The 50882-nt window shown below is 51.5% G+C and carries 39 protein-coding genes, 1 riboswitch and 1 other annotated feature; of the genes, 5 read left to right on the top strand and 34 right to left on the bottom strand.

Annotated features, from left to right (window positions below; all coding sequences use genetic code 11):
• Nucleotides 1-29: 29 nt before the first annotated feature.
• The 9 genes from fusA to WKT05_RS06200 form a co-directional block, all read right to left on the bottom strand.
• Nucleotides 30-2105 carry an elongation factor G gene (fusA, locus tag WKT05_RS06240; RefSeq protein WP_215508851.1) on the bottom strand — a complete coding sequence of 692 codons (2076 nt, stop codon included), beginning with the start codon at nt 2103-2105 and terminating at the stop codon, nt 30-32.
• Between the two features lie 15 nt (nt 2106-2120).
• A complete protein-coding gene (gene rpsG / locus WKT05_RS06235; protein ID WP_340413378.1) occupies nt 2121-2591 on the bottom strand; it encodes a 30S ribosomal protein S7 in 471 nt (156 codons plus the stop codon).
• Nucleotides 2592-2687: 96 nt separating this feature from the next.
• Nucleotides 2688-3104, bottom strand: a complete 417-nt coding sequence (gene rpsL, locus WKT05_RS06230; RefSeq protein ID WP_108831901.1) for a 30S ribosomal protein S12 — start codon at nt 3102-3104, stop codon at nt 2688-2690.
• A 166-nt stretch (nt 3105-3270) separates the two neighbouring features.
• Nucleotides 3271-3813, bottom strand: coding sequence for a biotin transporter BioY (locus WKT05_RS06225; RefSeq protein WP_340413376.1), 543 nt, complete (start codon nt 3811-3813; stop codon nt 3271-3273).
• Nucleotides 3814-3911: 98 nt separating this feature from the next.
• Nucleotides 3912-7451: a DNA-directed RNA polymerase subunit beta' gene (rpoC, locus tag WKT05_RS06220; protein WP_340413375.1), complete on the bottom strand. Its 3540-nt coding sequence runs from the start codon at nt 7449-7451 to the stop codon at nt 3912-3914.
• A 46-nt stretch (nt 7452-7497) separates the two neighbouring features.
• Complete coding sequence (gene rpoB / locus WKT05_RS06215) at nt 7498-11193, bottom strand: DNA-directed RNA polymerase subunit beta (protein ID WP_340413374.1); 3696 nt, start codon at nt 11191-11193, stop codon at nt 7498-7500.
• A 185-nt stretch (nt 11194-11378) separates the two neighbouring features.
• Nucleotides 11379-12731, bottom strand: coding sequence for a VanW family protein (locus tag WKT05_RS06210; RefSeq protein WP_340413372.1), 1353 nt, complete (start codon nt 12729-12731; stop codon nt 11379-11381).
• A complete protein-coding gene (nth, locus tag WKT05_RS06205) occupies nt 12731-13372 on the bottom strand; it encodes an endonuclease III (protein WP_215508845.1) in 642 nt (213 codons plus the stop codon). Before nth ends, WKT05_RS06210 begins: the two co-directional genes overlap by 1 nt.
• A 1-nt stretch (nt 13373) precedes the next feature.
• On the bottom strand, nt 13374-14282 hold the full coding sequence (locus WKT05_RS06200) for an epoxyqueuosine reductase (RefSeq protein ID WP_340413371.1): 909 nt from the start codon (nt 14280-14282) through the stop codon (nt 13374-13376).
• Between the two features lie 58 nt (nt 14283-14340).
• Between WKT05_RS06200 and rodA the strand changes: the two genes are divergently transcribed.
• On the top strand, nt 14341-15579 hold the full coding sequence (gene rodA / locus WKT05_RS06195; RefSeq protein ID WP_340413370.1) for a rod shape-determining protein RodA: 1239 nt from the start codon (nt 14341-14343) through the stop codon (nt 15577-15579).
• A 195-nt stretch (nt 15580-15774) separates the two neighbouring features.
• Nucleotides 15775-16428 carry a 50S ribosomal protein L25 gene (locus WKT05_RS06190; RefSeq protein ID WP_340413369.1) on the top strand — a complete coding sequence of 218 codons (654 nt, stop codon included), beginning with the start codon at nt 15775-15777 and terminating at the stop codon, nt 16426-16428.
• 123 nt (nt 16429-16551) lie between these two features.
• Here WKT05_RS06190 and WKT05_RS06185 read toward each other — a convergent pair whose 3' ends face one another.
• From WKT05_RS06185 to WKT05_RS06170, 4 genes are all read right to left on the bottom strand, one after another.
• Nucleotides 16552-17919: a Na+/H+ antiporter NhaC family protein gene (locus tag WKT05_RS06185; protein WP_340413379.1), complete on the bottom strand. Its 1368-nt coding sequence runs from the start codon at nt 17917-17919 to the stop codon at nt 16552-16554.
• A gap of 174 nt (nt 17920-18093) precedes the next feature.
• A complete protein-coding gene (locus tag WKT05_RS06180) occupies nt 18094-18702 on the bottom strand; it encodes an ECF transporter S component (RefSeq protein ID WP_340413368.1) in 609 nt (202 codons plus the stop codon).
• A gap of 59 nt (nt 18703-18761) precedes the next feature.
• Nucleotides 18762-18876, bottom strand: a riboswitch (FMN riboswitch).
• A gap of 112 nt (nt 18877-18988) precedes the next feature.
• Nucleotides 18989-19672 (bottom strand): phosphoribosylaminoimidazolesuccinocarboxamide synthase, encoded by a 684-nt coding sequence (locus tag WKT05_RS06175; RefSeq protein ID WP_340413367.1) that lies wholly within the window; start codon nt 19670-19672, stop codon nt 18989-18991.
• Between the two features lie 136 nt (nt 19673-19808).
• Entirely contained in the window at nt 19809-21191 is a 1383-nt protein-coding gene (locus WKT05_RS06170) for a L,D-transpeptidase family protein (protein ID WP_340413366.1), read from the bottom strand.
• Nucleotides 21192-21330: 139 nt separating this feature from the next.
• Here WKT05_RS06170 and WKT05_RS06165 point away from each other — a divergent pair, with 139 nt between their 5' ends.
• Nucleotides 21331-22095: an IclR family transcriptional regulator gene (locus tag WKT05_RS06165; protein WP_340413365.1), complete on the top strand. Its 765-nt coding sequence runs from the start codon at nt 21331-21333 to the stop codon at nt 22093-22095.
• A gap of 39 nt (nt 22096-22134) precedes the next feature.
• Here WKT05_RS06165 and WKT05_RS06160 read toward each other — a convergent pair whose 3' ends face one another.
• The 7 genes from WKT05_RS06160 to WKT05_RS06130 all read right to left on the bottom strand — a co-directional run bounded on the left by WKT05_RS06160 (nt 22135) and on the right by WKT05_RS06130 (nt 28025).
• A complete protein-coding gene (locus tag WKT05_RS06160) occupies nt 22135-22869 on the bottom strand; it encodes a cyclase family protein (protein WP_340413364.1) in 735 nt (244 codons plus the stop codon).
• Between the two features lie 106 nt (nt 22870-22975).
• Nucleotides 22976-24400: an NCS2 family permease gene (locus WKT05_RS06155; RefSeq protein WP_340413363.1), complete on the bottom strand. Its 1425-nt coding sequence runs from the start codon at nt 24398-24400 to the stop codon at nt 22976-22978.
• Between the two features lie 46 nt (nt 24401-24446).
• Nucleotides 24447-24776 carry a branched-chain amino acid transporter permease gene (locus WKT05_RS06150; RefSeq protein WP_340413362.1) on the bottom strand — a complete coding sequence of 110 codons (330 nt, stop codon included), beginning with the start codon at nt 24774-24776 and terminating at the stop codon, nt 24447-24449.
• Nucleotides 24766-25443, bottom strand: coding sequence for an AzlC family ABC transporter permease (locus tag WKT05_RS06145; protein WP_340413361.1), 678 nt, complete (start codon nt 25441-25443; stop codon nt 24766-24768). Before WKT05_RS06145 ends, WKT05_RS06150 begins: the two co-directional genes overlap by 11 nt.
• A 245-nt stretch (nt 25444-25688) precedes the next feature.
• Entirely contained in the window at nt 25689-26078 is a 390-nt protein-coding gene (gene rplL, locus WKT05_RS06140) for a 50S ribosomal protein L7/L12 (RefSeq protein WP_215508968.1), read from the bottom strand.
• 32 nt (nt 26079-26110) lie between these two features.
• On the bottom strand, nt 26111-26647 hold the full coding sequence (rplJ, locus tag WKT05_RS06135) for a 50S ribosomal protein L10 (RefSeq protein ID WP_215508967.1): 537 nt from the start codon (nt 26645-26647) through the stop codon (nt 26111-26113).
• 16 nt (nt 26648-26663) lie between these two features.
• Nucleotides 26664-26780, bottom strand: a sequence feature (ribosomal protein L10 leader region).
• Between the two features lie 33 nt (nt 26781-26813).
• A complete protein-coding gene (locus WKT05_RS06130; RefSeq protein WP_340413360.1) occupies nt 26814-28025 on the bottom strand; it encodes an aminoacetone oxidase family FAD-binding enzyme in 1212 nt (403 codons plus the stop codon).
• A gap of 80 nt (nt 28026-28105) precedes the next feature.
• Here WKT05_RS06130 and pepT point away from each other — a divergent pair, with 80 nt between their 5' ends.
• Nucleotides 28106-29323: a peptidase T gene (pepT, locus tag WKT05_RS06125; RefSeq protein WP_340413359.1), complete on the top strand. Its 1218-nt coding sequence runs from the start codon at nt 28106-28108 to the stop codon at nt 29321-29323.
• Nucleotides 29323-29679 carry a fluoride efflux transporter CrcB gene (gene crcB, locus WKT05_RS06120; protein WP_340413358.1) on the top strand — a complete coding sequence of 119 codons (357 nt, stop codon included), beginning with the start codon at nt 29323-29325 and terminating at the stop codon, nt 29677-29679. Before pepT ends, crcB begins: the two co-directional genes overlap by 1 nt.
• 51 nt (nt 29680-29730) lie before the next feature.
• Here the strand turns inward: crcB and WKT05_RS06115 are convergent, their stop codons facing one another.
• From WKT05_RS06115 to WKT05_RS06050, 14 genes are all read right to left on the bottom strand, one after another.
• Nucleotides 29731-31377, bottom strand: a complete 1647-nt coding sequence (locus tag WKT05_RS06115) for an amino acid ABC transporter ATP-binding/permease protein (RefSeq protein WP_340413357.1) — start codon at nt 31375-31377, stop codon at nt 29731-29733.
• Nucleotides 31370-33106 carry an ABC transporter ATP-binding protein/permease gene (locus tag WKT05_RS06110; RefSeq protein ID WP_340413356.1) on the bottom strand — a complete coding sequence of 579 codons (1737 nt, stop codon included), beginning with the start codon at nt 33104-33106 and terminating at the stop codon, nt 31370-31372. The genes WKT05_RS06115 and WKT05_RS06110 overlap by 8 nt, the downstream gene beginning before the upstream one ends.
• Nucleotides 33107-33162: 56 nt before the next feature.
• Nucleotides 33163-34020 carry a stalk domain-containing protein gene (locus WKT05_RS06105; protein ID WP_340413355.1) on the bottom strand — a complete coding sequence of 286 codons (858 nt, stop codon included), beginning with the start codon at nt 34018-34020 and terminating at the stop codon, nt 33163-33165.
• A gap of 11 nt (nt 34021-34031) precedes the next feature.
• Nucleotides 34032-36368: an S-layer homology domain-containing protein gene (locus tag WKT05_RS06100; RefSeq protein WP_340413354.1), complete on the bottom strand. Its 2337-nt coding sequence runs from the start codon at nt 36366-36368 to the stop codon at nt 34032-34034.
• Entirely contained in the window at nt 36365-36880 is a 516-nt protein-coding gene (locus WKT05_RS06095; RefSeq protein WP_340413353.1) for a flavodoxin family protein, read from the bottom strand. Before WKT05_RS06095 ends, WKT05_RS06100 begins: the two co-directional genes overlap by 4 nt.
• Entirely contained in the window at nt 36881-37648 is a 768-nt protein-coding gene (locus WKT05_RS06090) for an ABC transporter ATP-binding protein (protein WP_215508016.1), read from the bottom strand.
• On the bottom strand, nt 37638-38654 hold the full coding sequence (locus WKT05_RS06085) for a FecCD family ABC transporter permease (RefSeq protein WP_215508019.1): 1017 nt from the start codon (nt 38652-38654) through the stop codon (nt 37638-37640). Before WKT05_RS06085 ends, WKT05_RS06090 begins: the two co-directional genes overlap by 11 nt.
• A complete protein-coding gene (gene isdE / locus WKT05_RS06080) occupies nt 38638-39522 on the bottom strand; it encodes a heme ABC transporter substrate-binding protein IsdE (RefSeq protein WP_215508020.1) in 885 nt (294 codons plus the stop codon). The genes WKT05_RS06085 and isdE overlap by 17 nt, the downstream gene beginning before the upstream one ends.
• On the bottom strand, nt 39494-40471 hold the full coding sequence (locus WKT05_RS06075; RefSeq protein ID WP_340413352.1) for a heme-binding Shp domain-containing protein: 978 nt from the start codon (nt 40469-40471) through the stop codon (nt 39494-39496). Before WKT05_RS06075 ends, isdE begins: the two co-directional genes overlap by 29 nt.
• Nucleotides 40468-42306, bottom strand: a complete 1839-nt coding sequence (locus WKT05_RS06070; RefSeq protein WP_340413351.1) for a hypothetical protein — start codon at nt 42304-42306, stop codon at nt 40468-40470. Before WKT05_RS06070 ends, WKT05_RS06075 begins: the two co-directional genes overlap by 4 nt.
• A 20-nt stretch (nt 42307-42326) precedes the next feature.
• Nucleotides 42327-42704, bottom strand: a complete 378-nt coding sequence (locus tag WKT05_RS06065) for a YbaN family protein (RefSeq protein ID WP_340413350.1) — start codon at nt 42702-42704, stop codon at nt 42327-42329.
• Nucleotides 42705-42720: 16 nt separating this feature from the next.
• On the bottom strand, nt 42721-43554 hold the full coding sequence (locus tag WKT05_RS06060) for a hypothetical protein (protein ID WP_340413349.1): 834 nt from the start codon (nt 43552-43554) through the stop codon (nt 42721-42723).
• Nucleotides 43555-43690: 136 nt separating this feature from the next.
• Nucleotides 43691-50041 carry a S8 family serine peptidase gene (locus WKT05_RS06055; RefSeq protein ID WP_340413348.1) on the bottom strand — a complete coding sequence of 2117 codons (6351 nt, stop codon included), beginning with the start codon at nt 50039-50041 and terminating at the stop codon, nt 43691-43693.
• A 36-nt stretch (nt 50042-50077) separates the two neighbouring features.
• Nucleotides 50078-50882, bottom strand: an 805-nt coding sequence (locus tag WKT05_RS06050) for an S-layer homology domain-containing protein (RefSeq protein ID WP_340413347.1), incomplete at its 5' end; no start/stop codon positions are given.

Raw genomic sequence — 50882 nt, 5'->3', positions numbered from 1 at the left:
TGTATATCCTCCTTTAATTTGGATTTGACTTATTTATTTTTGCCGTTGAGTACTTCTTCGGACACGTTCTTGGGAACTTGTTCGTAGTGGTCGAATTGCATGGAGTAGTTGGCGCGACCTTGGGTGTTGGAACGCAAGCTGGTTGCGTAGCCGAACATTTCAGCCAAGGGGACGTAGCAGGTGACGATTTGGGCACCGGCTACCAGTTCCATCCCTTCCATGCGGCCACGACGGGAGTTAATGTCGCCGATAACATCGCCCATGTATTCTTCGGGGGTTACGATTTCTACTTTCATGACCGGTTCGAGGAGCACGGGATTTGCCTTGGATAAGGCGTCGCGCAGTGCCATGGAGCCGGCAATCTTAAATGCCATTTCCGAAGAGTCGACATCGTGGAAGGAGCCGTCGTAGAGGCTGACTTTGACGTCGAGGACTTCGTAACCGCCGAGAACACCGTTTTGCATGGCTTCTTCGATCCCTTGTTGGGTCGGCCCGATAAATTCCTTGGGAATGGCGCCACCGACGATGTTGTTTTCGAATTCAAAGCCTTTGCCCGGTTCGAGGGGTTCGACTTTGATCTTGGCGTGACCGTATTGACCGCGACCACCAGATTGACGTACGAATTTGCCTTCGCCTTCGGCGGATCCGAGGATGCCTTCGCGATAGGATACTTTCGGGTTACCGATGTTTGCTTCGACTTTAAATTCGCGGAGCAAGCGGTCGACGATAATATCCAAGTGCAATTCGCCCATGCCGGCGATAATGGTTTGACCGGTTTCTTCGTCGGTGTAGGTTCTGAAGGTGGGGTCTTCTTCGGCGAGCTTTTGCAGACCGATGGACATTTTGTCTTGAGACGCTTTGGTCTTCGGTTCGATGGCGACGGAGATAACGGGTTCCGGGAATTCCATGTTTTCCAAAATGATGAGGTCATCTTCGGCACAGAGGGTGTCCCCGGTGGATGTGTCTTTTAAACCGACAGCGGCGGCGATTTCGCCGGCGTAGATTTCTTCGACTTCTTCACGCTTGTTGGCGTGCATTAAAAGGATACGACCGACGCGTTCTCTCTTGCCCTTGCTGGAGTTGTAGACGTAGCTACCGGCCTTTAAGGTACCGGAGTAGACGCGGAAGTAGGAAAGTTTCCCTACGTAGGGGTCGGTAACGATCTTAAATGCCAATGCGGAGAAGGGTTCTTCGTCGCTTGCGTGACGATCTTCTTCTTCGTCCGTATCGGGATCCACGCCGACGATGGCGGGGATGTCTACCGGCGAGGGCAGGTAGTCGATGATGGCATCGAGCAGGAGTTGTACCCCTTTGTTTTTGTAAGAGGAACCGCAGGTAACGGGGGTCATGGCCACGTCTAAGGTTCCCTTACGGATGGCGCGTTTAATGTCTTCTTGGGTGACTTCTTCGCCTTCCAAGTAGGCCATCATTAAGTCTTCGTCGAATTCGGAGACTTTTTCGATCATGTTTTCGCGCCATTCTTCGGCTTGTGCCTTGTATTCTTCCGGCACTTCCGTGATTTCGATTTCGGTACCCATGTCATCTTTGTAGATTTCAGCTTCCATGGTGACCAAGTCGATCATGCCGATGAAGCTTTCTTCGGCGCCCATGGGGATTTGAATCGGAACGGGATTACCGTGTAATTTGTCTTCGATGGTTTTTACCGAACGGAAGAAGTCGGCACCGGTAACGTCCATTTTGTTGATGTGCGCGATTCGGGGGACGTGGTAACGGTCAGCTTGACGCCATACGGTTTCCGATTGCGGTTCTACCCCGCTCTTCGCATCGAAGAGGGAAACGGCACCGTCAAGGACGCGCAGGGAACGTTCAACTTCTACGGTGAAGTCAACGTGGCCCGGTGTGTCGATGATGTTCAGGCGATAGCCTTTCCAGTGCGCGGTGGTAGCAGCCGAGGTGATCGTGATCCCACGTTCTTGCTCTTGCTCCATCCAGTCCATTTGGGCGCCACCGTCGTGGGTTTCCCCGATCTTGTGGATCCGACCGGTGTAATACAAAATCCGTTCGGTCGTCGTCGTTTTACCGGCGTCGATGTGCGCCATAATTCCGATATTGCGTACTTTATTAAGCGGCACTTCTCTAGCCACGTAATTTCCCCTTTCTTACCATCTGAAATGAGCAAAAGCTTTGTTGGCTTCTGCCGCACGATGCATTTCGTCCTTACGCTTCACTGCGCCTCCCAGGTCGTTGGATGCATCCAAGATTTCTTTGGATAAGCGTTCGACCATGGTTTTTTCGCCGCGCTCTCTGGCGTAGCGAACGATCCAGCGAAGACCCAAGGTTTGACGTCTTTCGGGACGTACTTCCAAGGGGACTTGATAGTTGGCACCACCGATACGGCGTGCTTTGACTTCCAAAACCGGCATGGCGTTGTTTAACGCTTTGTAGAATACTTCTAAGGGTTCTTCACCGGTTGCTTCTTTTACAGCGTCCAATGCGCCGTAGACGATTCGTTGGGCTGTGCCGCGCTTGCCGTCTAACATGACGTTGTTGATTAATTTTGTAATGACAACGTCGCCGTATACGGGATCGGGCATGACCTCTCTTTTAGGAATATGTCCTTTTCTTGGCATTCTCTTCCCTCCTTAACTATGTGGTTGAGAAAAATCAACGGTACTCGACTGATGTCGTGTGCCAAGAGCATCTATTGAAAAGATTGTGCTCTTTGATTAGTTACTTTTCGGTTTCTTTGCACCATATTTGGAACGCGCTTGTCTTCTTCCGTCGACGCCTGCCGTATCCAAGGTTCCCCGAACGACGTGGTAACGCACACCGGGAAGGTCCTTAACACGACCGCCACGAACTAAGACGACACTGTGTTCTTGCAAGTTATGGCCAATTCCGGGAATGTATGCCATGACTTCGTAGCCGTTGGAAAGACGAACACGGGCAACTTTACGGAGCGCGGAGTTCGGTTTCTTCGGCGTTACAGTACGAACCGCGACGCAAACGCCTCTTTTTTGAGGGGAGTTAACGACGGTTTGTTCTTTTTGTAAGGAATCGTAGTTGAATCCTAAAGCCGGCGATTTCGACTTCGTTTCGGATCTTTTTCTACCCTTCTTTACAAGTTGGTTAATTGTAGGCACTTAGTGCACCTCCTTTAATAATTGGGATTTTCTTACAGCACAAATCGATTTTCAATCATGAAAAACTACCCGTTGAGCGGGTAGTTTCTGATGCGGTCGATTTACACTCTGGTAGTGTACCATCTTTTCGTTCAGTTTTCAAGCATTTTGCGGGATTTATCCCTTCTTACGCCCGGATTTCTTTTAAAAAACCCGGCTCCGTCGCATAAAGGCGTTGAGCCACCCAGGCGATGGGCACGGCTTTAACCAAATCGAAGGGTACAAAGGCGATCATGGTTTTAAAAGCGGCGGAAAAACTTTCGCTGTTGGCGTACAAGCTAATCAAGCCGGAGAAGTTAATCAGCAAGGCACCGAAGAGGACAAAGACCAAAAGGAACGTAAGGTAACCGCGGCTTTTTACTTTTTCCAAAGCCAGGCCTATAAGGAAAGGCGAAAGCAAATAGCCAATAAAGTAGGATCCGGTGATGCCGAAAAAGACGGCGACGCCGCTGCGACCGCCGGGCAAAACCGGAAGACCGATGGCGATGCAGAGCAAGAAGACGAAAACGGTTAAGGTGCCGTTTTTCTTTCCCAGGATTGCCCCGGCCAGGGCGCAAACCATATTTTGCAGCACGACGGGCACGCCGACGGGGGTGGGAATCACCAACAGGCCGCTTAAAATAATCACGGCGAGATACAGGGCCATGGTTGTCAGTTGTTTTGTTTTCACGTTTAAACCTCCATTTACAATACTATTGTAAATTATGCGGCTTTACGTTTCTCTTGTCAATAGAAAAAACTCCGCCGAAGCGGAGTTTCTTTTCTCTATCAGGCCTTCATGCCTTCCAGCAGATCTAATTCTTCTTTTCGCTTGTCTTCTTCTTCCCAGTAGACCGTGCCGTTTTGGCGGACGCCGGTCCCTGCGGGAATCAATTGACCGATGATGATGTTTTCTTTTAAGCCTTTCAGGTAATCTTGTTTTCCTTCGATGGCTGCATCGGTTAAGACGCGGGTGGTTTCCTGGAAGGATGCGGCGGAAAGGAAGGAATCCGTGGCCAAGGATGCCTTGGTGATCCCCAATAAGGTGGGAATGGCCGTGGCTTCTTTAAGGCCTTCCGCCTTCGCTTTTTCATTGGCGTGTTCGAATTCCTTCTTGCTCACCATGCTGCCGGGGAGCAGGCTCGTGTCGCCGGCTTCGTCGACGCGCACTTTGGACATCATTTGCTTGACGATGACTTCAATGTGCTTGTCGTCGATGTCTACCCCTTGGAGACGGTAGACCCGTTGAACTTCTTTGACGATGTATTCCTGTACGCCCATGACGCCCTTGACGCGAAGAAGGTCTTGAGGATAGACGGACCCTTGGGTGAGTTCGTCGCCTATTTCGACACGGTCGCCGGGTTTTACCTTGACGCGAGCGCCGTATACCACCGTATAGGCTTCGGAATTGCCGTCGTCGTCTGTAATGACGATTTCACGTTTTTTCGCCGTTTCACGAATGTCCACCGTCCCGCTGATTTCAGCAATAATGGCGAGACCTTTGGGCTTACGCACTTCGAAAAGTTCTTCGACACGGGGCAAACCTTGGGTAATATCCGCTGCCGCTGCAACACCGCCGGTGTGGAAGGTACGCATGGTCAGCTGGGTACCGGGCTCGCCGATGGATTGGGCGGCGATGACGCCGACGGCTTCGCCGATACCGACCGGGCGACCCGTTGCCATGTTTTCGCCGTAACACTTGGCGCAGACGCCATCTTCGGAGTGGCAGCCCAAGACGGAACGAATCTTCACTTCTTCGATGCCTGCGGCGACAATGGCATCGGCTTCATTGGATCCGATCATTTCGCCGCCCTTGGCCAGAAGTTCGCCGGTTTCAGGATGAAAAATATCTTCGTATGCCGTACGACCTTCGATACGATCGTGCATTTCTTCGATCATTTCGCGGCCGTCTTTAAAGGACTTGGCCACGATGTAGCTGTCCGTGCCGCAGTCTTCTTCCGTAACCGTCACTTGTTGCGAAACATCGACCAGGCGGCGGGTCAGGTAGCCGGAGTCGGCGGTACGCAGTGCCGTATCGGCCAAGCCTTTCCGCGAACCGTGGGTGGACATAAAGAATTCCAATACGTCCAGGCCTTCACGGAAGTTTGAGGTAATGGGGACTTCGATGGTGCGCCCCGAAGGCGAAGCCATGAGCCCGCGCATGCCGGCCAATTGACGAATTTGGTTCTTGGAACCACGGGCCCCGGAATCGGCAAAGATGAAGATGTTGTTCATTTCGCCGAAGCCTTCCATAACTTTGTCCGTTAAGTGATCCGTGGCTTCGTTCCAAATATCGATGACGTGTTCGTAGCGCTCTTCGTCGCTGATCAGCCCTTTTCTGTAGGCCTTTTCGTATTTTTCCACGTCTAAATCCGCTTGATGGAGAATTTCCGGTTTTTCCTTGGGAATTTCAACGTCGCCCATGGAAATGGACATGGCACCTACAGTGGAGTAGTGGTAGCCCAAGCTCTTCACTTCGTCGAGGAAAGCCGCCGTTTCCAGATTGTCGTGGAGTTTGTAGCAGCGATCGATGATTTTTCCTAAGAGCTTTTTGTCGATGACGCGGTCGATTTCAAGGCCGTAGGGATCTTTTTCACGGTCCACAAAACCCAAGTCTTGGGGAATGGCCCGATTGATCAAGAAGCGACCCACGGTGCTTTCCACAATTTTGCCGCGCTTGTCGTCTGCGTCTTTAAAGCGGCGGACCTTCACGTGGGAGTGGAGGTGCACCCAACCGCAAGCGTAGGCGTGCATCATTTCTTTTTCGTCGACAAAGGTCATGCCGTCGCCTTTGACGTGGCCTTTTCTATCTAAGGTCAGGTAGTACATTCCGAGAACCATGTCTTGGGACGGGGTGGTAATGGGCTTACCGTCTTTCAGCGCCAAAATGTTGTTGGTGGAGAGCATTAAGAGGCGAGCTTCCGCCTGTGCTTCCGCCGAAAGGGGCAAGTGAACCGCCATTTGGTCCCCGTCGAAGTCGGCGTTGTAGGCCGTACAGGCGAGGGGATGCAGCTTAATGGCTTTGCCTTCCACCAAGACCGGTTCGAAGGCTTGAATCCCCAAACGGTGCAAGGTAGGCGCACGGTTTAAGAGCACCGGATGGTCTTTAATAACCTCTTCCAGTACATCCCATACTTCAGGGCGTACCCTTTCCACCATGCGCTTCGCGCTTTTGATGTTGTGAGCTAGTTCCCTGTCGACCAATTCCCGCATAACGAAGGGCTTAAAGAGCTCCAGCGCCATGTTCTTCGGCAGACCGCATTGATAGAATTTCAAAGACGGGCCGACGACGATAACGGAACGACCGGAGTAGTCGACACGTTTACCCAGAAGGTTTTGACGGAAACGCCCTTGCTTACCCTTGAGCATTTCGGAAAGGCTCTTTAAGGGGCGGTTGCCGGCGCCGGTGACGGGGCGGCCGCGGCGGCCGTTGTCGATTAAGGCGTCGACGGATTCTTGAAGCATCCGCTTTTCGTTACGCACGATGATTTCAGGCGCGCCGATGTCCATCAGTTTTCTCAGACGGTTGTTCCGGTTAATGACCCGGCGATACAAATCGTTTAAGTCCGAAGTAGCGAAGCGGCCGCCGTCTAATTGCACCATGGGGCGCAGCTCCGGCGGAATGACGGGGATGCAATCGAGGATCATCCACTCGCATTTGTTGCCCGAGTTTCTGAAGGCTTCGATGACTTCCAAACGGCGGGTAATGCGCACCCGCTTTTGGCCCGTGGCATCGTCCAGCTGATCCCTTAAATCCTTGGAGATCGCGTCTAAATCCGTCTTGCGTAAAAGGTCGCGAATGGCTTCCGCACCCATTTTCGCTTCGAATTTGTCGCCGTATTCCCGCTTAAACTCGCGGTATTCCGTTTCGGAGAGGAGTTGTTTTTCGTATAAATCCGGCACCCCTTCGTCGACGCGGGTGACGATGTAGGATGCGAAGTAAAGGACTTTTTCCAACGCCCGGGGGCTAATGTCCATGACAAGGCCCATGCGGGAGGGAATGCCCTTAAAGTACCAAATGTGGGAGACCGGCGCAGCCAATTCGATGTGGCCCATGCGTTCTCTTCGCACCTTGGATTTGGTGACTTCCACGCCGCATTTTTCGCAGACTACGCCTTTGTAGCGCAGGCGCTTGTATTTTCCGCAGGAACACTCCCAGTCTTTCGTGGGCCCGAAGATCTTTTCGCAGAAGAGACCTTCTTTTTCAGGCTTCAGTGTTCTGTAGTTAATGGTTTCCGGCTTTTTGACTTCCCCGTAAGACCATGATCTGATTTTTTCCGAGGATGCTAAGCCGATTTTGATGGAATGAAATAATTCGTTTCTGCTCAAGGAGCAAGACTCCTTTCTTTAGAGTACCTTCAACTGCCGAAGAGACTTATTCCTCTTCTTCGTCTTGTGTAAAACCTGTCGGAATCGCATCGCCGGAAATTCTGCGAATGCCTGCCAAGGCATCCACGGTGGATTTTCCTTCGATGAGCTCCCCTGCATCTTCTCCGTCTATTTTTCCGTCCATGGAATCCAAGTGATTGAGATCGTCGTCATCGGTACTCAGATCCACTTCGTTTTCGTTTTCGTCCAGTACTTGTATTTCAAGAGCCAGTGCTTCCAACTCTTTAATAAGAACCTTAAAGGATTCGGGAATCCCCGGTTGAGGAATATTTTCGCCCTTGACGATGGCTTCGTAGGTCTTGACCCGGCCGACGATGTCGTCGGATTTTACCGTGAGCATTTCCTGCAAGGTGTGGCTTGCCCCATAGGCTTCCAGTGCCCACACTTCCATTTCCCCGAAACGTTGACCGCCGAATTGCGCCCGACCGCCCAAAGGTTGTTGCGTAACCAGGGAGTAGGGGCCGGTGGAGCGGGAGTGGATCTTTTCATCGACCAAGTGGTGAAGTTTGAGCATGTACATATAGCCTACGGTGACCGGGTGATCGAAGTCTTCCCCGGTGCGGCCGTCTCTGAGTTGCACCTTGCCGTCGGCGGAGTAGCCGGCTTTTTCCAAGGTGTCAAAAATATCCTGTTCGTTGGCGCCGTCGAATACGGGGGTGGCTACGTGCCAGCCCAGTTTCTTGGCGGCGAGGCCCAAGTGGACTTCCAATACTTGCCCCAAGTTCATCCGAGAGGGAACGCCCAGGGGATTCAATACGATTTGAATGGGGCGTCCGTCGGGCATGTAAGGCATGTCTTCCTTGGGAAGGACGCGGGAGATAACCCCCTTGTTTCCGTGGCGACCGCACATTTTATCGCCCACTTGAATCTTCCGCTTCGTGGCGATAAAGACGCGGACCATTTCGTTGACGCCCGGTTGCAGCTCGTCGCCGTCAGCGCGATTGAAGACCTTCACGTCGACGACGATGCCCGCTTCCCCGTGGGGCAGGCGCAGGGAGGTATCCCGCACTTCACGGGCCTTTTCGCCGAAAATGGCGCGCAAAAGGCGCTCTTCTGCGGAAAGTTCCGTTTCGCCCTTCGGCGTTACCTTGCCGACGAGGATGTCGCCGGGGTTCACTTCCGCGCCGACGCGAATAATTCCACGCTCATCTAAGTCCTTGAGCATGTCGTCGCTGACATTGGAAATGTCGCGGGTGATTTCTTCCGGCCCTAATTTCGTGTCGCGGGCTTCGGCTTCGTATTCTTCAATGTGCAGAGAGGTTAAGACATCGTCGATAACCAGCTCTTCGTTAATGAGCATGGCGTCTTCGTAGTTGTAACCTTCCCAGTTCATAAAGGCGATTAAGATGTTTTTGCCCAAGGCCATTTCCCCTAAATCCGTGGAGGGGCCGTCGGCGATGACTTCGCCGCGTTTTACCTTTTGGCCTTCGTTTACGATGGGCCGTTGGTTAATGGTTGTGCCTTGGTTGGCCTTTTCGAATTTGTGGAGGCGGAAGGTAATGTCTTCCTTGCCCCCTTCCGGCGTGAGGACGATTTGGTTGCTGGATACCTTCTTAATGGTGCCGTCTTCCGTGGCGATGACGCAGACGCCGGAATCACGGGCGGCTTTGTACTCGATCCCCGTGGCAACGATGGGCGCTTCCGTCTTTAACAACGGTACGGCTTGACGCTGCATGTTCGATCCCATGAGGGCGCGGTTGGCGTCGTCGTTTTCCAAGAAGGGAATCATGCTGGTCCCGACGGCGACGATTTGCTGCGGAGACACGTCCATGTAGCTGATGTCTTCTCGCTTGTAGACGTCGACGAGGCCGTCGATGCCTCGGGCGATAACCCGGTCGTTAATGAAGTGGCCGTTTTCGTCGACTTTTTCGTCGGCTTGGGCGATGATGTTTTCATCTTCCACGTCGGCGGTAATGTATTCGATTTCGTTCGTAACCAGGCCTTCGCCTTTGACTACCTTTCTGTAAGGCGCTTCAATGAAGCCGTATTCGTTAATACGGGCAAAGGTGGTAAGGGATGTAATCAAACCGATGTTGGGACCTTCCGGCGTCTCAATGGGGCACATACGTCCGTAGTGGGAGTTGTGCACGTCGCGGACTTCCATGCCGGCTCGATCTCTCGACAGACCGCCGGGCCCCAAGGCGGAGAGACGACGCTTGTGGGTCAGCTCCGAAAGGGGGTTGTTTTGGTCCATAAATTGCGACAATTGAGAAGAACCGAAGAATTCTTTAATGGCCGCCGTCACCGGGCGAATATTGATTAAGGATTGAGGCGTGGCCGCATCGGGATCTTGAACGGCCATGCGTTCGCGAATCACGCGTTCCATACGGGTTAAGCCGATTCTGAATTGGTTTTGTAAAAGCTCGCCCACGGAGCGAATCCGACGATTGCCCAGGTGGTCGATGTCGTCGGTTTTGCCGATGCCGTAGAACAGATTGAATTCATAGTTTACGGCCGCCAAAATATCGTCTACCAAAATGTGCTTCGGAGACAATTCCTTATAATGAAGTTTAATCCGCGTAATGAGCTCTTCCCCTTCGTATGCTTCGAAGAGTTCTTTCAGGCGGGGCAGATAGATTTTTTCTCTGAAGCCCAGGGCTTTAAAGTCGATGTCCGTATCCAAGGCGGCGGGATCGACGAAATTGTTTCCGATAAGGACAATCTTCATCTTTTCACCCAGGGCATTGGGATCGTCGACGAGAATTTCCACTCGGTTAATCCCCGCATTTTCAATGGCGATGGCTTCCTCGCGGCTCACCCTCTCGCCGGCGGTACCCATGACTTCGCCGGTTTCCCCGTCGATGACATCTTCCGCCAAAATTTGATTTTGCAGCCGTTCCCGAAGGGCCAGCTTCTTGTTGAATTTGTAGCGGCCCACTTTCGCCATGTCGTAGCGACGGGCGTCGAAAAACATATTTTCAAAGAGAGATTGGGCACTTTCCACCGTAGGCGGCTCGCCGGGGCGGAGCTTTTTGTAAATCTCCAGAAGGGCTTCCTGTTTGTTGCTGGTTTGGTCCTTTTCAAAGACCTTCAAGAGCTCTTCCGTCTCACCCATAAGGTTTGTGATTTCCAAATTGCTTTCCACGCCGATGGCCCGAAGTAAGATCGTAATGGGGATCTTCCGCGTGCGGTCGATACGCACATTGACCACGCCTTGGGCGTCGGTTTCAAATTCCAGCCAAGCACCGCGATTAGGAATCAAGGTGGAGGAGAATAATTGCTTGCCCGTCTTGTCGAATTCCACTTTGTAGTAAGCCCCGGGGGAGCGAACCAATTGGCTGACCACGACACGTTCCGCCCCGTTAATGACGAAGGTGCCGGTGGCGCTCATTAAAGGCAAGTCGCCCATAAAGACTTCTTGTTCCTTAACTTCCCCGGTTTCCGTATTGATCAGTCGAACCTTCACTTTTAAAGGTGCCGAATAATTGGTGTCCTTTTCCTTTGCTTCCTCGAAATCGTACTTTTTCTCATCGGATACATAGTAGTCGACAAATTCCAGTATTAAATTTCCCGCAAAGTCTTCGATGGGCGAAATATCCCGAAACACTTCTTTGAGACCTTCATCGATGAGCCACTTAAACGAATCCGTTTGGACGCCCAATAGATTCGGTATCTCCAACACATCATCGATTCTGGAATAACTCATTCTCTCCCGTTTGCCATATTGAACAGGATGTACCATTAAATTCCTCACCCCTTACAGTTCCTTCGAAAAACAAAAAATGTATGTGTAAGAATCTCTTCAAATTGAATCGTCAATAACTTACATATACATCATCTTTCGTAGCTGCGACCGTCTTTTCCATACATTTTTAGATTATTATGCAATTTATTATATTAACACGAGGCGCTTTAAATGGCAAGAGATTATTTCTTTTTTCCCACTAAAACTTTTCCGTCCACGGGAACGTAGCGGCTTCTTGCCACGAAGACGCGCCGAAGTTCTTTTCCACCCATGGAATAGACGGCGTAGGTGTTGTAAATCGATCCGTTCACTTGCTTTTGAATCATTTTCACCTCACCCGGTGCCAGGTCCGAAGTGTAGCTGATATCGTTGGCTGCCGGAAGGTCCCGCACCTTCTCAGGCACCAAGTCGATGGTGTAGGGCTTTTCTTTCGCAGGCCCGTAAATGGTGCAAAGCAGGGTGCCGTCCTTGGCCTTGGTTTCGATGTAGACGGGCTTGGTAAAGGGATTGGCGAAGATAAAATCTTTGTAGCCGTCGCTTACGGCGCAGTCCAGCCCCTCTTTGGCGTAGGGCACGGCCTTGGAGTGATTGAATTTCGTGATGACATTAAGCCCCGAGCGGGCCACGGCATTGTACATGGTGGTGGACACTTGGCAGACGCCGCCGCCAATGCCCTCGGTTTCCACGCCGTTTGACACGGTCTTGCCCTTGACGAAGCCGTGGGCCTCGGTAATGCCGCCGATGGTGGCGAGGAAAGAAAGTTTTTCCCCCGGCGCCAAGACGATGCGGCGGAAGTAGCGAGCGCCGTTTTCCACATTGATCGTACGGCTTTTGTCTGCGGGGTCGTAGGTGGTGACGGCTTCGGCCAATTTTCCGTCGATTCCCGCCAGTGCCTGTGCCTCGATGTCCGGAGCCACGGTTTTCGTACGAATCTCTATGGGCCCATCGATGCCGTGCGATAAATCGAAGGTGGCCCGGGCCGTATCCGGCACTTCCCCTTGATTGCCGGGGCGTATGACGACCTTCTCCCCTTCTGTTGCCACAGTGGCGGGCTTGGCCATGTCGTAGAGGACGCCGTTTAAGCTAGCGAGGCTACGATTTAAGGTGGCCTCATCCACGACAAGGGGCGTATGCACCGGTTCTTTCTTCAATGCCTGTGCCATGCGGGAGAAGAAGTGGCGCTTTTTGCTTTCTTTCAACGCATCTTTCGCCACCTGTTTTTCGTTCATGGAGAGCCCCAGTTGCTGCGAGGTCATGGTGGCGGATTTCTCCTTGTGGGTTAAGACCACGTCGGCGGAGAGAAAATCCTCCTTGTATTTGTTTATCTTTTTCTCCGCACCCTTCACCGTTAAAAAGCCCAGAGACTTGCCGCAATAATTGGTTCCGGGACTGATGATGCCGAAGGTGGGCAAAAGGCCGAGAAAAATAAAATAGATTAAAAGGGCGGCAACCGCCGCGGCGGCCATGCGTCGTCGCTTCATGCGCTTAAGTTGGCGCCGCTTTTTTCGTCGAAAATGCAAATACTTTTGTTCCATTAAGCAGATACTCCTTGCACGTAATGGCAGAGATCTTTCAGGTCGCATTCGTCGCAAAGGGGGCGCTGGGCCTTGCAGATGCGGCGGCCTAAAAAGATCAAGAGGTGATGGCCCTTGCTCCAACAATCCTTCGGCCAAATGGCCATAAGTTGTTTTTCCGTGCCGTCGACATTTTTGCTTTCGGCGAGCCCCAGGCGATTGGATACGCGAAAAACGTGGGTGTCCACGGCAATGGCGGGAATGCCCAGCACATTGGAAGCCACCACATTGGCGGTCTTTCTCCCGACACCGGGGAGGGTCATTAAGTCGTCGATGGTGGGAGGAATTTCGCTGCCCCAGCTTTCGATGATGATGCGGGAGGCGGCGAGAATATTCTTCGCCTTGTTCCGATAAACGCCGCAACTTTTGATGATGGTTTCCAGCTCTTCCTGAGACAAGGTCACCATTTTCTCCGGCGTATTGTGTTCTTGAAAGAGCACCTTGGTGACTTTATTCACCCGCACATCCGTACATTGGGCCGAAAGAATGGTGGCGATTAAAAGTTCGTAGGGCGTGGTGTAATCCAACTCCGCACGGGCGTCGGGAAACATTTTTTCCAAACGGTCGTACACTTGCAGTGCTTCTTTTTTTGTTAAACGCATTCTACTTCTTCCTCTCATTAAAATAGCGGCGAATGTAGGCGGCATTTTTTACCCACTGTTTTTTTCCTCGCCAGGATCCGCTGAGCCGACCGTAGCGTTTTTTAAAGGAGCGATTCGACTCCGCTTCCAATCCGTCGAGGCAAACAGCCTCAATGGGATCGGTGATTTCGTACACCGCCTCGATCCCCTTGTTCTTCGGGCAAACCATTTGGCACACATCGCAGCCGTAAAGCCAATCGGCCATGACCACCCGCTCCCCTTCCGTGAGCTCGCCCCGTTTTTGGGTGATCCATGAGCGGCAGCGACCGGGATGGAGGATGCCCGTCATTTCGATGGCGCCTCCCGGGCAGGCATCGACGCAGGCGCGGCAATCGCCGCAACTGCCAAGGGGCGCGCGGATCTCGCCGCCTTCAATGTTGGTAATCAGCATGCCGATGGCCACATAGCTTCCCAGGCGGTGGTGAATAAAGCTTCCGTTTCTTCCGATAAAGCCCTTGCCGGTGAGAAGGGCAAAGCCCCGCTCGTACAAGGGCCCGGTGTCCACCTGGCGGTAGTATTCTACCTCCGGATAGTTTTTCTCCAAATAGGCTTCCAAACGGGCCATTTTTTCATTTAAAATTACGTGGTAATCCGTGTCTCTCGAAAAACTCGCCAGCCTGCCGTAGCCTTTCATCGACTCCGGCTCCTGCTCAGCGAAAGGCACTTGCTCGAAGGCGACAAAAACGGATTTCGCCGAAGGAAGGCTTCCCGCGGGATCCAGGCGGGCATCGATGTCCTCGTGCTCAATGGGCAGCATCTCCCCCGCCGCTTTTCGCTTCATCAAAACAGAAGCCATGGCGTCTAATCGCGAGGCCGGCACCAGGGCTAAATCGTGAAATCCCAATTGCGCTTTGATTCGGTCTACTTCCATCCCAAGTCCTTTCCATTGTTGTATAATAATAGTATCACACTCTGACAAAGGAGATACTATGTTTCACCGAAAGCTTTTTGAAAAAGTCAAACCCTTTTTTATACGCGTCAGTCCCGGAAAATGGGATGTGGACCGCAGCTTAATCCTCATCGTCGCCGCCATTACCCTCATGGGCTTTGTGGCCCTCGCATCGGCCACCTTGTCTTACGGCAATCGCCCCTTTTTAATGAAGCAGGGCATCGCCACCCTTTTGGGCGTGGTCATCGCCGCCGGGCTCATGCTCCTGGATTACCGCATTTGGCGCACCTACTACCCCCTTCTCTACGGCCTCAGCGTCATTCTCTTGGCGGCTACCCTGCTCTTCGGCCACGGAGACACGACCTGGGGATCGAAAAGCTGGCTCGCCATCGGCCCCATTAATTTTCAACCGGCGGAATTCGTCAAGATCTTTCTCGTAATTTCCTTTGCCTTTTACTTAGAAAAGCACGGCGATAAAATCAACGAACCCAAGGAGCTTCTCAAGGCTTTGGCCTTTGCGGGCTTTCCCGTGGGCCTCATTATGCTTCAGCCGGACTTCGGCACGGCCATGGTCTTTTTATTTTTCATCGCCGTCATGTTGTTTTTCTCCGATTTGGATTGGAAATATATTTTCGGCGCCATGGGGGCGGGCTTTCTGTCATTACCCATCTTATACGCCCGACTGGACGATTACCAGAAAGACCGTATTCTGAACTTTTTAAAGCCGGATGCCAACACTTCCGGCAGCGGCTATCAAGCCTACGAGGGCCGGGTGGCCATCGGCGACGGTCGCCTCTTCGGCCGCGGCCTCTTCCGGGGACCCCAAACCCAATTTAATTTCATCCCCACGAAAGAGACGGACTTTATCTTCCCCGTCCTCGTGGAGGAATTGGGCTTTCTCGGCGGCGCCCTCTTGCTCGCACTCTACGCCCTTTTGTTTTATCGCCTACTGTCCTTGACCAAACTCGCCAAAGACAAAGGCGGCCGACTCATGGTTTTCGGCTTTTTAAGCGTTCTCTTCATTCACATCTGGGAAAATGTGGGCATGACCTTGGGGCTCATGCCCGTTACCGGCATTCCTCTACCCTTTGTCAGCTACGGCGGCACCTTTCAAATGGTGAACCTGGCCATGATCGGCCTTTGTCTAAGCGTACGCTACCACCGCTACGGCACCCACGGCGTGATTCATCTACCGTCGTTTATGACCGCCATTGCCGATCGCATCGACGCTTTTCGCGATCGCCAATGGGAAGCGGAACGCTTAAAGCGCTGGCGCTGATAAAACCGCACCACATCTTTTCGTTGCGGCCAAAAGGGCTTATGGTATAATAACCCTGCTAAGGGGCCCTAAAAGGATGAAAAAAGGCTTCGGAGGGCTTTTATACAGAAAATCATCATCGAAGTTTGTTAAAACGTGGAAATGGCGGCCCGTTTCAGGTATAATATATTGTTGAGTAAACAAAGGAGGACACCAATGAACACCATTAAATTAAATTTAGAAAAACGTGAAGACTTAGGCTCCGCCGGCGCAAAGAAGGTCCGCGCCCAAGGCCTGGTTCCCGGCATCTTCTATGCGAAGGATGCTGAACCCGTTGCCGTCACTGCAAAAGCCAATGAACTGCAAAAAGTTGTCGATGTAGCCGGTACTTCCGCTTTGGTCGATGTCAATGTTAACGGGGAAGATCACAAGATTCTCTTTAAGGAAATCCAACAACACCCCTACAAAAACCAATTGCTCCACTTCGATGCCTATGGCGTTAACTTGAAGGAAAAAATCAAGCTGTCCATTCCCGTCGTCTTGGAAGGACGCGACGACATTCGCGTACAACCCTCGGTCTTGTTGCAACTTCTCGAAGAAGTGGAAGTCGAATGTCTGCCGACCAACCTGCCTTCCGAAGGGGTGGCCAATGTCGCTGATATGCAAATCGGCGATACCTTAACCGTTGCCGACTTAGACGTGGCATCCATCGAAGACATCGAAGTCTTAACTGATTTGGAAGAAGCTGTCTGCGCACTGCAAGAACCTCGCGAAGAATCCGTTGAAGAAGAAGCAGAAGGCGCCGCCGATGCAGCTGATGTACCTACCGTAGGCGAAACTGAATCGGAAAAAGAAGCCGAAGAAGAATAAATTGGGCCGCTCAGGCGGTTCGTGAAAAGATAAGATCGGATAGCCGGTCTTATTTTTTTTGTGCCTTTTTTCTGAAGCCATAAAAAAAGCGCCGACATCATCGGCGCAAGTCGTATTGTCTTTCTATTGAATTTGCGGAGCGTCCTTTTCAAAGTCCCATTTGTCTTTGGGATCGGCAAAGCGAACAAAGATCGAGAGAAGGGCGAACAGAGCCAGAAGCCCTTGATACCAGAGGAAGGGAATGATTTCCACCGGCGAGACCGCTGCCGCACCTAATTCCTTGGTGAGTCCGGCGGCAATAAGAATTTGTGCGCCGTAGGGAATGATCCCTTGCATGACGCAGGAGAATGCATCGAGCAGGGATGCCGAGCGTCTCGGATCCACCTTGAAGTCTTTCGAGATTTCTTTCGCCACGGGCCCGTCGATAATAATGGCCACCGTGTTGTTGGCCGTGGCAGCGTCGGTAAGAAGGGTCAAGAGGGCGATGGAAATTTCCGCCGACTTCACGTCTTTGGCGAAGCTGCGAATCTTTTGAACCAGCCACTCAATGCCGCCGTTTTGCGAAACCATGTAAGACAGGCCGCCGGTTAACATGGACAGAAGGAAGATTTCGAACATGCCGCTGAAACCGTCGAAAATATTTTGGGCGAAGGTCATCATGGTGAGGCCGCCGGTGGCGATGCCGATGACGCCGGAAAGCACGATGCCGCTTGCTAGAACCAAAAAGACATTCATCCCGGCCAATGCCGAAATCAAAACAAAGAGATAGGGAATAATCAAGACGAAGCTATAATTTAAATCGTCGAGAACCACTTGGCCTGTGGGTTTTCCTACAAAGAGGAAGATAACGAAGGTAATAATCGCCGCAGGAAGGGCAATTTTTATGTTCGCCCGAAACTTGTCTTTCATGTCCACATTTTGCGTCCTGGTGGCGGCAATGGTGGTGTCGGAAATAACGGAGAGGTTATCGCCGAACATGGCACCGCCGACCAATGCGCCGAGAACCAGGGCCAACGACAGATTCCCCTTTTGAGCGACGCCGACGGCAATGGGGCCCACGGCAGAAATTGTGCCGACGGAAGTTCCCGTGGAGAGAGAAATAAAACAGCTGATAAGAAAAATCCCGGCGGTAATGTATTGAACGGGAATCATGGACAGGGCGAAGTTGACCACGGAGTCCACGCCTCCGGAGGTTTTGGATACGGTGGCGAAGGCGCCGGCCAATATGTAGATCAAACACATAATGATGATGTTCTCATCGCCGCAGCCCCGCACAAAGGCATTAAATTTGTCGTCGACGGAGCCTTTGAACATGACAAAGGCGAGCACAATGGCCGGCAAGATGCACACCGGTGCCGCCACTTGATAAAAGGCCATTTCCACGCCCCTGGCATTTAAAATCATGCCGGTGGCCAAATAGACCAGTACGAAAAGAATAAAGGGCAAGAGCGCCGCCCCGTTGGCTTTTACTTTTAATTTGCCGTCTTCCATCATGTCCTCCTCATATGCTTCTGAATGAAAATATCATTGCGGATCCTACCCATTTTTCGAGAATGAAGGGTATATCGTATAAATTATTATAGTATCTCCGCCTGCATTTGTAAAGATTGACAGCGCACCGTCCGAGTGCAATAAAAAACCCCACTCCGAAGAGCAGGGTTAAAATCAGTCGTAAAGCAGATGAGATACCCGCTTGTACAAGGCCAGGGTCACCGCCGATACGATCAGCCCCTTCACCAGATTAAAGGGCACGATGCAATAGACCATCATATCCCACAGGGAGTTGACTCGCGGCGTGACGGCACGGCCCATGTTAATAATGGCTTCCATGGGCATAATCTTGCCGTAGAGAGGAAAAACCACGAAGTAATTGCTCAAGGTGGCCACGGCGGTCATGCCGATGACGCCGATTAAAAGACCGACGACGGCGCCGCGGTAGGTTCTGCGCGCACAGTAAAATTTCGACGCGAGCCCGACAAACAACGCGCCGACGATAAAATTCGACAACTCGCCGACGCCGCCGGTGGTGGTGCCGCGAACGAAAAAGGTGAGGATGCACTTCACCAGTTCAATGGTGATACCCGCCACGGGGCCCATGACGAAGCCGCCGATTAAGGCCGGCATATCGGACAGGTCGATTTTTATAAAAGGCGGTGCAATAAAGGCCAAGGGGACTTCGATGTACATAAGTAAAAAGGCGATAACGGATAAGAGGGACAGACGCGTTAAATTTCTCGTGGAGTAGCGCGCCTTCGTCCGCTGGATTTGATTCATGGTTCCTCCTTGTGGGGCAAAAAAAAAGCCCGCATCCCCGGGCACATAAACATGAAAAAAAAGATCTTCTTTCATCCGGACTGTCACCGTCGGTATTGGAATTGCACCAATTCAGTCTTTCGACACGTGGACTTTACCACCGATGAGGAATTTCACCTCGCCCTGAAGATTGATTTGTTTGATATATTTTTATTATACCACCTTTTCAAATAAATGAAAGGGGTTTTCAGAATTTCGGGACACAAAAAAAGCCCCGAAGGGCTTTTTTCTCCTTAATGAACCGTGCTTATTTGCCGACGATCATTTCGGAAAGACGTAAGGGTTCGATGTATTCGTCCCCTTTGAAGACGCGCATGTTGCCGCCGGAGACTTCGTCGATTAATACGACTTCGTCGCTGCCTTCTAAGCGGCCGAATTCCAATTTGATATCGTACATTTCGAGACCACGAGCCTTTAAGTCGTCGTAGATCACTTGAGAAATGGAGCGGGTAAGCTCTTTAATGCGTTCGTATTCCCCTTCTTTTAAAATGCCCAACAGTACCAGCGCATCTTCGTTGATGAGGGGGTCTTGGCGTGCATCGTCTTTTAAGGTGAATTCCACGTAGCGATTTAAAACGTCGCCGTCTTTGGCATATTTGCCGTAGCGACGAATAAAGCTACCCGTAGCCTTAAAGCGGCAGATCACTTCCAAGCCCTTGCCGAATACTTTGGCAGGCTTAATTTCCATGAGACGATTGTCTACATCGGCGGAAATGTAGTGTGTGGGGATTTTATCTGCTTCGAATTTTTCAAAAAAGTATTTGCTCATGGCAATGCATGCGCGGCCGGAACCTTCGATGGAAAGGCCTACTTGGTTTTCACCGGGATCGAAGACGCCGTCTTTGCCCGTCACGTCGTCTTTGAAGTAGAAATAGGTCTTGCCGTTTTCTTGTCGAATGTCTTTCGTCTTTCCTTCGTAAATGGTTTTCAAAATAGCCTCCTGTCATACAAGCAAATCGTACAACTTATTTTACAACAAATGGCCGCGGGAAAACAGATCCTTAGGCAAATTTTCCTCGGATTTTCACGAAAATTTTTCCGCAAAAAAGCGCCCGTAGGCGCTTCGATTAAATGGCGTGTTTATTTGAGTTGTAAACAATGACAGGCATGCCTTCAAAGGCATTTTTGTAAAAGGTCGGCGCCTTGGAGGGCGGTGTGTTGACACAGCCGTGGCTGCCGCCGCCTAAATAAATTCTGCCGCCATAGCTGCCCCGCCAATTGGAATCGTGAATGCCGCAGCCCGTCCAGTTAAAGGGCATCCAGTACTTGACGTAGCTCTTCCAGGAATCCCCGGTAAGGTAGCGGTTGCGTTCTTTCGACCAAATTTCGTGGGTGCCGGTGGGCGTGCCGTTGCCGGCGTAGGGATTGCCCGTAACTACCGGCGAATCGATGACGAGATTGCCGTCTTTATAAAGCCACATGTGTTGACGGGCAATGTCGATTTCGATGTAGCTGTTGCCGATGTCGTTGACGTTTCGACTCACGGCTTTTCTCTTATACACCGGCTCCATGCTTTGCACTTTTTTGTCATTCAACGCCGTCATCAGCTGTTCGCGGGTCTTGGGCTGATTGATTTGCCAGCCGTAAATCCCGCCCTGAATGCGCATCATGGCACCGCCGGTGGCTTGAAAATCTCGCGTCCCTTTAAAGGTGTCGTATTTTTTACCCAGCTCCGCCACATAAGCTTTTACCTTTTCTTCATCCGGCTCCAAACTGCCGTCGTCGGCGGATTTGTAAAGATTAATTAAGTTTTGTCCCGCCAACACTTCTTCCCTGTCGGAGAAAGTGTAGGTCAATTTGTATTCTTCGATGGCATTTAAACTGGCCACGTGTTTTTTCATGTGGTCGAGGTCTTCCGCCGGCACGGGCTTCAGGTAGAGATCCGCCTTTTCCGCGTCTAATTTTTTGTCCTGTTTGTGCATGGACTTTAATACCGCCGCCTTGAGTTTCGGCCCGTCCAAGCGGGTGCCTTCTTTGGCATCGGCGATAGTATAGCCCTTGCCTTCCTCGTAAGCGATGGTCTGCGGCGTGGGATCGGTGATGTCTTTATCCGCCACCATGTGCATGTATGCCAATGCATTTTCCAGCTTCGCATCATCGTAGGTAATGGCGGTGTTCACCTTATAATCCTTTTTCATAAAGGCGTAAACGGGCCATGCCCAGGGGCTGTACTCTTTCATTTTAAAATCGGGCATGGTTTCTTTGTAATCGATGGCCGATGCTTTAATGGTGTCCGTCTTGTCGTCTTTGCCTACCACGGTTAAGGCATAGTCTTTCCAAGAGGCTTTAAAATTTTCCCTCAAGTCCGCCCGCGGCTGAAGGGATATGTCGGCGCCGTTAACCGATGTGTTGGGCATATAGACTTGTGTAAAGGCCAGGGCACCGATTAGATAGACGACGGCCAAGATGCCGAGAATAATGGCCGCGATTTTTCCGATTCTATTGCTCAAGATCCTTCTCCTTTTCATTTAGTCGCTCTAATAGTGTATCATAAATTTTTCACGGTTCAAGGTGATTTTTCTCTTTCTCTTCGCGAAAATGTGGTGTAATCTAACTATAGTAACCTTTCTGGAAAATGAGGAGAATATTATGGATAAAACGCCCCGAACCATTCAATCACTTGCCCGGGCCTTTGCTATTTTAGATTGCTTCGATGCCGTGCATCCGAAGTTAAGCTTGTCGGAAATTTCTAAATTAGTTAAATTAAATGTGAATACTACCCGCGGCCTGGTCAATACTTTGGTTCATTTTCAATACTTAAGTCGCGACGAAGCGGAAAATGACTACCACTTGGGCCTGGCCTTTGTACCCAAGGCCAATCTCGTGGAGGATCAGTACTTATTCCACGTAAAAAATAAAATTCGACCCATGCTTCGCGTTTGGGCCAATGCCTTTGAGTTAAGCGCGCGATTAAATATGGTGGAAGACGGCCAGCTCTTAACGGTATTTACGGAGGTGCCGGACACCACCCGCTACTTGATCCTCACCCGTTCCCGCACGCCCTTTCCCCTTCACGCCACGGCATCCGGGAAGGCCTACCTGGCCAGCTTGCCGGAGTCGGTGGTGGACAAATACATTAAGGACACGCGCCTGGTGCCCTACACGGAGAAGACCATTACGAAAGATTCCGTATTGAAACACGAAATGCAGGCCACGCGGAAGCGGGGTTACGCCCTGGAAATCGGCGAAATCAACGACGGTCTGGGCTCCATTGCCGTTCCCCTTTTCGACAAACGAGGGGAATGCATCGGCACCATTTCCCTGTCCGGCGCCAACGAAGAAATTATAGAGAATGAACTGCAGGCTTTCGCTTCAGTGCAGGCTTTTCTCGACGAATTAAATCCTTTGTGGTAGCAAAAAGCCATTGCCTTTTATCGGGCAATGGCTTTTTTATTATGCGTCGAATACGGCGGTTACCTCGGCGGGAAAGGCCACGGCGTCTTTAATGTGAAGGACATTAATCATAATCACGCCCCCTGTGGCGGGCACCTGATCTAAATTTGCCATGACTTCCACTTGGAATTTGTTTTCGTTGAGCCAAAAGCGTTGCGCTACCAAATCTCCCGCTTCGGCAGCTTCGGGACCGGCGTCGGTATTCAGCGTTTCGTGACCGATGGCGGCGATTTTCCGCGTGCGGCTTAAATACTCGAGGGCCGCCACAGACCAGCCCGGCGTCACTTCCACACCGTCGTGGGTGTTGGTGAAATCGTCTTGGGAATAAATCCGCTTGTACCAGCCCGAGGAGAAGGCCACAAAGGCCCCTTCCGGGATGGCGCCGTGTTCTTTTTCAAAGGCCAAAACATCGTCTACGGTGACGGCATAGCCGGGATTTTCCTTTACCTTGTCTTCCAAATGGAGGACGTAAAGGGGCAGGTAGCGCTCTTTCGGCGAAATGTCCGATAAAATTTTTCCGCCTGCCATAAAATGGGCCGGTGCGTCTACGTGGGTGCCGTGGGAGGTGCCCAGGGTGTATTCCCGATTGTCCGATCCCGTTTCCTCCAATGTGGTGAGGACCCGCTCGCCCAAGGGATTAAAGGCCTGGTAAATGGCCATGTCTTTCGTCACTTCGTGGGTTAAGCTCACCCACGTCTTTTCTTTGAGGGCCTGTAGTAATTGCTGTGTCTTCATGTAATCTCCTTTCGTTGTTTCTCTTTCACCCTCCATTATAGCCTGTCTCGTTCTTTTCCACAGCCCTTTTCGCGCACAAAAAAAAGAGGCCGAAGCCTCTTTTCTCTTACATGGCCAGATAAGCCATAAGGGCATAGTTGATTAAGAATAAAATCGTGGAGCCGACGAGAATCGGGTGCAACTCTTTGGCTTTTCCCTTTAAGATCATGACGATGCAGTAGAAAATAAAGCCCGCTGCGATGCCGTTACTGATGGAGTAGCTGAGGCCCATAAAGACCGAAGCGAAGAAGGCCGGTACGGCACATTCCAAATTCGTCCATTCGATTTCACTAAAGCCGGCACACATCATGATGCCCACGATAATCAAAACGGGCGCCGTCGCTTGTGCGGGGACCAGACCCGCCATCGGTGCGATGACGATGGCCAACAAGAACATGGCCGCCGTGACCAAGGAGGTGAGCCCGGTGCGACCGCCGGCGCCGATGCCTGCCGCACTTTCTACATAGGTCGTAGTGTTGCTGGTACCGATAAAGGCGCCGATTACCGTGCCGATGGAGTCGGCGAAAAGGGCCTTGTCTAGTTTCGATTTAAAGCCGGAGCTGGTTTGCATGTTGCGAATATCTTCTTCACTGAAAATGCCGGAGCGACGGCCCGTGCCGATAAAGGTGCCCAAGGTGTCGAAGGTATCGCTCAGGGAGAAGGCGAAGATGGTCATGAGGACCAAGGGAATCCGGGCCGGATCTGCGAAGAGACCCAGCAGCCCTTCTTTTCCGAGAGCCACGCCGAAGACCGTGGAGAGGTCTTGGAAGGAGCTTGCTACAGAAGGACTTTCCGAAAGTTTCGACAGGTCCACCACGCCCATGGGGATGCCGATGATGGTCGTTGCTAAAATACTGATTAAAATGGCACCCTTTACATTTTTAAGCACCAAGACCACGGTAATCAACAAACCGATCATAGCGAGAAGGACGCCGGCATTGTTGAAGCTTACCAAGGCGGGAACGGCGGCGGAAGAACCGATAATGGTTCCACCGTCCAAGGCTTGATAGGTGCCCGGGTCCAAAGTAAAGTTCAACAGGCCGCAGTTTTTAATACCGATGTAGCCGATGAATACGCCGATGCCGCCGCTAATGGCGTGTTGCAACGATTCGGGGATGGATGTAATAATCATCTTCCGAACTTTGGTGACGGTGATCAACACATTGATCACGCCACATAAAAAGACCATGCCCAAGGCTTCTTTCCACGTAAAGCCCAAGCCGAAGACGACAGTGTAAGTAAAAAAGGCATTGAGTCCCATGCCCGGTGCCAAGGCGTAAGGCACATTGGCGAAAAGGCCCATGACCAAGGTGGAAACCACCGATGCAATAATCGTCGCCAAGAAGACGGCGCCCCAGGGGATACCTGTTTGAGAAAGAATCGCCGGATTGACGAAAATAATGTAGCTCATGGCAAAGAACGTGGTCATGCCGGCTAAAATCTCCGTCGAAAAATCCGTTTTGTTTTCTCGTAACTTAAAGAATGATTCCATAACTTCCTCCTTAAAAATAATACGCGAACAGTATATCACGAATTTTTCAAACGAACACTTGTTGAATTAAAAACATATACACCGCCGTGCCCAAAACGATGGAAAGAATGGACTTGCGCTTCCATAAATAACTGCCCGCCGTCACCAAGGCGGCCAAACTCATGGGAAAAAAGCCGCCGAAGGAATCGAAACGCATGACGCGCAAACAGTAGACGATTAAAAGTCCCATCATGGAATAGGGCAAAAGCACGCCTAAATCCTTCACAATTTTCGGAATGGTGTCGCGACGGGAAAAGAAAAACAGGGGAAACATGCGAATGGTAAAGGTAATGGCCGCCACAATGACGATGGCGATATAGACTTCCTTAGTTGACATATTTCCTCCTGTAATACAAATTGCCGATTAAAATCACGGCCATGGCAGGCAAAAGAAAGCTGTCGCGTCCGAAAAGAAGGACGGCGAGAACAGAAGCCCCCACACCTAAAAGCGCCGGGAAGTGGTGATCCGTTCCCTTCCACTGCTCGATAAAGGCGGTAATAAACAGGGCCGTCATCATAAAGTCGATGCCTTCCACATTAATGGGAAGGACGCTTCCCAAAAGGGCGCCGAGGAGTGTGCCCGCGAGCCAGTACATACAGTTCAACAGCCCGATGTGGTACATATCATCGGCATCGGCCATGCCCCCGTCTTCCCCCGCCGTAATGTAGAGGGAGAAAGTTTCGTCACTGCAGAAATGGGTGACGAGCATTTTCTTCCACAGAGGCTCATTGGCCAAGGGATTGAGCAAAGAGATGGTGTAAAACAAATACCTTAAATTAATGGAAATGGCCAAAATGACCAGCTCCAACACGGCAAGGTGTTGGGCAAACAAACTCACCATGGCAAATTGCATGGCGCCGGCGTAAATGCCGAAACTCATCAAAAGGCTCACCAAGGTGGAGCGGCCCACGGAGCGAACCAAAACACCGAAGCCCATACCCAAAAGCAGATAACTGATTAGTAGGGGAATGGTTTTCGGAAAAACGCGCTTAAATTCTTTCATACTCTTTTTTCACACTGCCCTTCTTCTGTTTTCCTATGACGATTATACACGGACAAATGGAAAAAGTGAAAGGAAAATCGCTGAATTTCAACGCTTTAGCGGACTGCTCCAATCGCATCCGCCCACCCTTTTCGAAAGCTGTTTTCCTTTTTTCATCGTCTCCTCTCAGATCGGTGTAAAGCGTGTTCTATGAAGGGCAATAAAAAATCCCCACTCGCAGGAGTGGGGACTTTCGTAAGAAAATCTTACTTAACTTCGACGGTAGCGCCGACTTCTTCCAATTTAGCTTTGATGTCGTCAGCTTCTTCTTTGTTAGCGCCTTCTTTAACGGGCTTCGGAGCGCCGTCAACGAGTGCTTTAGCGTCTTTTAAGCCGAGGCCGGTAATGTCTTTAACGACTTTGATGACCTTAACTTTTTCTTGACCTGCAGAAGCGAGGATAACGTCGAATTCGGATTTTTCTTCAGCGGCTGCGCCTGCTGCTGCAGCTGCCGGAGCGCCTGCTGCTGCAACGGCAACGGGAGCTTGTGCGCTAACGCCGAATTCTTCTTCTAAAGCGCTAACTAAGTCAGCGAGTTCGATAACGGTTAATTCTTTGATCTCTTCAATAAGAGCGGTTACTTTTTCAGATGCCATAATGTATATACCTCCGTAAATAATTTTTGCCCTTAGGCAGATTCTTCTTCTTTCTTTTCGCGGATTTGGTTAAGCGCAACGGCAAGACCGCGAATGTTTCCGGACAGGACAGTTGCCAGTCCTTGAATCGGTGCATTCAAGCTGCCAAGCAAGTGTGCAACAAGCACTTCGCGACTCGGCAATTTCGCCAATGCTTTGACTTCGTCGACAGATACGACACGGCCGTCTAAGAGACCGCCTTTGATTTCTAAGCGATCGTTGTCTTCGGCGAAATCATTTAAGATCTTAGCCGGTTGCACGGCATCTTCGATACCGAATGCGACGACGGTGGGGCCGACGAGTAATTCGTTGGCGCTTTCGTTGCCGGTGGCGTCGAAGGCACGTTTCAACATGGTGTTTTTGTACACCTTGTAGTCTACGCCGTGTTCGCGCAATTCCTTTCTTAATTTGGTTACTTCTTCCACCGTTAAGCCGTGGTTGTTAACCAAAATAATGGATTGAGACTTTTCGATCTTTTCCTTGATCTCATCGACTAAGGCAATTTTCGATTGGAGTAGCTCTTCTTTCACAGATTCACCTCCTCGTTTCTACATAAAAAAATCACATTGCAGACACAATGCGAGTACCAAAATCAAATTCAGTCACCTCGGCAGGAAATTAAGGCGAACCACCTGCTGTCTGCGGTTTCAACTCATACATAATACCAAAGAAAAACCCCTGTGTAAAGGGGTTTTTTCATGATTGCGCACTTTTTATAATGGCACGGGCAATGCGATGGGCCGATGCCAGGGCCCAGTGGATGTTGTAGCCGCCGCAGTCCCCGTCTACATCCAAAACTTCCCCGGCGGCGTAAAGGCCCGGGGCGTTTTTGGACTCAAGATCGCTGCTGAAGCCCTCAAGGGCCATGCCGCCGCAAGTGACTTGGGCGTAGTCGAAGCCTCGCACGCCGATCACGGGCAAGGTAAAGGCAAAGAGCAGATTTAAGAGGTGCTCCCTCTCTTCCCAGGCCAGTTGATCCATGGGCTCTTCCCCGTTCAGGCTGCATTCCTTTAACACCACGTGCACCCATTTATTGGAAAGGATGCCGTCGAGAAAATCCTTCGCCGCCAAGGGAAGATAGCTTCTACCCTCGAGAATGTTTCGGTACTCCGGTCGTTGTTCCAAATGATTGAGCATGGGAAAGGCGACGGCGTAGTCTCCTTTCCGCTCCCCGACGGCCCGGGCGAGATCCAATACCGGCGGCCCGCTGATGCCGTCTTTGGCGAGAAGAATTTCCCCACCTTCCGAGGCGATCTTCTCGCCGTTTCGAAAGAGGGTGACGACTCCTTGAATCTTCGTGCCGTTTAAATGTTTTAAATAGGGGCTTTCGCATAATAGGGCGGAGATACCCGGGAAAGTGCGGGTTTTCTTGTGGCCGAAGGATTTTAAAAGGCCGTGGCCCTTGCCGTCGGAGCCCGATTGGGGCATGGCCATACCGCCGGCGGCGACGATGACTTTGTCGGCGAAAAAGGAACTGTCTCCACTCACGAGGCGAAAGCCGCCCTTTGATTGTTCGATGGCATCGATGCAGGTCTCCACCACTTCCTCGCCGCCTGCTGCAAACAAGCGGCGACGCAGAGCATTTAACACCGTGCGGGCCTGAAGAGTGGATGGGTAGAGCTTGCCTCGATCTTCTTGCACCAAATCGATTCCCAGGGCATCGAAAAATTCCCGCCGCGCTTCGGCGGAAAAATAGGTGCCGGGATCGAAGGGCAGGGGCGATTCGCTATGCCAATGGCCGGCCGAGAGATCTTCATTGCTCACATTGGCCCGGCCGTTTCCCGTGGCTAGCAATTTTTTTCCCACGCGATTTTTTCGCTCGTAGACGGACACAAAAAAGCCCGCCTCGGCCAAAAGACAGCCCGCCGCAAGGCCGCTGACGCCGCCGCCGACAATGGCGATTTTCATAGCAAAACCCCTTTCTTTTTCCCCGAGTATAGCACGCACATGTGCTACAATACAAGTTAGAAAAAATGAAAGGAGCTTCCATGACTATTACCGAACGACTGAAAAAATACGTACAAGTTTACACCACCAGCGACGAACGTTCCACCACTTATCCTTCCACGGCCCGCCAATTCGATTTGGCCCACATCCTCGTGGACGAACTGAAAGAACTGGGCCTTTCCGATGCCAAGGTCGACGACTACGGTTATGTCACCGCCCATTTGAAGGCCAATGTGGACAAAGACCTGCCCACCTTGGGCCTCTTGTCCCACATGGACACGGCGCCTGCGGCAAAAGGCGAAGGCGTCAAGCCCCGGGTGATCCGCTACGAAGGCGGCGACATCCTTTTAAACAAAGAAAAAAACATCGTCCTCTCCGACAAAGATTTCCCCGCCTTAAAAGATGTGGTGGGCCTGGATCTTATGGTCACCGACGGCACCACCCTTTTAGGCGCCGACGACAAGGCGGGCATCGCCATTATTATGGACAGCCTCCGGACACTCATCGAAGAAGATTTGCCCCACGGCAATTTGGCCATTGCCTTCACCCCCGACGAAGAGGTGGGCCGCGGCGTGGATCACTTCGACGTGGAATCCTTCGGCGCCGACATCGCCTTTACCGTCGACGGTTCCCGCCTCGGCGAAGTGCAATACGAATGCTTTCACGCCACGAGCGCCAAAGTGGACATCAAGGGCGTCAGCGTCCACCCGGGCACGGCGAAAAACCACATGATTAACGCCATTAGCCTGGGCATGGAGCTGGACCGCATGCTTCCCGCGGCGATGCGCCCTGAGTACACGGAAGGCTACGAGGGCTTTTACCACCTGGATCAATTCCGCGGCAATGTGGAAGAAGCGCAAATGGACTACATCCTTCGCGACTTCGACGCCGACAAGGTAAAGAAGATGTGCGACATCATGGAGGCCGCCGTGGATTTCTTAAACACGAAATACGGCGAGCGCATCTCCTTGAGTCTTGAAGAAAGCTACCGCAATATGCGTGAGAAAATCGAGCCCCACATGGACCTTATCGATCTCTGCGTCGAGGTCATGGAAGAAGAGGGCATCGAGCCTGTAATCGAGCCCATTCGCGGCGGCACCGACGGCAGCCGACTCTCCTGGATGGGGCTGCCCACGCCGAATTTATTTACCGGCGGCATGAACTTCCACGGCCCCTACGAATACATTCCCATTCAACACATGGAAAAGAGCCGGGATGTAGTCGTCGGCCTTATGCAAAAAATGGCGACGAGGGCGTAATGCAAGTCCTCTACGCTGCAGCCGGCGGTGCCTTGGGGGCGGCGAGCCGCTTTTTGATCTCCACGCTACCCCTTTCAAATCGCGGCCTGCCCCTTCCCACCTTTCTCGCCAATCTCATCGGCTGTTTTATCATGGGCCTCATCGCCGCCGAAGCCGAAGCGCGAGGCATGAGCCCCGGCCTTCAGATTTTTTTGAAGACCGGCTTTTGCGGCGGCCTCACCACCTTTTCCGCCTTCAGCGCGGAAACCGTGGCCATGATGGAAAAAGGCCACATGGCTGCCGCTGTCCTTTATGTCGCCGCCACGGTGATGCTGGGATTCATCGCCCTCTACGCCGGCGGCCAATTCGTCAAATAAAAAAGCCCCTCTACCGCGGCACTTGCTTTCACGGTACGGGGGGTTTTTTAATTACGAGACCCTATCTGTCTCTAAATGAATGATTCGATCCGCCACGGTTAAAGAGGAGGGGCGATGGCTCACCATGAGCACCGTCTTCTTCCCCGCCGTCTCTTTCAGAGACCGCAAAATCATGGCTTCGTTTAAGCTGTCTAAATTTGAGGTGGGCTCATCTAAGAGCAAAAAGGGCGCGTCGTGCAAGAAGGCACGGGCCAGGCCCAAGCGTTGCCGTTCTCCCGAGGAGAGGCGACTGCCCATTTCGCCGATTTTCGTGTCGTAGCCCTTCGGGAGGGAAAGGACAAAATCGTGAACGGCCGCGCGGCGACAGGCCGCTTCCATTTCCTCGTCGCTGGCATCCAATCGGGCCAGGCGCAGATTCGTGGCAATGGTGTCGTTAAACAAATAGGTTTCCTGGGTCATAAAGCCTTCATGCGCTCTTAATGCGGCGGTTTCGATGTGGCGAATGTCTTCGCCGCCAATCTTTACGCAACCTTCGTCCACGTCCCAAAAGCGCATAAGAAGACGAAGAATCGTGGATTTTCCGGAACCGGATTTTCCCTCCAGTGCCAGGATTTCTCCTTCCTTCACATCCAGATTCATGCCCCGAAGTATGGGGGCGCTGTCGTAGGAAAAATTCACTTCATCCAGGGCGGCGCCGGTAAAGTCGACGGATCGCCCTTCCTTTACTTCCCTTACTTTCGGCAGCTCGTCTAATAGATCCAAGACGCGATTGCCGGCGGCAAAGGTGGGCTGCAAAGTGTTGCCCAAGGCGGCCAGAGCGAGGACGGGGCCGTAAGAGGAAAGAATGTACGCCACCGCCGTAAGAAGCATGACGGGATCTTCCGTGCCACGGAGATAAATCATGCCCGCCACCACCATGAGGCCCAAGTGCAGAAGGCTTAACACCATGCCCGTCGCGGCCATGCCGAAGGCCGTCTCGTCTTTTAAGCGGCCGCCCGCCTCGATGCTTTCGCGACTCATGGTTTTTAATTTCTTTAAATAAGCCTCTTCAAAGCGGTACTGCAAAATTTCTCTCAGGCTACGCAAGCCGTCTAAGACAAAGCCGCTTAAGCGGCCGCTTGCATTTCGCGCATCCAGACCGAGATTTTTGTTTCGCTTCGAGAGATACATAGGCAGGACCACGCCGACGACGGTGTAGCCGAAGGCGGCGTAAAGGGCCAGGGGCGGCGCCGCTTTTGCGAGAAAGGCCACGGAGAGAAGGGAGAAAATAAGTGCGATAGCTGCCGGAGAAATGGTGTGGGCGTAAAAGACTTCCAGCAATTCGATGTCGGAGGTAATCAATGTAATGAGATTGCCTTTGTCTCTTCCCTCCAGCTTCGCCGGCGCCAATTCCCGCAAGGATGCAAACACCTTGCTCCGCAAGATGGCGAGAATTTTAAAGGCAATGTGGTGATTACACAGCTGCTCGCCGTAGCGCAAGGGACCCCTGAGAAAACCGCAAATCAAAATGGCCGCCACCAATGAGGGAGCAATCCACTCGCCGAAAAAGGCCGATGCCAAGCCGTAGGCCGTTAAGGCGGAAATGGCCGTTGCCGAGAAAAAGCCCAATACGCCCAGGGTAATGGCCAGTGCCATGACCGGGGCCAGGGGCTTGACCATGCCCACGAGACGGGCCATGACTTCCAATGGTTTACGCATAGACTTCACCTCCCCGGTACCTCTCAAGCTCCGCCTGTGTCTTCCACAGATCGACATACATGCCGCCCTTTTCCAGCAATTCCTCGTGGCGGCCTTCTTCAACCAAGTGCCCCTGATTCAAAACCAAGAGGTGCCCGGCATCCTTCACATTGGCCAGGCGATGGCTGATAAATAAAACCAAGCGGGTTTCGGCCAAGGCGCGGATTTCGCCGACGATTTTTTCTTCGCTTTCCACATCGATGTTCGAGGTCACTTCGTCGAAGATGTAAATGGGCGTGTCGTGCAAAAGGGCCATGGCGAGGCTGAGCCGTTGGCGCTGACCACCGGAGAGATTGCTGCCGCCGCTTTGAATCATTGTCTCAAGCCCCGCTTCCGCGGCGAAGTAATCTTTCAGGTTCACCCGATCCAAACTGTCCCACATGGCTTCTTCCGAGGCGCGGGGATTGGCCATGGCCAATAGTTCCCCTACGCTTCCGCCCATTAAATAGCTTTCGGCACCTAAGTAGGTCACGTGATCCAACAGGCTTTTTTCCTTCGTTTGGGAAAGTTCCGCGTTGCTAAAGGCCAATGATCCGGTGTAGCCCTTTAACTGCTTCGACAAGACGGCGGCCAAAGTGGATTTCCCCGAGCCCGACGGCCCGACGATGCCCACAAGTTGCGGGCCCTTGACGTCGAAGGACAATTGATCCAGGGCATTCTTCTCGCCGTCGTAAGACAGACTCAAGTTCTTCGCCGTCAATTCGTCGGCAGCTGCCATGGACAAGGTGCCGTCTTCTTCCTCTTCCAGGGCCAGAAGGTCAAACATTCTGTCCGCCGCCGCCATGCCGTTCATAGCGATGTGGAAAAAGGAGCCTAATTGCCGCATGGGCAAAAAGTAATCCGCCGACAAAAGCAAGATAAACAAGGCGTCGAAAAAGTCCAACCGTCCGGCCATGCAGGCCTTCAAACAAACCACCAAGGCGATGGCCGCGCCGCCGTAGGCAACCAGGTCCATGACGATAATGGAATTAAGCTGCATGGTTAAGACCCGCATGGTCTGCACGCGGAAAGATTCTGCGGACTTTTCCATTTGCCTGTGGCGATAAGGGTCGGTGCCGTAGATCTTTAAGGTGGTAAGGCCCTGGAGGTTTTCTAAAAACTCGTCCCCGACATCGGTGTATTCCGTCCAGTATTTGGCGAAGGTTTTTTTCGCAAAGGTCTGAATCAAGGCGATGGCCAAGGGAATGAGGGGCACGCCGATTAAAAGAACAATGGCCACGGTCCACGACATGGAACCGATGACAAAAAACAGAAAAATCGGCGCGATCATGCTGTAAAAAAACTGGGGCAAATAGGCGGAAAAATAAATTTCCAATTGGTCGATGCCTTCGCCAATAATCTGTACCGCCTCCGCCGAGCGCAATCGCTCTTTGTAGTATACGCCGAAGCCCATGAGCTTTTGAAAGAGACGTGTGCGCATTTTTTCTTTCACCGAGGCAGAGGCGCCATAAGCGAGGCGCACTTCTTTTTTCGCCACGACAAAGCGCAGGAGATAAATAATCAAACTGCCGGCTACGGCAAAGGACAAGGGCTTTTGCCAAGCACTTTCCGTAAAAAACAGGCGCAAGGCGTAGACCATAAGTCCCGTCGCCAAACTATTGAGAACCAAGAGCAGGAATTTCAGCCCAACGACCTTGGCGATGGCTTTTTTCGATTCGCTGAAATAGTGGAGTAATCGCTTATCGATCAATTCTATCCTCCTTTCCTTCGGAAAATAAAAGGGCCGGCGAAGGCGCCGGCTTCCTTCTACTTTTGAATAATGACTTGGCGATTGGCTCCGTTCCAGTCCACTTTGGCGCCGGAAAGTTCGCCGATGGCGCGGATGGGCACCATGGTGCGGCCGTTTTGAATCATGGCGGCTACATCGATGGCTGTTTTCTTGCCGTCTGCACGGACAATGGTCTTCGATCCGATGACCAGCTTCATGCTGCTTGCGCCTTCGCCGACGGTAACCGTGCGGGTCTTTTGTTCCCAGCCCACTTTCAGGCCAAGGGCTTCGGAGATAAAGCGTACGGGCACCATGGTGCGACCGTCTTTAATAAATGCCGGGCTGTCTGTTTTGACTTCCTTGCCGTTGACCAAAATGGTAATGGCGTTTTTGTTGGCTTTCGGTGCAGCGGGAGCCTTTTTCGATCCGGCGCCTTGAATCATTTTCGCTTGAGACCAATCGAAGGCCAGGCGCGCTTTTTGTTCGCCGGCACCGGGGGCACCGCCCTGCATTTGATCCATGACATCTACCCATACAGCGACGTCTACGAGATTTTCTTTTCCGCTTCGCACAAAGCTGAAGCTCTTCGTGTATACCCCTTTGCCTGCGCCTTTGACCGCTTCTTCACGGCCCGGGGCGGTAACAAAGAGATTGGTTAAATTTCCTTGTTGGTTCATAAAATTCAGCGGCTTGACATACACTTTATAGGTGAGCTTGCCCCCTTCTTCCTTCACTTCTGCTACGGGAGAAAGGGCCTTGTTGGCCATGGATTCTTTTTCGGCTGTGGCGTGTTTTAATGCCACGGGGACTTCATAGGTTTTGCTCGATTCGGCGCGGGCCACATTAGGTGCCAGTAAGCATACAAGGGCCAGGGCCAGGGATAAGAATTTTTTCATCGTCAATCTCCTTATTTCATATCTTTGGTATCAATGGTGTACAACACTTGTGCGGCTTGGGCGCGGCTGAAACTTTCCTTCGGTGCAAAATTGCCGTTACCCATGCCGGACAAGAGACCTTGGCGGGTCATCTTCTCGACAGAATCCTTCGCCCAGGAAGAAATCTTTGTTCCGTCATGGAACTGTCCTTTCGCTGCGGAGGCGTACGCTTTTTTCTCATGGCTCAGGAATTTATCTAAGATCACGGCCATTTCTTCGCGGGTGATGGTGCGGTTCGGCTCAAATTTGCCGCCGCCTGTGCCCTGAATCATGCCGGCAGATGCAGCCCATGCCACGTAGGGGGCGTAATACGCATTGCCCTTTACATCCTTAAAGGCTGTGGCGGTACCTGAAGGCGCGATGCCTGCCCTTCTGCCGAGAATCGTGACAAATTCTGCACGGGTGATGGCGCGGTTCGGTGCGAAGCGGCCTTCCCCTTCCCCTTTAAAGTAGCCGCGGGCCACGCTGTGGGCGATGGCATTGAGGGCCCAGTGATCGGCGCCGATATCCTTAAACTGCGTCAAAACGGCGTTGCGTTCTGTTTCACTTTTCGCCTTGAGGGCTTCTTTTTTCTTTTCTTCAGCGGACTTCTGCTCTTCTTTCTTCTTGTCTTCCGTTTTTTGCTCTTCTACCTGTTTTTCAGGCGTCTTCACTTCCCCGTCGATGCGGCGCGTTTCTCTGGCGCTGTTCCAGTCAAATTGCAAATTGGCATCTTGTTCCCCTTTACCGGGGCCGCCTTGAATTTTGTCCATGACATCCACCCATAGGGCGATTTTTTGGGATTGCACTTTGTCATTGAGCGTAAAGGACCAGAGGCCGTCGCCGTGATAGGATGCGCGGCGTTTCCCGCCGTCGTAGTAGAAGAGATTGGTCAGGCGACCTTCCATACCCTTCATCTTCATGGGCTTAAATTGAACATAGTAGGTGTAGCGGCCGTTGTAGACATCCACCGTGGCAGAGGAGCTCAAGGCCGAAGATGCCATGGACTTGCCGCCACCGACTTTGGTCAATGCTACAGGGAGTTCGTAGCGGAGGGTCTGATCCTTTTTCTTTTCGTCCTTTTTGTCGAGGGGATTTTCATCCTTCGGCTTATCTTTGTTTTCATCCTTGGGCTTGTCTTTGTTTTCATCCTTGGGGACTTCCTTTTGTTTTAATTCGCCGTGCCAACTGTTAATGGCGGCTGTTAAATCTCGTACACGTCCCTTCGTCAGATTACCGGCTTTAACTTCTTTTTCCGTCGTTTCCAAAAGGTCTTTTAATTCCTTTTGCGATTTTTCCGTATAGGAAGAGGGATCGACTGTTTTCTTTTGCTTGATCAGTTCCTTTAAATTGCCTAAGTCCGTGTCGTCGGCAGGTTTGAGATTTCCCATATAGAGGGCAAGCTTTTCGCCGGCCGCTTTAATCTCATCGGCTTTTTTCCCCTCTGCCTTGAGGAAGGCTCCGGCCATGTCTAATTTCGCTTTCAAGTCTTTTTTGTCCGAGACTTTTAACGCATTCAAATCCGAAGCGGCTGCGATGAAGTCTTTATACGCCGCCTTGTCTGCCTCTTCCATGGCCTTTGTCTTTAGGCCCAAGGCGAGGAGGAAGTTCAGTTCACTAACTTTTAAAGTGAGGTCTTCTTCCTTGGCGGATGCATCTTGTAAAAGGGTATCTGCCGCACTTGCGGTGGCGTTCAGCGCCTTGGTCACGTCACCGTCCCAGCCGGCTTTGTCTTCGCCATTGGCCTTTTTAACGGCTTCATCCAAGGCTTTTTTCGCCTTTTCAAGGGGCGTATCTTCCTTCGGATTTTGTCCAGGTGTTTCCGGCTCCTGCGATGCCTCGCCTTTTATTTCCTTGTACTTCGAAATTTCGAGGAAAGCTTCCTTTTCTTCTCCCTCCATGACAGTAATGGCAAATGCCAGCTTAATCGGATTCTCAGGTTTTGAATCAAGGGTAAAGGACCAGTCATTTCCCTTTTGTTGAGTCTCAGACTTAGATCCATCCTTGTAGTAGTAAAACTTACCAATGAATTGACTGGATTCCGGTTTTATCGAAATGGTAAATGTCCACTTACCATCCTTTTCCACAGCCGTTATTTTCTCTATATGGTCCTGAGCCATGGATTTATTACCCGGGCTGTCAGCCCTCTTTAATTTCCAGTCCAAATCATAATGCTTTTCCTTTGCCGCAGCTTGTTCTCCGTCGGCAAAAGGTTGTGCGTAAATACCTTGGGGCATTTCCGGTGCCTTGGCCAATACATTAATCGGCGCCGCTAAAAAGCCGGCACTCATCATGGCCGCCATGGCCAAACTTGTCGAACGAATTTTCATCGAATACCTCCTTTTTCCAATTGTTCTGTGAAATACATTGCCGCTTCCTTCAGCTCCTCTTCCGTCGCCTCTCTGGATTTTTCCGATGCCTCTTTCATTTGCTCCCTGGCATCCTTCGGCACAAAGACGAGCAAATCGATGCGGGCGGCCAATTTCTCATCCACTTTTCCGGGACATAAGTAGGTTCCCAAGCTTTCTTTCTTGTGATCGGCGAGGCATTTTTCGAGGCCTTCCATGGCCCGCGCCCCGTGTTCGGAATCGGGCATGGCGCCCATGGTTAAAAAGAGACCTGTTTTTTTCGGCGCATGGTCCAAAGCCTTCATCACCGCCTTATCGGGCAGGGCGCGATCGCACCAGCCGCCGAGAAGGCCGTAGTCGTAGGCCGACAGATTCGGCTTGTCCTTCAGATCTAAAAGGGTCAAATCCCGATTTTCTTTCAGCGCGTCGTAAAGATACTCCGCCATGCGCTTTGTGTTTCCCGTCTTCGACGAGTAGGCTATAAATCCTTTCATCTAATCCTCCTTGGGTTTTACAATGGACGCGCCGCCGACTTCGATCAACTCCAGCTCCGTGCCGTAGAGTTTGCTGATGACGCGACTGTTCAGCACCTCCTTGGGATCGCCTTGGTAGACGATTTTACCGTGGTACATGCCGATGACTTCGTGGGAATAATTAATGGCCTGCATAATATCGTGGAGCACCATAACGATGGTGGTGTTGCGCTCTTCGTTGATTTTTTTCACCAGGCGCAGTATTTCCAGCTGATACTTAATGTCCAAATAAGTGGTGGGCTCGTCAAGCAAAAGAATGTCGGAGCATTGAGCCAAAGCCATGGCGATAAACACCCGCTGCTTTTGCCCGCCGGAGAGGGTTCTGATTTCCCTCTGCCCCAATTCCGTGATGCCGGTCATTTCCATGGCCCGTTCGATTTCTTCCATGTCCTCTGCGGAATATTTCTGCAGGGGTTTTAAGTAGGGATTTCTGCCGTAGGAAACGTAGTCTTTCACCTTTAAATCGCCGATGATGCGATTTTGTTGATGGACGATGCCCAGCTCGCGGGCGTAGTCTTTCGGCGGATAGGAGAAAATATCTTTTCCGTGCAAAAGCACCCGGCCGCGGCTCGGCTTCATTTGGCGGCTCAGTATTTTCAATAGGGTGGATTTTCCCGAGCCGTTGGCCCCCATAAGGGTGGTAATGGCGCCGGGGGTCACTTTTAAATTGAGCTTGTTTAAAATCAAATGGCCCTTGGTATAGGCGTAGCTTAGGTTTTTAATCTCCATAGTTTTCGCCTCCCAGTTTCAACAATGCGATAAAGAAGGGCCCGCCGAAAACGGCCATGATCACCGCCGCCGGTATTTCGTAGGGATAGGCCGCGATGCGCCCCACCGTGTCCGACAGAAGCAAGACCAAACTGCCCAGGAGCATATTAAAGGGCAAGAGGTATTTGTGATCGCCGCCGACGAGAACCCGGCCGATGTGGGGCACGATCAGGCCCAAAAAGCCGATGACGCCCGCCACCGCTGTGGTGACGGAGGCTAAAATAATGGCGATTAACGCCACGATAAAGCGGTCGCGGTCGACGCGTACGCCCAGGGCGCGAGCGGTTTTGTCTTCCAGACTCAACAAATTCAACGAGCGGATGGTAAACAGCGCCGCCACTAAAAAGATAATGACGTAAAGGCAGAGAATGTGCACATCGCTCCAAGTTTTTTGCGCCACATTGCCTTCGATAATGGCCTGGGTGGCGCTTAAATTTCGCCCCATAACGGATTTAATGCCTTCGCCGATGCCGATAAAAGTCATGTTCAGCGCCACGCCCACGAGAATTAATCGCGTGGGCCGCACGCCGCCGTCCCATGCCAGGGTGTAGATCAAAAAGTAGGCGAAAAGACCGCCGGCGATGGAGAACAGAGGCGAGAAGCCCAAAAGGGCAGGCGACAGGGCCAGCACCATGGAGTTTACGAAGTTTGCCGCTGCAGAAATGCCGATGATCCCGGGATCCGTTAAGGGATTTTTCATCACCGCCTGCAAAAGGGTGCCCGATGTGGCCAGGGCCGCACCGGCTAAAATGGCGATAAAGACCCGCGGGAAGCGCAAATCGTAAATCCGCGCCACATCTCCGTCATAGGAGAAGAATAGACCGCGCAAAATTTGTCCCACGCCTAATTTTAATGAGCCCTCCGTCAGGGAGAAGAAAAAGACCACGACCAGGAGGACGGCGACGGCGGCGAAGGAAATCCATCGCCTGCGTACTTTTTGTTTTAATTCGTCAGTTCCCTTGTCCATAAAACACCTTTTCTAAATCTCCCAGTGCCTCTTTGTAGGAAAAATTGGCACTCATACCAAATATCTTCGTATTAAGGTCATACACTTTATTTTCTTTTACGGCTCGGAAATGTTTCCAGACGTCGTTGTTTTTAAATTCATCTTGAAACATTTGATGCACCTTGTCGGGCATGGCGTGTGCCGTTCTGAGAATAATGTCCGGATCTTTTTCCAGCATATCTTCCGTATTGACCGTTAAAAATTGCTGATCGTCATCGGGGTAGACATTCTCTCCCCCGGCCAGCTTCACTAAACTGCCTGCATAAGACTTGTCCGTCGCCACCACATAGGACCCGGGAAGGCCCATGAGAATCAACACTTTGGGCGCGGGCCCCTTGTTTCGCGATTTAAAGTCCTTCATGAACTCTTCGTAATCTTTTACGAGGGCCGCCGCTTCTTTCTCCCGATTTAAAAGACGGCCCATGTCCTCGATGGAGCGATACATCCCCGGCACATTGGATAAATTCAAAAAACCGAAGTGAATGCCCGCCGCCTTATACTTCGGCAAGAGGTCGGGCATAAGGCTCGCCGGAGAAAAGACGTAGTCCGGGTTCATGGATGCTATTTTTTCCATATCCGGATTCATGGCCATGCCGATGGTGGGCAAGTTGGCGTATCGCGCCGGCGGCGATTCCAATTGCGATTCCGCAATGGCGACGAGATCCACATCCAGCTTGTCCATGATGTCGGCACAAGCCGCCGATGTAGTGATGATGCGGGCGTGGTCGCCGTCGATGCGCTTTTCAGGTTTCGCCTTTTGATTGACACAGCCTGCCAGGAAAAAGAGAGCGAGGGCGACACTAAAAATCTTCAAAACTGAAGTCTTCATCGTCATCTTCCTCTCTTAATTCATTGAGCAGACGCTTTTTCTGTGCCAAAACATAGAACAGACCGCCGGCCGCCAGGGCGCCGCAAGTCACAAAGACCAAAATCGCCATCATGGATGCAAAAATAATCCGCGTCGCAGGCCCCCAAGGGGCTTTTTTCTTCGGCGCTTCGGTTTTGTCGCCTTTGGCAGCTTCGCCGTTTTCAAGGGATTGTATCTCCGGCGAATCTTCCGTTAAAAGACCGTGTTCGTAACCGATGTCGCTTTCCGTATCGCCAAGGCCCGACGCGCCGCCGTGGGTGACCGCATCTTTATCGGCACTCCCTCCTTCTTGGGGCGGGCTCTTCGGCGAAGAAGCGGGGGTTTTTGATGCCGAAGCCGCCGGTGCCGCTGCGTCCACTTTTGTCTTGGCGGGCGCTCCGCTTTTCGCCGGTGCCGCTTTTTGAGGCGCCTGCTTTGGCGCCGCCGCGCCTTGGGACAAAACGAAATCCGTATTGCCCGGCGTCATGTTTCCCATGTCGCCGTAAAAAATTACTTCGCGGCCCATTGCGTCGATAAACAGACTCAGGCGAATCACGCATTCCTTCGCCGGCAGTTGAAAGCGAAAATCTTTCCATTCGCCGCCGCCTTGTGGCGAATCGTAGGATACATTGCTAAAGCCGCTTGCGCCGCGTTTTTCCGCAGCGATGCTTACTTTCGACACATTGTCCATCATGTGCAGGCGAATGGTTAACATCCGCTTGCCGCCCACTTCCTCGTAAAGGGCCTGGGGATCCAACACGCCTTCCGCCATGCCTTGGCCGATGCCTTCATTCTTTCCCGAATCTTCAATGGCCCCGGTGATCGGGTGGCGATAGGAAGCGTGCATGTCCACAATGGAAGGGCCTTCGGCAAAACTGATGTTAGGCACCAGAAGAAAGATCGCCAAAAGAAGAGACAATAGCTTTTTCATTGCGCTTCCCTCTCCCTTTCCGCTTCATAGATCACTTCGTCCATATACATGCGGTAATACTTTCTCGTCATGTACGCGCCGCCGCCTAATGCGGCGAAGATAACCGTCAAACAAAAAATAATCAGACCCGGCCTCTCTTTCTCTTGTAATTCTTCTTCGTTCACGGGCGCCTTGGGGATGGATTCCCGGTCCGCGATCCCCGTGCCTTCGTCATAGCTGCCTTCTTCGAAAGACGGCGCCTCCCCGTCCGCCGGCGTATCGTCAGGCGTCGACGGACTCACATTGGTGGGCTCACTCGTCGATGTTGCAGGCGATGAAGCGTTCGATGTTACAGGCTTCGTCCCCTGACTTTTCGGCGTCTTCACGGCCTTCACCTTCGCAGGCGGTTTAATCTTTAAGCCGCCGTTTGCGACGGGCTTTGCCGCGGTTTTCGCGGTTTTAATAAAGAAGGTGCCCAAGCTTTTTGTTTCAAAGTGAATGCTTCCCTCTTTTATTTTTGAGGTCAGTTTCTCTCCTTTTTCGTCGTAAATCTCAGCCACGGTGCCTTGGAAGGGAATGGCTACCGCCACGGGCTTTTGCGGCGAAAGATTTGTTCCCAAGGCTTGTACCGATCCCTTGTAATCTTTCGGAATCCTTTCAATGGGCCTTCGACAAGAAAGGTTGTAAGCCTTTGTGCCCGCAGGAAGATTGAGCTTCCCGAGAGCGGTTTGAAGATCCCGCCCCACAAGACCGTTGGCGTAAAATTCAAATGCTTCGCCAAAGCCTCCTGCCGGCACGGAGAGCACCACGCCTTTGTCTGCATAGCTGTGGGCCTCTGAAAAAGACGGTGCCTTCGGCCCCACCTCCGCCCGATGGGCCAAGGTGTACTCGTCGGCCTGGATTTTTTTTACGCTTTGAAAATCCAATTTCAAGCGGGCATTTAAAGGCTCGTCACCCATCGGCGCCACTTTCGGATCCACCTTCAGGCGAATCGTGTCTTTTTTCACATCCAGAGGCATGGCAAAGATACTCGGACGCGGCAATGGCTCTTTCTCCGGTTGCAGATCGTAGCAAAGAGGTCGTGCCGCGGAAAATCCGTCGTCGGTTTCGTAAAACACGCGGCTGAGTGATGCCTGTATATTCGAAACTTTCAAGGCCTTCGTCCCTAAAAACAAGGTTCCTTTGCCGTCTTTTACTAAAAGCTCCGCCTTGGGATCCAGGGCGCCGTTGCCCATGGACGGCTTGTCTTCCGTTTCGTGCCACAAAGCAACATCGAGGGAGTATAGGCCGTCCTCTACATCTAAAGGCGACGACGTGGCTCCGGGCACATCAGAAGGCGGCGTTTTTTTCGCCGCAGGCTCCGCATTTTCGCTGCCCTTATTTGGCCAGTCTACTTTTAAGCGGGCCTCCTGCTCGCCGAAGCCCATTTCTCCCATCACCGGCACATAAAACTTCAAGTTGTAGATGGCGCGATTGGGATCCGCGGAAAAGGTGATGGTCTTCGGATAAAGCTTGCCCTTCACCCGCGGGTCGCTGCCCTTTTTCGGGTCGTTGTAGCTGTCGTAATCCTTGTAGTAATCCGCCACCTGCACGCCACGACCGTCTACGGTGACTTCGCCTAAATAGCCGCGGGCGCCCATAAAATCCAAGGGCAAAAATTCCAAAGTGAGCAGGCGTTCGTTGCCCTTTTCAATCCATTTCGCCTCGGGTTTTAAAGCCTTTTGCGCCATAGACGGCACGTCTTCCGATTTTTTTAAAAGCCTTACTTTGACCGCGCCTTGGCTCGCGCTTGCCCCGCCCGGGATAAGTAAAAAGACGAGGACCATCAGAAGTATGAAGTTATATCGTCGTTTCATGTCCCCATCCTTTGTAATCATTATTCGCTTGCAGTTGATGCAGGCTGAGTCGGTATGCGCTTCAGGAAAATATAGTAGTGGAGCGCCAGTACGAAGACGATGGCCATGCGGGCGTGTTTCACGGGAATCACGAAAAAGCAAATGGCCAGAAGCAAAGTAATGAGTGCGAGCACTTTATACTTTTTCTCTTTCGTCATGCCCTTGCCTTCCAACAGGGGCGCCACATTGTTTTGATACAGAGGCAATTGGGTGAGCCATGTGTGAAATTTTTCCGAGCCCCGCGCAAAACATGCCGCCGCCAAAATCAGAAAGGGCGTGGTAGGCAGCACCGGCAAATACACGCCGATGAGGCCGATTCCCGTAAAGAGAAAGCCCAGAATAATAAATACTATTTTCAACGATCCGCTCCTTTAACTAACACTGTGCAAGATTTAAAACCAAAAGATAATTCGCCTCGGCCCGGTGGCCGGAAAAGTTCACCGCCGCATGGGATCGGAACCAGGTGTAAGACACCAAGACGCCGCCACCTAAATAGGTCCACTCGCCGAAAACATCCAGAGGGATTTCCACGCGCCGATCCTTAAAGGGAATGGCGTGGCTTTCGCCGTCTTTTTGGTAAACCAACTCTTTCACCGCACCGTGTTTCATATGCCCTTTGTGTTCTTTTTTCAGAGAACGGGTGGCAAACACCACATGGGGCGATGCGTCGATGACCAGATCCGCCTTGTGTTCAAAGACATGATTGGCCATGGAAGGGCGAATCGCCGCTTCATTTTCGTCGATGTGTTGTTGGAAAATAGTGAGATACACAGGATAAGTCTTCTTTTCCAAAATGTGAAGAAGAAATTCCCCGGGCACCTTCTGCCCCGGCTCCGGCAAATGTTCGAATAACTTCGATTTTTGTGACAGGAAGCAGGCAATGCAATCCTCTCCCTTGCCGATAAGCTGCGAGGAGAAGCTCGTGGCCCGATCTTCTTCAAGGCCGAAAATGCCTTGCATGGTCAGGGCAAGCAATTGCTTTTCCCGCTCCAATTTATCTTTAATCAACATGCCGATTTCGGTGACGTAGTAATCATTTTTTTGTTTGTATAAAATCCCGGCCTTAACCATTCGGTCCAGCATTTTCTTTGCATTGGGCCGAGAGCACGAAAAGATTTGACTTAAGTCGATAATCGTGCGGCTCGGGTACTCGTCGGTAAAGCACAGTAGGTATTTTTGTTGCTGTTCTGTTAAACGTAAATCCGTCATAGCGTCATCCTTCCAATGAATTCGTTGATATGGTTTATCATTAATCACTGCTTTTCATTGTAAGATTTTACTGCCTATCATTCAACTGTTTTTTTATCATGGAAAGGAATGCGGAATGATCCGCACTCCTTCATGATTAATTGGCTGCCTTCTGAATTTCTTTATAGGCCCAGTGGTTGGCGGGAACATCTTTAAATTGCATCGTGCCGGGTCGACCGACCACTTTAAAGGCGCGGTTGACAATAACGACAAGTTCCGCGCGGGTTACCGTACGCTCGCCGCCAAAGGATCCGTCGGGATAGCCTTGAATGATTCCCGCATTTTGTACGGCGCCGACGTAGCCGTTGTACCAGGCGCTGCCTTTCACATCGTTAAAGCGGGCGTTGTCCGCCTTCAGATTTAAGACGCGGGTCATAATGGCCGCAAGTTCCGCACGGGTCATGCTGCCTTCAGGTTGCAGCTTGCCGTCGTTGTAGCCTTTTAAAATGGACAGGCCGTGGAGTCGAGCCACGCTGTTTCCGTACCACTCTGTTCCGCTTACATCCTTCGGGAGACGGTAGGCATCGGTGTTTTGAATGAATTGATTCAAAATTTGTGCCACTTCCGCACGGGTAACTTCCTTATTCGGCTTAAAGCTGCCGTCGGGGAAGCCTTTTACATAAGCTTTTTCAGGCGCTTTCACCGTAAAGCTGTTTGCTTTTTGTTCCACATGCTTTGGTGCTTCCTTCTTCGCCTCAGGTTGTTTCGCCTCAGGCGCCGATGCTTGATGGCTCGGACGGTTAGAAGGTGCAGGCGATTCGCCTCGCGGCTCTTGGCGAGGCCAAGGATTCGGTTCAGGCCTCGGTGTCGGCACATCCGGTTGTGGATTTGGCTTCGGCACATCAGGCGTCGGCTTCGGCGTCGGCACATCCGGCTCAGGCTTCGGCGTCGGCACATCCGGTTTCGGCTCAGGCATCGGCGTTTCTTTTACCAATTGATCCATGGCGTCGTAAACAGAGGTTACTGCTCGATCCATGGCCGATACATCGTTGCCTTCTAAAGCCGCCTTGGCCGAGTGAATGGCATCTTCAAGCTTGGCTTTCGATTCTGCCGTATAAGTTGCGGCGGCAAGTTTTCTTTCCGCTTTTTCAATGGCCTCTTTCAATGCCGTTTTTGCTTTTTCGAGGGCCTCGTCCACCTTCGGCGGTTTTTCTTCCGATTCTTCAACCTGCTTCATGTTGTCGATATCGTAGCTTAGCCGCATAACATCTTTATGGAAGTCGGGTGCGTTGCCCAGGACGTATTTCACTTTCACGAAATGTTCCCGACGAAGGTCTTTGCCCATGTCGATGGTGACAGAGGTTAAGTCTCCCATGGCATCGGTTACTTTGTTGATGACGGGCATGGCGTCCACTTTGCCCTCCATATCGGTAGAGGCAAAGAGAATGTCTTTCAAATGACCTTCCATGTTCCCAATTTGAAGAACCTTACAATTGACAGTGACGCGGTAATTGATCTTGCCCTCTTTGTCCGTTGTCTTGACCACCTTCGCAGGGGATTTGAAGACGCCGGCGGCCATAGAATCTTGATCCTTGCTTGCGTGAAGTGCTCTAAAGGGAAGCTCGAAGATTTCTGTTTTCGCCGCTTCTTCTTGAGACGCTTTTTCCAGAAGAGCAATGGCTTCTTTTAAGGTCCTACGTCCGTATTTCAAACTATCTAAACTGGATTTTTCGTTATCGGCAATTCTCTGTACATAGGCGATGCGCTCTTGTAATTGCAGCCAGCTTTTAGGCGTATAATCGCTTTCTTTTAGCTCGCGCGCCGCTAAGAGCTCTTGCTTTAATGCTTCGCGCTCAGCTTCCCGCTCTTTCTTGCCCGTAATGGAGTGAAGCTTTGCCATGGCTTCTCGTAATTCCTGTGCCGCGCCGTTGACTTCCTCTTGTGAGGGGAAGGGGCGATCCATAAGCTCTTCCGCTGCTTCCACTGCCAATTCCAAGCGACGGAAGGATTCCGACGTAAAGTCGCTCCTATTGTATTGAGCGTCCTTGTAAGCCTTCAACGCTTCTTCCAGCACTTTTTTATCGACCAAAGCGGCGCCGTCTTTGCGCTTCAATCCGTCCAGGGCATCGTTAAGATCGTAAGTCGCATTATTGACCTTATCCTGATTCTTTTCCCCGTCGGGTTTTTGAAGGATGGCTTTCGCTTTCTCTAAAGCTTTTTGTACTTTTTGCCACGTCTTATCGGTGTAGTCTTCAGCCTTTAAAGCTTCCGCATGTTCAATGGCACGCTTTAATTTCGATTGATCGAAGCTAGATTCGCCTTTTTTGCGCAGCTTGCTGAGGCCTTCGTTTAAGTTGTTGTAAACTTTGTCCACGTCGTCTTGGCTTGCATTGTCGTTGGCTATGGTTTGTTCCGCCATGGGCAGGTAAAGGTCGATGTATTGCCAGTGACGTAGATCGTCCTTCGTTTCCATGGCGTATTCCGACTTATGAGCCAGGGCTTCCCGTGCCTTGGCGACTAATGCGCGAAGTTTATTCTTGTCGACGTAGTTGGGATCTTTTTCCTCAAGGGGCTTGAGGGTGACGGTCCAAGCACTGGCACTGGTATTGGCAGCCCATGTTTTGGAACGATCACTTAGTCCGTAATAGCCGTCTTCCATATCTTGGAGTTCTACATTGGAGGGAATGAAGTTAAGGCGTACTTTCTTTTCCTTTTGTCCCGGTGCAAATTCTATATTTTGCTCCGTTCGGTATACGTCTTTGCCGATTAACTTTAAGCGAAGAGCGCCGTCATAACCTTTTCGGTTTAAGCGAACGTTTATTTCTTTGCTTTCGACTTTGTTAACGTTGACGCTCTTCGTCAACAGTTTTTGACTGTCCACGGTGAAATCTTCGCCGCCGTCGACCATGGCGTAATAGTCTTTCTGAATGCCGCTTACATCGATGGTGTAATTGCCTAAGGGCAGCTTAATGGTTTGAAGACCGGGGTTGACAATGGTCGGTACATATTCTTGGCCTTCCACGTCTTTATTTTTTACCACGAGGGACACGTTCACCTTGTCGGGATTGTTCAAGCTAATGTGAACATCTGCCGTAGCGACGGATTCAAAGTGCACTTCCAGCTCTTTCACAAGCTCGTCTTCTCCGATTTCAAATTCCTGGGCTTTCTTGCCGATTAATTTGTAGTTTCCGTCTTTCACGTTAACCACGAGTAAATGCTTTCCGGGAGAAAGATTATTCGGGTCTTCGATTTTTCCGTCGGGACTTTGTACCGTCCAAGTAAAGGCTTCGCTGGGTACGGCTTCGCTTCCGGCCAAAGCCTTAATGCGCACGCTCCGTTCGTTGCCGGTGCGTTCGCCGCTTGCAAGAGGATAGTGTACATCGTTGCGGGCTTGGTCGTTGATTTCCACTTCGTAGTCTTCGATCTTAATGTTTTTTAAATCGAAAATATATTTCCCGTTTTCCATCTTGGGCTCGATGGTGTCTTTGCCTTTTTTCAAGCGCACAGAAAGAATGCCGGAGCCGTTTTCGTCGATGGATTCGACGGTGTAGGTGCTCTTGTCGGCGTTAAAGTATGCCTTCGTCACGCGAGGATACACTCTGTCCATGGTGATGGGGAATTCCATCACTTGGCTGTCCGCGCCGATGGATTTTCCGGCAGCGGCAACTTTTACCGTCATGTAGTATTTTCCATCGGGAAGGGGCTTACCCGATAAATCGTTGCCGTTCCATTGCCAGTGGGGCTTGGTGGTCATCATATTATTGGCAAACATATTGCCCATTCTCGGATCCACGAAGAAGTTTTTCACGCCGTGATCTTCCGGGTTTTTGCTGTAATAAACTTGCTTGCCTTGATGATCTCTAATGGCGATTTCGACACCGCCGAAGTTTCTCAGGAAGGTCGCCATAAAGATGGCCTTGTCCGCTCTGCCGTCGCCGTTGGGCGAGAAGGCGATCTTTTCTTTATCGAAGACGGGATTGGCCTTCGTCGAGTTGGCTTGCGCACCTAATACGATAAGGTTTTTGTCGATTTCGCCGCCGATATTGGTGCCGTAGTAATCGTCTTCTCCGCCTTTGTCATAGTAGTAGGAGCGCTTCTTCGCCTTCACTAAATCGTAAAGGGGTGTCTCCGCTATTTCCAGCTTGTCGAAATTGCCGTGGAATCCGACGAAAGGAGCCGACAAATTCACGCCGCCTTGCTCTTCGCAGAAGACAAAACCTTCCAGGAAGAAGCCGTTGGGCATGGTTTGCTCTAGCTTATCCAAACCCGTTACGGGAAGTTCTACCGTTAATTCCAGGGATTGATGGGGTTCGACTGTGACGGTTTTCCTTTCGCTTTCGGAAATCTTTTGAGGACGCAAGACGATCTTGCCGCCTTCGACCTTGTCCGTATTTAACACGCCGTAGTAGGTGTAGGTCTTCGGTTTATCTGACAAATTGACGATTTTAAAGGGTACGGTGACCTTGTCGCCGCTTAAATTCTTGCCTAGATTGATGGAAGTTAAGCCGTGGGATCCTTCGATAAAGGCGGTGGTCGTAATGGCTTTATCCACTTGCATCAGGCCCGAGCCTTGTTGACGAGGCGAGGCATAGGCTCCGGAGTCCTTGTATTTGTAAGGTTGCGCCGTAGACATTAACAGTTTTTTAATGAGATCGTACTTCTTATCACCGTGAATATCAGAGAAATCTTTCTCTACCCGTTGTTTCACAAGGGCCACGCCGCCGGCGACGTGGGGTGCCGCCATGGAAGTACCGTCCATGACGCCGTATTGATTGTCGTTCAATGAAGAAAGAATGCCGCCACCCGGCGCCGCAATATCCGGCTTCAGATTGCCATTAGGCGTTAAACCCCAAGAGGAAAATTCCGAGGGTTGGCCGCCGTCTTCACTTATACTGTAAACATACTCGTCGTTAAAACGAATTTGTGCTTGGGGATTTCTTTCGATGATGCTCTTTAAATAAAGGCCGTCTTTCCTGTTAACAAAAGCGGCGGGAATGGTCGTCCCCGGCGCTTCCACTTGGATTAGAGGCATATCCGGCTCATTATCGTAAATAATAACGCCTGCATACCCCTTGTCCCGGGCATTGTTAATCTTATCTGTAAAAGAAAGGGGATCGCCGGCAACAGGGCCCGGCTCGCCACGCTCGATTAAAGCGTAGGTGTTCCCGTCTCCGTTTTCTTTAAAGTCCTCTGGCCGCCCGTAACCGCAATCTTTTAAGGAAACCCATTGATCCGTTACCTTGCCAATGGCCGTCGGTTGGAAACTTAACACGCGATCGTCGCCCTTAATTTGAATGCCCTTTTTGGCCACCTGCATATTTTGAATGGAGGCCACGGAAAGAGAATTGGGGCTGACGGAGGGGTCGGCCAACATACCGATGTCCGGATTTTCCGCTTTCGGCTTAGCATTTGAGCCGGGAGAGTAGCCGAAGAAGCCGTTGTTCCCCGCCGCAATAGCTACGAGAATCCCCGCTTGCTTTGCTTTTTCAAGGGCGCGCACGGTATTCGGGAAGACATAATCTTCCGTACCGGCAGGGGAGCCGATGCTGATGTTCATGGAATCCACGCCCAATTTAATGGCATCGTCAATGGCCTTGGTATAAATTTCCGCCGAAGTGCCGTTGCCGAACATGCCGCCGCCGAAAACGCGCATAAAGACGATTTGTGCTTCCGGCGCCACCCCTTGAATTTTATTACTGTTCCCTGCCACAATGCCCGAAACGTGCATGCCGTGGCTCATGGGATCAAATTCTTTAATGGAAGTGGATTTGTTGGCGTAGTTGTAGCCGAAGGGGATCTTCGAGCTGAAGTACTCGCCGCGGGCGATGTCCAAGTCGCTGATCAACTTCTTCACTTCGCCTTGACTTTTGATGCGACCGCTATTTGGATCGCTGAGCTTCATGGCTTCGTGGTAAGGATCCACGCCGGAGTCGATGACGGCGATGACGCTGCCTTTTCCGGCGTAGCTTTTTTTCCACGCCTTGTTTGCTTCCACCATATTATTGGACGAGGTGTCCGTCTTTCCGAAGGAGCGGGGCATGATGGATTTTTTCGGCGCCTTAAACTGTTGGGAAATTTCCACAGAGGCGACGTCCGCCATTTTTTCAATGACGGGAATTTCTTTCCGCTGTACTTTCAAGGCGACGCCGGTGTAGGCCACGTCGTAGGTTTCAACCACTTCGTAAGGAATCTTGGCCGCCTTTAAGCTATTGTAAAAAGTTTCCCGCGCCGCACGAGCATAGGCCACTTGGGCGCGAATATTTTCTCTTGTGTTTAAATCTTCGGCATCCACCGACGGTAATCCCGTTCTTTTTTCTCGCTTGCGCTCCTTTAGCGCCACGAGCAAGGTGATTTTTTCCGATGGATCTTTATCGCCAAAGGAGGCAGCTTTGGCCGCCCCATTGGGGGCGGCTGCAAAGCTGGGACTTATCATTGCTGTAAAGAGCATTAAGAAACTTAATACCACAGGTATGACAAATCGTCTGATAGAAACTCCTTGTTTACTCATTGGATGAGCATCCTCTCTTTCTTGCTTTTTTCACATTTAGTTGGCGGCTTTTTGAATGTCTTCGTAAGCCCAGTGGTTTTCCGGCAAATCGCTGAACGCCTTGCGGGATTCCTTCTTGGGAATATTGAATGCACGGTTAATCATGGCGATAATTTCCGCACGGGTAATGACGCGGTCTCCGCCAAAGGATCCGTCTTCGTAGCCGACGACGATGCCCGCTTCTTTAAGGGCACCGGCATAGCCTGCATACCATGCGTTTGCGGGAACATCTTTAAATCCGCCTTGTTTCGGTTGAAGGCCTTTTAATCTGGCGATCATGGTAACCGCTTGTGCCCTGGTGACACCTTCATCAGGACGGTAATTGCCGTCGCCGTAGCCGGTGATTATACCTGCATTGATTAAGGTTTTAAAGCTGTCGAAATACCAATCCGTGGGGCGAATGTCTGCGAGGGCTTTTTGTAAATCGCCGCTGACATTTACAAAACGTGCCAGCATGGTGGCGATTTCCGAGCGAACCACTTTTTGATTCGGTTTAAAGCTTCCGTCGGGATAGCCTTTGACGAAGGCTTCTTTCGGCACATTCAGCGTAAAGTTCGCCTTGGTTTCCGTCACCTTCGGTTTTTCAACCGGTTTACTTTCCTGAGGTTTCGACGGAGCGGATTGAGAATTTCCGCCGGGTCTGTGCCCGCTCCAACCGGAAGAGGAACCGCTCGGCCTGTTTTTCTTATCTTGTGAAGGCTTCGGTTGAGGTTTCGGTTGAGGCGTCGGCTGCGGTGTCGGTTGCGGTGTCGGCTTTTGTACTTCTTTTAAGCCTGCCACCGCTTTTTCTAAATCGGCTTTT

The sequence above is a fragment of the Peptoniphilus sp. HCN-40583 genome, from assembly GCF_037892835.1.
In the GTDB taxonomy this organism is placed as follows: domain Bacteria; phylum Bacillota; class Clostridia; order Tissierellales; family Peptoniphilaceae; genus Aedoeadaptatus; species Aedoeadaptatus rachelemmaiella.
The sequence above is the reverse complement of the archived record's forward strand: the minus strand, read 5'-3'. Positions and strand labels throughout refer to the sequence as shown.

What these genes read in the sequence shown, in the direction of transcription:
- rpsG (WP_340413378.1), bottom strand. Translation starts at nt 2,591, where the DNA reads ATGCCAAGAAAAGGACATATTCCTAAAAGAGAGGTCATGCCCGATCCC.
- rpoB (WP_340413374.1), bottom strand. Translation starts at nt 11,193, where the DNA reads ATGGTACATCCTGTTCAATATGGCAAACGGGAGAGAATGAGTTATTCC.
- WKT05_RS06210 (WP_340413372.1), bottom strand. Translation starts at nt 12,731, where the DNA reads ATGGAACAAAAGTATTTGCATTTTCGACGAAAAAAGCGGCGCCAACTT.
- nth (WP_215508845.1), bottom strand. Translation starts at nt 13,372, where the DNA reads ATGCGTTTAACAAAAAAAGAAGCACTGCAAGTGTACGACCGTTTGGAA.
- WKT05_RS06200 (WP_340413371.1), bottom strand. Translation starts at nt 14,282, where the DNA reads ATGGAAGTAGACCGAATCAAAGCGCAATTGGGATTTCACGATTTAGCC.
- rodA (WP_340413370.1), top strand. Translation starts at nt 14,341, where the DNA reads ATGTTTCACCGAAAGCTTTTTGAAAAAGTCAAACCCTTTTTTATACGC.
- WKT05_RS06190 (WP_340413369.1), top strand. Translation starts at nt 15,775, where the DNA reads ATGAACACCATTAAATTAAATTTAGAAAAACGTGAAGACTTAGGCTCC.
- WKT05_RS06185 (WP_340413379.1), bottom strand. Translation starts at nt 17,919, where the DNA reads ATGGAAGACGGCAAATTAAAAGTAAAAGCCAACGGGGCGGCGCTCTTG.
- WKT05_RS06180 (WP_340413368.1), bottom strand. Translation starts at nt 18,702, where the DNA reads ATGAATCAAATCCAGCGGACGAAGGCGCGCTACTCCACGAGAAATTTA.
- WKT05_RS06165 (WP_340413365.1), top strand. Translation starts at nt 21,331, where the DNA reads ATGGATAAAACGCCCCGAACCATTCAATCACTTGCCCGGGCCTTTGCT.
- WKT05_RS06160 (WP_340413364.1), bottom strand. Translation starts at nt 22,869, where the DNA reads ATGAAGACACAGCAATTACTACAGGCCCTCAAAGAAAAGACGTGGGTG.
- WKT05_RS06155 (WP_340413363.1), bottom strand. Translation starts at nt 24,400, where the DNA reads ATGGAATCATTCTTTAAGTTACGAGAAAACAAAACGGATTTTTCGACG.
- WKT05_RS06150 (WP_340413362.1), bottom strand. Translation starts at nt 24,776, where the DNA reads ATGTCAACTAAGGAAGTCTATATCGCCATCGTCATTGTGGCGGCCATT.
- WKT05_RS06145 (WP_340413361.1), bottom strand. Translation starts at nt 25,443, where the DNA reads ATGAAAGAATTTAAGCGCGTTTTTCCGAAAACCATTCCCCTACTAATC.
- rplL (WP_215508968.1), bottom strand. Translation starts at nt 26,078, where the DNA reads ATGGCATCTGAAAAAGTAACCGCTCTTATTGAAGAGATCAAAGAATTA.
- WKT05_RS06130 (WP_340413360.1), bottom strand. Translation starts at nt 28,025, where the DNA reads ATGAAAATCGCCATTGTCGGCGGCGGCGTCAGCGGCCTTGCGGCGGGC.
- pepT (WP_340413359.1), top strand. Translation starts at nt 28,106, where the DNA reads ATGACTATTACCGAACGACTGAAAAAATACGTACAAGTTTACACCACC.
- crcB (WP_340413358.1), top strand. Translation starts at nt 29,323, where the DNA reads ATGCAAGTCCTCTACGCTGCAGCCGGCGGTGCCTTGGGGGCGGCGAGC.
- WKT05_RS06115 (WP_340413357.1), bottom strand. Translation starts at nt 31,377, where the DNA reads ATGCGTAAACCATTGGAAGTCATGGCCCGTCTCGTGGGCATGGTCAAG.
- WKT05_RS06105 (WP_340413355.1), bottom strand. Translation starts at nt 34,020, where the DNA reads ATGAAAAAATTCTTATCCCTGGCCCTGGCCCTTGTATGCTTACTGGCA.
- WKT05_RS06100 (WP_340413354.1), bottom strand. Translation starts at nt 36,368, where the DNA reads ATGAAAATTCGTTCGACAAGTTTGGCCATGGCGGCCATGATGAGTGCC.
- WKT05_RS06095 (WP_340413353.1), bottom strand. Translation starts at nt 36,880, where the DNA reads ATGAAAGGATTTATAGCCTACTCGTCGAAGACGGGAAACACAAAGCGC.
- WKT05_RS06090 (WP_215508016.1), bottom strand. Translation starts at nt 37,648, where the DNA reads ATGGAGATTAAAAACCTAAGCTACGCCTATACCAAGGGCCATTTGATT.
- WKT05_RS06085 (WP_215508019.1), bottom strand. Translation starts at nt 38,654, where the DNA reads ATGGACAAGGGAACTGACGAATTAAAACAAAAAGTACGCAGGCGATGG.
- isdE (WP_215508020.1), bottom strand. Translation starts at nt 39,522, where the DNA reads ATGAAGACTTCAGTTTTGAAGATTTTTAGTGTCGCCCTCGCTCTCTTT.
- WKT05_RS06075 (WP_340413352.1), bottom strand. Translation starts at nt 40,471, where the DNA reads ATGAAAAAGCTATTGTCTCTTCTTTTGGCGATCTTTCTTCTGGTGCCT.
- WKT05_RS06070 (WP_340413351.1), bottom strand. Translation starts at nt 42,306, where the DNA reads ATGAAACGACGATATAACTTCATACTTCTGATGGTCCTCGTCTTTTTA.
- WKT05_RS06060 (WP_340413349.1), bottom strand. Translation starts at nt 43,554, where the DNA reads ATGACGGATTTACGTTTAACAGAACAGCAACAAAAATACCTACTGTGC.
- WKT05_RS06055 (WP_340413348.1), bottom strand. Translation starts at nt 50,041, where the DNA reads ATGAGTAAACAAGGAGTTTCTATCAGACGATTTGTCATACCTGTGGTA.